Here is a 53879-nt window from a genome sequence, read left to right on the forward strand (position 1 = left end):
CCGGGGCTGATGACCCGTGTGCTGAACGGGATGAAGAGTTCGGTCACCGGGGCCTGGTCCGACCTGTCGGCGCATCTGCCCGACATGGACCAGGTCGAAGAACGCGGCACGGCGATTTTCGATGCCTCGCTTGAGATCGTGGCGATCTACACCCTGAGGCTGGTGGTGTTTCCGCTCTTGACGCTGCTCTTTCTGGCAGGTGTGATTCGAAGCCTCATGCGCGGCTAGGAGACCCCCGATGACCCTTCCAGACTTTCCGGATGTGCGGATCCTTGTGACCGGCGGCACCATCGACAAGGTGCATGACCCAAGGATCGAGGCCATCGTCTTTGCCAGGGACGGCGCCACCCAGATCCCCGATATCCTGGCCATGGGCCGCTGCCATCACCCGGTGATCCAGAAGGTGCTGCTGAAGGACAGTCTGGAGTTTGACGATGCCGACCGTACCGCCATATCCGACGCGGTGCTGGCTGCCCCCGAAATCGCGCTGGTCATCACCCATGGCACCGGCACGATGGGGGAAACCGCGCGCTGGCTGGCAGACCGGGTTCAGGGCAAGACCGTGGTGCTGACCGGCGCCATGCGGCCGCATTCGCTCAGCGCCTCGGATGGGTCGTTCAACCTCGGCGGTGCGGTGGTCGCGGCGCAGACCTTGCCTGCGGGGATCTACGGGGTGATGAACGGGCGGGTGCTGCCCGCGGAATACCTGGACAAGAATGTCGAGGCCGGGCGCTTCGACATCTGAGCGTCACGTCAGCCCGAACAGATTGCCCCCAGCCGCAACCACGCGCTGTCGCTGAGAAGGGGCTTTTCGGGGGGCGTTGTCAGCGGCGGGATCGTCAGCCCGCTGCGCGCGGCAATCGCGGCAGGATCGACCTGCACCGCCCGGAACTTCTCGGCCAGTTGCGCCTCGGGCACCGACACCGGGGGTGTCACCAGATAGGTCTGGGCCGCAGCCTGAAGAACTGCGTCGCCGATTTCGCCCTGCGTCAGCAGGCGCAGGGTGGCAAAAGGGCCGGCCTGGTCCAGCACCGCCAGAAGCGGATCGACGTGGCGGGCGCGCGCCGCTTCCAGCACGATGGCCCCGGCGGCCAGATCGGGGGTCCGCTCGTCCTCGATCACATCCTTGCGTAGCAGGATCATCGCGCCGGGCAGATGCGCCGACAGGGCCGGGCCGCTGGGCACGACAACCACGTTCCACGATTCGGGGCCAAGGGTGCGCCGCTTCAACTGGTTCAGAACGCGGGTGCCGGTGGCATCGGTGCAGGCCGCGCCGGTGAAGGGTACCAGGTTTTTCAGCAGCCGTTGGCCGATTTCCTGGCGCACGGTGTCGGGCAGGACCTGCGCGGTGTGCCGCACCAGCGCGCCGGGCAGCCAGAACACCGCCAGTACGGCGACCGCCAGCAGGCTGAGCCCAAGGATCATTCGCCGCAGCCGCCCGCGCTGGGGCTTGGTGCGCGCCACCGCCTGTTGCACGGTGCGGATCGCCTCGATCATCGTGTCGTCGTCGATCTCAAGTTCTTCCTCGGCATCGCCGCCGGGGGTGTAGATCGCGGGGACCGTGCCGGGATTGCTGCGCTCGACCGCTGGCAGCGACCAATGCGCCAGCGCGGTGTCGGTGGCATCCTTGATGATGAGGGTGGCGTCGCCCAATGACACGAAGACATTGCGGCGCTGCTCGGACAGGGTTTCACGCCAAAGCCCGGGACATTCCAGCTTCTCGAATTTGTCCAACGCCGTCATCGGACGGGCCTGCCTGCCTGAGTTCTGCCTGACGCCAGACTAGGGGAGGGGGCGGGGCGATACAATCGCTCAAAATCGCAGCACCTTGACCTTGGCCCCGGCGCGCGGCCAATGAAGGTATGACCCGCCCCTTTGCCGCCCCTCGCCCGCTTGCTGCCGCCGCCATGATCCTGACGGCCATGGCGACCATGGGGTTGATCGACAACTACGTGCGGGTGATCGCCGAGACCACCGGGCTGTGGCAGTTCCACGTCGTCCGGTCCTCCATGTGCCTTGGCCTTCTGGCGATCTATGCCCGGCTGACCGGCACGCGGTTGCAGCCCCGGCATTGGGGCGTGGTGGTGGCACGCAGTGCGATCTTGTCGGTGGCGCTGGTCACCTATTTCGGGGCGCTGGTGCTGTTGCCGATTTCCGAGGTCATCGCCGGGCTGTTCACCGCGCCGATCTGGGTCTTGCTGTTGTCGGCGCTGTTCTTCGACAAATCCCTTGGCCGGGTGCGGATCGTCGCGGTGATTGCCGGGTTCATCGGGGTGATGCTGGTGCTGCGCCCCGACACCGGCACCCTGACTTGGCTGACGGCGCTGCCGCTGATCTCGGGCGTGCTCTATGCGCTGGCCCAGATCGCCACGCGCGAATGGTGCGCCGAGGAAACCGCGCTGACCCTGCTGTTTGGCTTCTTCGCCGCCCTTGGCCTGTGGGGGCTGGTCGGTCTGGCCGGGCTGAACCTGTTTCCCCAACCGGTGCCCGCCGGGCCCGAGGGCTTCCCCTGGCGGCTGTGGGGCCAGATGTCGGTGGCGGCGTGGGGCTGGACCGTGGCGCAGGCGCTGGGGTCGATCTTCGCGGTGGGGCTGATCATCCGCGCCTACCAGATCGCCGAGGCGTCCTTCGTGGCGGTCTTCGAATACGCGCTGCTGATCTTCGCGGTGTTCTGGGGCTATGTCCTGCTGGGGCAGACGGTGGACGGCTGGGCGCTGACCGGCATTGCGGTGATTGTCGGCTCGGGAGCGGTCATGGTCCTTGGGACCCGCGGCGCGGCCACAACAGAGATCCCAGCACCTGCAACGCCAGAAGCAACACCAGGGCCACAAGCGCGCTGAGCCCGGCGGCCTCGAAGCGGATCAGCGCCTGTCCCGGTGAGGCCGCCGACGCCAGCAGCACCGCCAGCGTCAGGGCTGCCGCCGAGAAAACCCGCGCCGAAACGGTATAGCGCAGGCCAAGCATCAGACAGGCGGCGGCCACCAGCATGCGCGGCAGGGTGGCGGCATCCATCGGGTGCAGAAACTGCCAGGCCGAGGCCAGCGCGGCGCCGATGGCGGCACCGCAGACGTATTGCAGGCTGCGGCGCAAGCTCATCTCGGGCGGGGCCATCGCCCGCATCACGAACATCTGCAGGGTCCACATGGCCAGCGTTGCGCCCATGTTGCCCACCAGGGCATGGGTCAGCAACAGGCCGGTACAAAGAAACACCGCATGGGCAATCCCGCCCCGCACGTCATTGGCGGGCAGGGCTGCCCGTCCGTGCAGTTTCAGGGCCACGGCCAGAAGGGCGCCGAACAGCAGGCTGGCCAGGAACACCGCGGCGGCCAGCCCCAGCGGTGTGCCATCCCGCAGGATCGCCCCCGACAGCATCACGGCCCCGAACAGGGACATGGTCAGGCTGCGCCCGCCCGTGGTGGCGGTTTCGACCCCGGCGGCAAGGGCCAGGACCAGAACCACGGGCAACAGGTTCCAGGCGCCGGGGGCCATGAGATCGAGGGCCATGAGGGCCACCAGCACCATCGCCCCGGCCAGGCTTCTGCGGGAACTGCCCACAAGGCTGCCCACGGTCCCCAGAATGGTCCCGCCGACAGCCGCCATGACCGCTTCCGGTGCCAGCGCCTGGGTCAACAGGATCGGCACCAGCATCCCCGCCGCGATTCCCAGGACCAGGGTCCAGCCCAATGTGGGGGGTGCGGCAGGGTGTGACGGGCTCATGGCAGTCCTCAGGCGGCGGCGAGGGCCTTTCCATCGCCATAACGGCCATAGAAGGTCTCGCCGCTGTCGGCCAGATCGCGCAGCAGCGCAGGCGCGCGGAAGCGGGCGCCGTGGGCGGCTTCCAGCCGGTCGCAGATCTCGACCGCCTTGGCCGCGCCGAGGATGTCCAGCCAGCTGATCGGGCCGCCCGACCACGGCGCGAAGCCCCAGCCGAGGATCCCCGCCACATCGCCTTCGCGGATGTCCATCAGCACGCCCTCCTCGAAGGCGCGCACCGCTTCCAGCGCCTGCATCATCAGCAGACGGTGCTGGACCTCGGTCAGTTCGGGCTGGGTGTCGGCGCGCGGGTATTTCGCGGCCAGCCCGTCCCACAGGCCGGTGCGCTTGCCGGCATCGTCATAGGCGTAGAAGCCCGCGTTGGCCTTGCGACCCAGACGGCCCTCGCTCTCCAGCCAGAACACGACCTCGTCCACATCGCCGTCCGGATAGGCGTCGCCCATGGCGGCACGGGTGGCGCGGGCGATCTTGGCGCCCAGGTCGATGGAAACCTCGTCGGTCAGTTGCAGCGGGCCCAGCGGCATCCCCACCAGCTTGGCGGCGTTTTCGACCAGCGCCGGAGCGACCCCTTCGCGGACCATGCGGATGCCCTCGTTGGTGTAGGGCAGGATGCAGCGGTTGGCGTAGAAATAGCGCGCGTCGTTGACGACAATCGGCGTCTTGCGGATCTGGCGCACGAAATCCAGCGCCTTGGCGACGGCCCGGTCGCCGGTCTGCGCCCCCTTGATGATCTCGACCAGCAGCATCTTGTCGACGGGCGAGAAGAAGTGGATGCCGATGAACTGTTCTGCCGACCGGCTGGCCTTGGCCAGTTCGGTGATCGGCAGGGTCGAGGTGTTGGTGGCGAAGATCGCGTCGGCGGGCAGATGCGCCTCGGCCCTGGCGGTGGTTTCGGCCTTGACCTTGGGATCTTCGAACACCGCCTCGACCACCAGATCACAGCCCGCCAGCGCGGCGAAATCGGTGGTTGCGGTGATCTGGCCCAGCACCTGCGCCTTTTTCTCTTCGGTCACCTTGCGGCGCTTGATGCCCTTGTCCAGCAGTCCCTCGGAATAGGCCTTGCCGCGATCCGCGGACTCCTGCGACTGGTCGATCAGCACCACCTCGATCCCGGCCTGCGCCGAGACATAGGCAATGCCCGCGCCCATCATGCCCGCGCCGATGACGCCCAGCTTCTTCACGGTCTGGTCCGGCGCTTCGGGCCGGTTGGCGCCCTTCTCCAGCGCCTCCTTGTTGATGAAGAGCGAGCGGATCATCGCGGTGGAGGAAGGGTTCAGCAGGACACTGGTGAACCAGCGCGATTCGATCTTGATGGCGGTGTCGAAGGGCACCAGCGCGCCTTCGTAAACCGCCGACAACAGCGCCTTGGCCGCCGGGTAGACGCCCTTGGTCTTGCCGTTGACCATGGCCGATGCGCCGACGAAGGTCATGAAGCCCGCCGGGTGATAAGGCGCGCCGCCGGGCATCTTCCAGCCCTTCTGGTCCCAGGGCTTCACAATGTCCTTGTCGCTGGCCGACAGCACCCAGTTGCGGGCTTCGTCCAACAGGTCGGCCGCCGGGACCACGTCGTCGATCAGGCCGGCCGATTTGGCGCGTTTGGGATCTGACAGCCTGCCCTCCAGCAGGAAGGGCGCCGCCGCCATCGCGCCCAGCTTGCGCGACAGCCGTGTGGTGCCGCCCGCGCCGGGGAAGATGCCGACCATGATCTCGGGCAGGCCGATCTTGGCCTTGGGATTGTCGGCCACGATGATCCGGTGACAGGCCAGCGGGATCTCGTAACCCAGACCCAGCCCGGTGCCGGGCAGGGCCGCGATGATGGGCTTGCCGCCCTTCAGGGTCTTGGGGTCCATGCCTGCACGTTCGATCTTGCGCAGCATGGCGTGGATGCGGGTCAGCCCGTCCATCAGCCCCTGCGCCGGGTTGTCTCCGGCCGAGGCTTTCATCTGCGCGATGATGTTCAGATCCATGCCGGCGGCAAAACTGTCCTTGCCCGAGGTCAGGATCACGCCCTTGACGGCGTCGTCGGCCAGGGCCTGGTCGATGAAGCCTTCCAGCGCCGCCAGGCCGTCAAGGCTCATGACGTTCATGGATTTTCCGGGCACGTCCCAGGTGATGGTGGCGACGCCGTCGGCGTCCACGTCATAGGTGAAATCGGTCATCTGAGGTCTCCTCCGGGAGCATTTTTCTGTGGCTGCAACAACTTGTTGCGGTGTTGATATTCCAGGGTCCGGGCAGGGCAGCGCGCCGTCATCGCTCCGGCTCCAGGATGGTGCCGTCACGGCGGGTCAGGGTCTCGACCCCGTTTTCCCGCGTGCGGATCTTGTCGAGCATGGTGTAGTGAACCCGTTCACTGGCGGCGCGCGTGCCGATGATCAGATAGGTCGCCGGAGACCCCGAGCGGTTTGCCAGGGTGTGCCCCACCGGGTTTCCGGCCGGAAAGGCCGCGGCATCGCCGGGAAGCAACGGGGTTTCGCCCGTGCCTTCGCACAGCGTCACCTCGCCGGACAGGACGTACAGGAACTCGTCCTCGTTCTCGTGCCAGTGCGGATCGCTGCTGCGGCTGCCCGGGTCCAGCGTTTCCATCGCCACGCCGAACTGCGACAGCCCGCCCGGATCTCCCAGGGTCAACCAGCTCATCGGGTTCCAGTGCGGCGGGGCCTGCTCGCGGGGCAGGGCGCTCAGATCAAGTTTCGGCATCATCCTTCCCTCGTGTCGGCGTAGGGGGAGCCATCCTTGCGGGTGAATGTGGCGGCGCCCTCGGCCATCGTCACCTTCAGGTCGATGTCGGAATAGGTCGCCACCTCGTGCGGGGCCTTGCTGCCCACCACCAGGAACCGGCCCTCGGCCTCGGAATTGTTGACGAAGCAATGACCATTGGCATCACCCGCCGGAAACGCCGCGCAGTCGCCCGGCGCCATGGCGGTTTCGCCGTCATCGTCGATCAGGGTCAGGTCGCCCTCCAGCACCATGACGAACTCATCCTCGTTCAGATGCCAGTGGCGCAACGACGATCGCGCGCCGGGCTTCAGGATCACCAGGTTGACGCCGAACTGGGTCAGCCCCCCGGCCTGGCCCAGCCGCAAGGACTTGCGCCCGGCCATCTGCGCAGCATAGGGCGCGGGATAGATGGACCCGGTCTTCAGCGGGACGGTGGCAGGATCGATCTTCGGCACGGGAAACTCCTTTTGGATCAGGCGTCGGACACGGGCGGCTTGGGAATGCTGCGCGTGTCGGGGGCCGGGGCGTTGGGATCGACCTTGATATGGCTGAACGGATAGCGGGCGTTGACGACACCGCTGATCAGTTGATCCGATAACCAGACCCCATCGCGCCGGACCAGCATCATCCACGAGGAAAAGCCGGGCACCAGCCGCGTGCCATTGCGCAGCATTTCGCTGTCATAGGTGGCGGTGATCAGGTTGGGCGTGATCTGTTGCACCTCGCGGGCCGTGCGGATCAGATGCGTGGCGCGGTGACCGCGGATCATCTTCACCCAGGCGTCGAAACCGGCGCGCAAGTCGTCGCGGCTGGTCAATACCGTGCGGCTTGCCTGCGTGGTCAGCACGAAAGGCAGGTCGATCGCCGCCGCGAAGCCGTCGAAATCATCCTGGAAGAACGTGTCGGACACACGGTCCAGCCAAGTCTGGACGATTTCGGTGGGGGTCGCAGCGGCGCCGTCCATGGCTCAGACCCGTTCGATCACGGTGGCGGCACCCATGCCCGAGGCGATGCACAGCGTGGCAAGCCCCAGTTCCTTGTCCTGCCGCTCCAGCTCGTCCAGCAGGGTGCCGATGATGATAGCCCCGGTGGCGCCCAGCGGATGACCCATCGCGATGGAACCGCCGTTGACGTTCACCTTTTCCGGATCCGCCTCGAAGGCTTGCAGGAAGCGCAGCACCACCGAGGCGAAGGCCTCGTTGACCTCGAACAGGTCGATGTCGCCGATGTTCAACCCGGTCTCGCGCAGAATCTTCTCGGTCACCGGCACCGGGCCGGTCAGCATGATGGTGGGATCGGTGCCGATCTTGGCCGTGGCCCGGATGCGGGCACGGGGCTTCAGACCATGGGCTTCGCCGAAGGCTTTGTTGCCGATCAGAACCGCCGCGGCCCCGTCCACGATGCCCGAGCTGTTGCCGGCGTGGTGAATGTGCGCGATCCGCTCCAGATGCGGGTACTTCATCAGCGCGATCTGGTCGAATCCGGGCATGACTTCGCCCATGTCCTTGAAGGCCGGTTTCAGGCCGCCCAGGCTCTGCATGTCGGTGCCGGGGCGCATGTATTCGTCATGGTCGAGGATGGTCAGCCCGTTGATGTCGGTCACCGGCACCACCGAGCGCGCAAAGCGGCCCTCGTCCCAGGCCACCTTGGCGCGGCGTTGGGATTCCACCGCCAGCGCGTCGGCGTCATCGCGCGAAAACCCGTATTCGGTGGCGATGATATCGGCCGAGATGCCCTGCGGCACGAAGTAGGTGTTCATGGCAATCGACGGATCGACGGCAATCGCCGCCCCGTCAGAGCCCATGGCGACCCGGCCCATCATCTCGACCCCGCCGGCAACATAAGCGCGGCCAGCGCCGCCCTTGACCTGGTTGGCAGCCAGGTTCACGGCCTCCATGCCGCTGGCACAGAAGCGGTTGATCGACAGGCCCGGCACGCTCTCGGCAAAATCCGAGGCCAGCACGGCGGTGCGCGCAAGGCAGCCGCCCTGTTCGCCCACCTGGGTGACATTGCCCCAGATCACATCCTCGATGTCGGTGGTGTCCAGGCCCGAGCGCGCTTTCACCGCGTTCAGGATCTGCGCAGACAGCCGCGCCGAGGTAACTTCGTGCAGGCTGCCGTCCTTGCGGCCTTTGCCGCGCGGAGTGCGGACAGCGTCGTAGATATAGGCATCGGTCATCAGGCCGGTCCTTTCCGGTTCTCGGGCCGCGCAGGCGGCATCAGGTCATAGGGGTGTTTCCAGCCGGGCAGGGCGGCAATGCGGTCCAGCCAGGCGTCGATATGCGGGTGATCCTTGCGGATGAAGCCGTAAGGTTCAGGGTAGAACAGGTAGCCGCAGCAACAGAGATCGGCGATGGTCACACCGTCGCCCACCACCCAGTCCCGGGTGGAAAGATGCTGGTCGAGAACCTGCAAGGCCGACAGCAGGCGCGCCTGGTTGAAGGCAATCACATCGCCCATCTCCGCACGCTTTGCTTCCGGCAGATAGTTGCAGAGAAACCGGGTCATGCCCGCCTGGCTCGACATCTTGTGATTGTCCCAGAACTGCCAGCGCAGAACCTCGAAACGATCTTCGTCCCGCCCGCCCAGCGCGCCGCTGCGCGCGACGACAAGCTGCTGGATCGCGCCGGATTGCGACAACCGAAAGGTGCCGTCGACCAGAACCGGCGCTTCACCCATCGGGTTCACCCCTTCGCGATAGGTTGCCGAACGCGTGGCCCCGTTGAAGAAGTCCACGAGGACGGGCTCCCAATCAAGGCCCGAAAGCTGCAGGGCCAGCGCCGCCTTGTAGGCGTTGCCGCTCTCCCCGAAACAATGCAACTGAAGTGTCATGCAAGTTCTCCCTTACCCTATCTGGGCGCAGGACGGCGCCTGGTGCAAGGCTTGTGCCCCGGAACGCTGCGTCGCGACTCTGGCCGGTCGGGAATGAGTATTTTTGCCAAGAAGAAAACAGGATTTACCCACTTGTAACCCTGCGTCGCACAAGCTTTCCCGGCGGTACAGGCGGGAGCGCCGATGACCGCCCAAAGAGAAACCCCTCTGCCTTCGTTGACCTCGGCGAGGTGATCGATGCCTCGTGTCAGTGCAGGTAGAGGGGTGACTTTTGTTGCGGCTTGAGAACACCATGCGTGCCCTGTTTCTTTTTGGCGCAAATACTCCGGGGGTGAATGGACCGCAGGTCCAGAGGGGGCAGCGCCCCCCTCCCTCCCGCGCGCTTCTAGAAGTGTGCTTCGTCCAGATCCATCACGGGCGCCGCCCCGGACTGGATCCGCGCCAGATGCGTTGCCGTCATCGGAAGTTGCCGGGCCATGTAGTAGCGACCTGTGGTGATCTTGGCCTTCAGGAAGTCGCTGTCGCCTTCGCCGGCGTCCAGTTGCGTCTGGGCGGCCTTCGCCATCCGTGCCCACATCAGCCCTAGGCAGACATGCCCGAACAGATGCATGAAGTCATAGGAGCCGGCGAGCGCGTTGTTGGGGTTCTTCATCCCTTGCGCCATGAAGTACATCCCCGCGTCCTGCAGGTGCTTCGAGGCGGCTTTCAGCGGGTCGAGGAAATCGGCTTTCAGTGCCTCGTCGCCCTCGTTCTCTTTCAGGAAGGTTTTCACCATCTCGAAAAAGGCCATCACCGGTTTGCCGCCTTTCGCAGCCAGCTTTCGGCCGACCAGGTCAAGCGCCTGCACGCCGTTGGCGCCTTCGTAGATCATGGTGATCCGGGCATCGCGGGCGAATTGGGACATGCCCCATTCCTCGATATAGCCGTGGCCGCCATAAACCTGCTGTGCGGCCGAGGACATCTCGAATCCCTTGTCGGTCAGGAAGCCCTTCAGCACCGGGGTCAGCAGCGAGATCATGTCTTCGGCAGCATCGTCATCGGTGCGGTGCGAGCGGTCGATCAACTGCGCGCCCCACAGGGTGAAGGCGCGGGCCCCTTCGACAAAGCTCTTCTGATCCATCAGGTTGCGGCGGATGTCGGGATGCACGATCAAAGGGTCGGCCGGGCCATCGGGGTTCTGGGCGCCGGTCACGGCGCGGCCTTGCAGCCGGTCCTTGGCGTAGAAAACCGCGTTCTGATAGGCGGCCTCGGCCACCGCGTAGCCTTGCAGGCCAACACCGAGTCGCGCCTCGTTCATCATGGTGAACATGGCGCGCATGCCCTTGTGCGCTTCCCCCAGAAGATAGCCCGTCGCCGCGTCATAGTTCATGACGCAGGTGGCATTTCCGTGGATGCCCATCTTCTCTTCGATCTTGCCGACCGAAACGCCGTTGCGGTCGCCCAGCGAGCCGTCCTCGTTCACCAGCACCTTCGGCACGATGAACAGCGATACGCCCTTGATACCCTCGGGCCCGCCGGGGATCTTGGCCAGCACCAGGTGGATGATGTTCTCGGCCAGATCGTGATCGCCTGCCGAGATGAAGATCTTCTGGCCGGTGATCTGATAGGTGCCATCGTCCTGCGGCACGGCCTTGGTCCGCATCAGGCCCAGATCGGTGCCGCAATGCGGCTCGGTCAGGTTCATGGTGCCGGTCCACTCGCAGGATACCATCTTGGGCAGGTAGGTGGCCTTCTGCGCGTCCGAACCATGGGTATGGATCGCCGAATAGGCACCGTGGGTCAGGCCCTGGTACATGTTGAAGGCCATGTTGGCCGAGACGAACATCTCGCCCACCGCCGTGGCCAGTACGTAGGGCATGCCCTGGCCGCCGTATTCGGGATCGCAATCCAGCGCGGTCCAGCCGCCCTCTTTCATCACCTTGAAGGCCTCGTCAAAGCCCTTGGGTGTCGAGACCACGCCGTTCTCGAACCGGCATCCTTCCCGATCCCCGGACAGGTTCAGCGGCGCCAGAACCTGTTCCGAGATCTTGCCGGCTTCTTCCAGCACGGCTGACGTGAAATCGGCTTCCAGTTCGTCATAGCCGGGTATGCCGCTGTCGGCGGCGTTCAGCACGTTCTGCAGGACGAACTGCAGATCCTTGATCGGGGCGGTGTAGGTGGGCATGGCTCTCTCCCTTGGGTGTTGGGGTGGGGCCATACGCTGGTGGTGTGGCCCCCCTGTCTATTCTGCCGCCTTGCCGGCGGCGTCGTATTCCGCGATCTGCGCCCGGCCGGTGACCAGTTGTTCGCGCAGATCGGCGATGGCATCTTCCAGCGCGCGTTGCTGGGCGAGCATCTCTTCGAGATGTTTCTGCCCGATCTCCACGGCATGGCGCAGTTGGGTCTGGCGCGTGTCATCCACGTCGTACAGATCCAGCAGCTGGCGGATTTCTTCCAGGCTGAACCCGAAACGCTTGCCGCGCAGGATCAGCTTCAGGCGCGCCCGGTCGCGGCGTGTGAAAAGCCGCTTATGACCCTGACGGATCGGGGCCAGCAGCTCCTTGGATTCGTAGAAGCGGAGCGTACGGGGCGTGACATCAAAGGCATCGCACATTTCCCGAATGGTCATTGTTTCGTTCATCGTTCAACTCGTCCTAGGTCGTTGAGGTCTTCTGACACCACCGACCTAAGGCCGCTGACGCCAATCTAGTAGACAGGGTGACGTGCACGTAAACGAAACGTCGCGTCATCCCAAGAGAGAGCGTTACGTTATTTGATGTTTGCGCTGCAAAGGACAAGTCGTAGACGCTGGAAGAGGTCAGGAAAGGCATTTTCTTGCCCAACTGAAGGAAAATTTCGGCTGAAACGCCAACCCTCAGGGATATCTGGAGGATATTTGTTGCGGGAAGCCCGGTTCGGGGCTCTTTCGGCGGGGTAAAGATTTCGCGAAATTAGTTAACCGGGCGTCAGTTTTCGGCGCATCAACGGTATGAACCCGCGCAGATGCAGCTTGGACGTGCGGATTTTTCGGGAATGATCCTGCGTCAGATCCCGGGGTGTGTGCCCGCAATAGCGGGCAACAGGGGCGGTCAATAACCTGTATATTGGGTATATCTTTAAGGCCTATTGCGTCATCGGCCGCCGATGATCCGCGCGCCTACAGGCTGTTGGCGACCTTGTCGCGCAACTCCTCGAGTTCGGAAATCGAGGCATCCAGCTGCCGGCGCTGTTCGGCCAGTACGTCCAACTGGCGGGAAGCCAGGTCGACCCAGGCTTCCATTTGCACGTGGGTGCCCTTCTCTTCGTAGATCATCAGCCACTGCCGGATTTCTTCAAGGCTGAAACCAAATCGGCGGCCCCGTTTGATCAGCACCATCCGGGCGACTTCGCGCGGCGTGTAGAACCGGGACCGGCCTTCCTTATCGGGCTGCAACAGCTCGATGTATTCATAGTAGCGCAGCGTTCGCGGCGTCACATCGAATTTCTCGCACATTTCCTTGAACGACAGCCTTTGCTGGTCGGTCATGGCGCCCTCCTGCCCGTCTGAGTCCTGCACTTGAAGGAACCGTATATCGCCGGGAAGGTCAACGCATCTGGCCCGTTGCGTCATGCGCAGGGGTGGACGCGACCGAGGGGCGGGACTAGAGCTTGGCAGGACGCAGCGACGGGTACGGCGATGAGTGACAGCAGTCTTGAAAATGCGCGGGCCCTGATTGCGGCCTTGCCCTACGCCCACGCGCTGGGGCTGGTGCTGACCGATTTCGGCGAAGGCTGGGCCGAGATGGAGATGCCGTATTCCGCCGATCTGGCGGGCGATCCGGCCACCGGGGTCATGCATGGCGGCACCGTGTCGGCCTTGCTGGACACCACCTGTGGCGCGGCGGTGATGAGCCATCCCGACACCGGGCCGACAACCGCGACGCTGGATCTGCGCATCGACTACATGCGGCCTGCGGTGCCGGGGCAGACCATTCGGGCGCGGGCCGATTGCGTGCGGGTGACCCGCTCTATCGCGTTTGTGCGCGCAACCACCCGGGATGAGCGTGACGATCCCATCGCCATGGCCACCGGCGCCTTCACGTCCTGAGCCGAGGAACCCCAGATGCCCGTTGATTTCCCGCGCCCCGAACCGGTCCAGATCGTCAAGCAACGCCGTGATGCGACGCTGAATGCATTGGTCGGGCGGGTGCCCTACATCCGCACCCTGGGCATCGTGTTCGAGCGTCGGGGCGACGAATTGACCGCGATTCTGCCGTTCAGTGAAAAGCTGATTGGCAACCCGATGCTGCCGGCCCTGCATGGCGGGGTCACCGCCGGATTTCTGGAAGTCGCCGCCGTGATCGAACTGACCTGGTCGATCATCTGGGACGATGTCGAAGCGGGCCGGGTCACACCCGAGGATCTGGCCGATCCAGAGGCGATCCGGATGCCCAAGACCGTGGATTTCACCATCGACTACCTGCGGTCCGGCCTGCCGCGCGATTCCTACGCGCGGGCGCGGGTCAACCGGATGGGGCGGCGCTATGCCAGTGTCCATGTGGAGGGCTGGCAGGACAATCGTGACCGCCTGTTCGCGCAGGCGACCGGGCATTTCGTGATGCAGGCGCCGCGCCGGAAGGGCTGAGATGACCCGAACGCCGGTCGAAATGGCCCCGCCGACCCATCGCCGGGTGCTGCGGATCGCCCTGCCCATCGTGCTGTCGAACGCCACGGTGCCGATCCTGGGATTGGTCGATACCGGCGTGGTCGGCCAGATGGGGGCGGCGGCCCCGATCGGCGCGGTGGGCATCGGCGCGGTCATCCTGACATCGATCTACTGGGTCTTCGGCTTTCTGCGCATGGGCACCGCCGGGTTGACCGCGCAGGCGCTGGGGGCGGACGACCGCGAGGAGGTCGTGGCGATCCTGTCGCGCGCCCTGTTGGTGGCGGCGCTTGGCGGCATCGGGCTGATCGCGCTGCAAGGACCGATGATGGCCGGCGCCTTTGCCCTGTCGCCGGCCTCGGCCGAGGTTGAAGACATGGCGCGTGGCTATATCGGCATCCGGGTCTGGTCGGCCCCGGCGGCGATAGCGCTGTATGGCGTTACCGGCTGGCTGATCGCGCAGGAACGCACCCGCGCGGTGCTGCTGCTGCAACTGTGGATGAACGGCTTGAACATGGGGCTGGACGTGCTGTTCGTTCTGTCCTTCGGCTGGGGCGTGAACGGCGTGGCCGTGGCCACTTTCATCGCGGAATGGAGCGGGCTGGCCCTGGGCCTCTGGATCTGCCGCGGGGCGCTGCTGGCCCCGGCGGCGCGGGCCTGGACGGCGGTGTTCGACCGGGCGCGGATGCTGCGCATGGCGACGCTGAACCGCGATATCCTGATCCGGTCGCTGTTGCTGGAAGCGATCTTCGTGTCGTTCCTGTTCTTCGCCGCCGATCTGGGCGACGCCACGCTGGCCGCCAACCAGGTGCTGCTGCAGTTCCTGCACATCACGGCCTACGCGCTGGACGGGTTCGCCTTTTCCGCCGAAGCGCTGGTGGGGCAGGCTATGGGCGCGCGGCAACGCCAGGTCCTGCGCCGCAGCGCGGTGTTGACCAGTTTCTGGGGCGGCATCGCGGGGCTGCTGCTGACCGTCGGTTTCGCCGTGGCGGGCGGTACGATCGTCGATCTGATGACCACTGCCGAGGATGTCCGGGTGCAAGCACGTGAATTTCTGCCGTGGATGATGGTGGTGCCCGTCTTCGGCGCGGCAGCCTGGATGCTGGACGGCATCTTCGTGGGGGCCACCAGATCGAAGGACATGCGCAACATGATGGTGGTTTCCGTGCTGGCTTACGGCGCGGCCTTGGCGGTGCTGATGCCGGCCTTTGGCAATCACGGGCTGTGGGCGGCGCTGATGGTCAGTTTCGTGGTGCGCGGGGTGACGCTGGGCCTGCGCTATCCGGCGCTGGAAGCGGAGGCCGCCTGAGATGCGCAGTTTCGTGGCCCTTGCCGTGCCGGGGTTCCAGTCGGATGCCCTGGAAAAGGTGCAACACATGCTGCCGTCCGGCCGCAAGGTGCCGCCCGAGAATTTCCATGTGACGCTGGCCTTCATGGACGATCAGCCGGTCGAAGTTCTGGACGACCTGCATCTGGAACTGGAACAGGTCCGGCAGGACGGTGTGGCGGTGGAAATCGCGGGGTTGAACACCCAGGGCGGCCCGGCGATTGCCTTTGCCGAGGTCACGCTGACCGACCCGTTGGTCGCATTGCAGGGGCAGGTGGCGCGCGCGGCGCGACGGGCAGGCATCACGCTGGAACGGCGGCGGTTTCGCCCGCATGTGACGCTGGCCCGTTACCGCAAGGAGATGCGCCCCGAGGATCTGGACAAGCTGGGCCGCGCCCTGCAGACCCACGCGCAGTTGCGCCTGCCAGCCTTTGAACCGCGCGCCTTCGGCCTGTATCGCTCGACCCTGACCTCCTCAGGGGCGGTCTATGACCTGATGGCCGAATATCCGCTGGCGCGCCTGCCGTTCTAGGCGTTCACAGCCAATCGTCGCGCCCGCTGCCCACGGCCTCGGCCACGGTGGCGAAACCGTCGCGTTCCAGCAGCGCGTCCAGCCCTTCGGCGACGCGGGTGGCCAGCGACAGCCCTTCGTAGACCAGCGCCGAATAGATCTGCACCGCCGACGCACCGGCGCGGATCTTTTCATAGGCCTGCTCGGGCGAGCCGATGCCGCCGACGCCGATCAGCGGCAGCTTGCCTTGGGTCAATTGCGACAGGCGGGCCAGAACGCGGGTGGATGTCTCGAACAGCGGCGCACCGGACAGGCCGCCTGCCTCCAGCCGGTCATGGCTTTGCAACGATGGCCGGGCCAGCGTGGTGTTGGTGGCGACGATCCCGTCGATGGCGCTGTCGTTGGCGACCTCGGCAATGTCGGCAATCTCGGCGTCGGTCAGGTCGGGCGCGATCTTCAGGAACACCGGGATCGGGCGCTTCATCTGGCCGCGCGCATCCATCACCCCGGTCAGCAACGCCCAAAGGGCGGCGCGTCCCTGAAGGTCGCGCAGGTTCTCGGTGTTGGGCGAGGACACGTTGACGGTCACGAAGTCCACATGCGGCCCGCAGGTTTCCAGCACCTTCACATAGTCCTGCGCGCGGTCGTCGCTGTCCTTGTTGGCGCCAAGGTTCAGTCCGACGATCGACGCGCCGGGACGGGTGGCCAGACGTGCGGCGATGGCCGCGGCACCGTCATTGTTGAATCCGAAGCGGTTGATGATGGCGCGGTCGCGCGCCAGCCGGAACAGGCGCGGGCGCGGGTTGCCCGGCTGCGGGCGCGGGGTGGCGCCGCCGACCTCCAGAAAACCGAACCCGCTGCGGGCCAGTGCATCCAGCGCCGTGGCGTTCTTGTCAAACCCGGCGGCCAGACCGACCGGGTTGGGCAGCGACAGCCCCGCCAACGTGGTGGCCAGCCGGGGCGAGGTCACCGGCCCGCTGCCCGGCACCAGCCCGGCATTCAGCGCCGCTATGGCCAGCCCATGCGCAGTTTCGGGGTTCATCTGGTGCAGGGCTTTCAGTCCAAGGCGCTCAAGCAAGCTCATGCGGGCAACTCCGGAAAGTCATGGCCATCGGCGGCCAGTGGCAGCGGGGCGGACCAGGTCACCTCGGCGCGGGCCAGCGCGCGGTACAGATGCGGGAACAGCGCCCCCCCGCGCGACGGTTCCCATTTCAGGTCCGGGCCAAGGGCCTCGGCGTTCACAGCGGCCAGAATCAGCCCTTCGGCACCGGCGAAATGCTTGGCCGCGGTTTCGGCCACCTGCGCGGCGGTCGAGAAATGGATGAAACCATCGGCAAGGTCCACCGGAGCGCCCAAGGTTTGCCCATCGGCGCAAAGTTTGGCCCATTCTTCGGCACGGAATATCTTGAAGATCATCATGGGGTTCATGTGCCGCGCACGGGGCGCCGGGTCAACCGCGCAAGGTGCTTTGTCCCTGAGGCAAAGCGTGCCAAGGTGGCCTTCTGAGATTCACAAGAAACGATACCGGAGGTTCTCATGAAACGCCTGTTTTGCCTGTCGGCGGGTGCCATGCTGGCGGCAGCATCGGCCCAGGCCGACTTCAACCTGACCATATTGCACACCAACGATTTCCACGCCCGTTTCGAGCCGATCAGCAAGTATGACAGCTCGTGCAGCACCGAGGACAATGCCGAGGGCAAGTGCTTTGGCGGCACCGCGCGGCTGGCCACGGCCATTGCGGCGGCGCGTGCGGCGGCAGAAAACTCGATCCTCGTGGATGGCGGCGACCAGTTTCAGGGCACGCTGTTCTACACTTACTACAAGGGTGAAGTCGCCGCCGAGATGATGAACAAGCTCGGCTACGACGCGATGACCGTGGGCAACCACGAATTCGACGACGGCCCCGAGACGCTGGCCGCATTCGTCGAACGGGTGGATTTCCCGGTGCTGATGTCGAACGCCGACTTTTCCGCCGAGGCGTTGCTGTCAGACAAGGTCATGTCCTCGACGGTTCTGGAGGTCGGCGGCGAGAAGATCGGCCTGATCGGTCTCACCCCGGTGGACAACCACGAGATCTCCTCGCCCGGTCCCAACATCACCTTTTCAGACCCGACCGAAGCCGTGCAGGCACAGGTCGACAAGCTGACCGCCGATGGCATCAACAAGATCGTGGTGTTGAGCCATTCGGGCTATGATGTGGATCTGCGGGTGGCCGAAGGCACCACCGGTGTCGATGTGATCGTCGGCGGCCATTCCAATACTTACCTGTCGAACACCTCTGACCGCGCAGAAGGCCCCTATCCCACCATGGTGGGCGAAACTGCCATCGTACAGGCCTATGCCTATGGCAAGTTCCTGGGCGCGCTGGACGTGACCTTCGACGACGCCGGTAACCTGGTGTCCGCTGCGGGCGAGCCGCTGATCATGGATGGCGAAGTGCCCGAGGTCGCGGAATACGTCGACCGGATCGCCATGCTGGCGGTGCCGCTGGATGACATCCGCAACAAGGTCGTGGCCGAGGCCGCAGAACCTATCGACGGGGAACGTTCTGTTTGCAGGACAAGCGAATGCGCCATGGGCAACCTGGTGGCCGACGCGATGCTGGCCCGGGTCAAGGATCAGGGCATTTCGATCGCCTATCAGAACGGCGGCGGCGTGCGGGCCTCGATCGACGGGGGCGAGATCACCATGGGCGAGGTCTATACGGTTCTGCCGTTCCAGAACACGTTGTCGACCTTCTTCGTTACCGGTGCCACCATCAAGGAAGCGCTGGAAAACGGCATGGCGCAGTTCGACGATCCTGAAAAGGATGGCCGGTTCCCGCAGGTCGCGGGCATGACTTTCGTCATCAACGCGGACGCCGCAACCGGAGAGCGCGTGACCGACATCATGGTGATCGAGGACGGCACCCCGACGCCGCTGGATCCGGCCAAGACCTATGGCGTGGTGTCCAACAACTTCGTGCGCAACGGCGGCGATGGCTATTCGATGTTCACGTCGGCCAGCGATGTCTATGACTTCGGGCCGGACCTGGCCGAGGTCATGGCCGAATTCCTGGCCACGAACTCGCCCTACCAGCCTTATACGGACGGTCGCATCAGCTACGCCAAGTAAGGCGTCGGCTCAGCAATCGGGGCTGCCGGTGATCTCGTACCGGCGGTCCCGCACCATCTTCAGAACACCGTTGGCGCCTTGCTGCATCTGATCGCGGCTGGCGCCATCGGGATTCATGGTGGCGCTGTTGGTCGCCATGTCCACGGCCGCGGCGGCCTTCGCGCTCTGGCCGGTCTCCGTATAGATCGCGGCCTGGGTGAACTGGCTGAACAGCTGCGTTTCGCCGCGCGGAGAGGTTGCCTCGCGCTGTGCCTGTGTCAGCGCCGTGTCGAAATTGCAGGCAGAGGCGGCTTCGATCGCCGCGGCATTGCCGGCACCAACCATGGTTGCAAGATTGTCATTGGCGGACGGGGCGCAGGCCGCAAGGCCAAGAGCCACGGCAGCAAGGGCAAGGTTACGCATCTGGGTCTCCGTATTGGGGCTGTTTCGCCCAGACGGCCCGCTGGGGCTGGCAAAGTCAAGAACTGGTCAGCACCGCACGGCGCGGCTAGGCTGCGCTCATGTGTGGACGTTTTGCCCTGACCCTGCCGGTCGAAGCCATGGCGCAGCTGTTCGCGGCCGCGCCGGGCAATGACCTGCCGCAGGGGCCGAATTACAACATCTGCCCGACCAATGATGTCGTCGCGGTTCTGGGCGGCGGCGATGCGGGCGGGCGGCGGCTGGCGGCCCTGCGCTGGGGCTTCCTGCCGCGCTGGTACAAGACCCCCGGCGACGGGCCGTTGCTGATCAATGCCCGCGCCGAGACCATTGCCGAGAAACCCGCCTTCCGCGATGCCTGCCGCCAGCGGCGCTGTCTGATCCCGGCCACCGGATTCTACGAATGGACCAAGGATGCCGACGGCGCGCGGTTGCCGTGGTACATCCATCGCGCCGATGCCGCCCCGGTGGTCTTTGCCGGGGTCTGGCAGGCGTGGGAGCCGAAAGACGGCGGTGCGGGCATGACCACCTGCGCCATTGTCACCTGTGCCGCCAATGACCGGCTGTCGGCCATCCATCACCGGATGCCGGTGGTGCTGGCGCCCGAGGACTGGGGCCTGTGGCTGGGCGAGGCGGGCCGTGGCGCCGCCCCCCTGATGCGCCCGGCGCCCGATGATGTCCTGACCTACCATCGCGTCGACACGGCGGTGAACTCCAACCGGGCGCGCGGCGAAGATCTGATCGCGCCCGTGGCGGTGTGACCGGCGGGGCTTGTGGCCCGCGGCGGAACGCGGGAAGAAAAGGCGCAGCACAGGAGGGGCGCATGGAGACAGCATTCACCGTGGCCATCGATGGCCCGGCGGCCTCGGGCAAGGGCACGATCTCGCGCGCGGTGGCGGCGCATTTCGGCTTTGCCTATCTGGATACCGGGCTGTTGTACCGGGCAACCGGGGCGAAGGTGGCCGAGGGCATGACGCCCGTGGCAGCGGCGCAAAGCCTGTCACCGCAGGATCTGCAGCGGGGCGATCTGCGCTCGGGCGCGGCGGGGATGGCGGCCAGCAAGGTGGCGGCGATCCCCGAGGTGCGCGCGGCGCTGGTGGCCTTTCAGCAAAGCTTTGCCCGGCGGCCCGGCGGCGCGGTTCTGGACGGGCGCGACATCGGCACCGTGATCTGCCCGGCGGCAGAGGTGAAGCTTTATGTCACCGCCTCGGATGAAACGCGGGCGCAGCGCCGGTTTGCCGAACTGTCCCCCTCCGATCCGGATCTGACGTTGGAACAGGTCTTGCAGGATCTGCGCGACCGCGATGCCCGCGACAGCGCCCGCGCCACGGCACCGCTGAAGCCGGCCGATGACGCGATGGTACTGGACACCTCGCACCTGAGCATCGACGAGGCCGTGGCGCAGGCCGTGGCGGCGGTAGAGGTCGGGATGTCCTGACCCAGGGTTAGGGATGCCTGACTTCAACGACATGGCCGGAGTGCGTTAACTATTGCGGGTCAGTTGAAGAAAGGGACCGTGATGGCCGATACATTCATTTTCCGCCCCCTGAACACCGTAGGAAACGATCTCGCCAAGATCCCGGATATTGCCGGTGAAAGCCAATTGGACGTGACCGCCGTCTGGGGCACCAATGGCGTCGCCCGCACGGCCCCCGTGGCAGACCCCGTCGATATCGACGCCGTCTGGGGCAGCGACGGCGCGTCGATCCTTGGCGGGCCGGGTCATGGCTTTGAAGATCCTTCGTTCGGCTAACGGCGCCCGCGACGTCACAAAGCTTGCATTGCAAGGCCAACGCGCCTAAATGGGCGCTGTCAAGCAGGCCGCAAGAGTCGCAGACCATGATCTGAGCAGGGTCGGGGAAACCTCCGGCCCTTGTTTGTTCTGGACTGCGGTGCGGTGGAAGACCAACCCCAAAGACCGGCGGAGACAACCGCTCGGCCAGAAACGAAGATAGAATAGGATCTCAGAGACCGTATGGCTCAGAACACATCGATGGAGGAATTCGAAGCCCTCCTGAACGAAAGCTTCGAAATCGACACCCCCCAGGAAGGGTCGGTTGTCAAAGGTCGTGTCATCGCAATCGAAGCGGGTCAGGCCATCATCGACGTCGGCTACAAGATGGAAGGCCGTGTCGAGCTGAAAGAATTCGCAAACCCTGGCGAAGCTCCGGAAATCGAAGTCGGCGACGAGGTGGAAGTCTACCTGCGCCAGGTCGAGAACGCCCGTGGCGAAGCCGTGCTGTCGCGCGAAATGGCGCGCCGTGAAGCCGCCTGGGATCGCCTTGAAAAGGCCTATGCCGACGAGAACCGCGTCGAAGGCGCGATCTTCGGCCGCGTCAAGGGTGGCTTCACCGTCGATCTTGGCGGTGCCGTGGCCTTCCTGCCCGGTTCGCAGGTTGACGTCCGCCCGGTGCGTGACGCTGGCCCGCTGATGGGTCTGAAGCAGCCGTTCCAGATACTGAAGATGGACCGCCGCCGTGGCAACATCGTTGTGTCGCGCCGTGCCATCCTGGAAGAAAGCCGCGCCGAACAGCGCGCCGAGGTCATCGGCAAGCTGAACGAAGGCGATGCGGTCGACGGCGTGGTCAAGAACATCACCGAATACGGGGCCTTCGTGGACCTGGGCGGTGTCGACGGCCTGCTGCACGTCACCGACATGGCATGGCGCCGTGTGAACCATCCTTCCGAGATCCTGTCGATCGGCGAAACCGTCAAGGTTCAGGTCATCAAGATCAACAAGGAAACCCACCGTATCAGCCTGGGCATGAAGCAGCTGCAGGAAGATCCGTGGGAGTCGGTTCAGGCCAAGTACCCGCTGGAAACCACCCACAAGGGCCGCGTCACCAACATCACCGACTACGGTGCGTTCGTGGAGCTGGAGCCGGGCGTCGAAGGTCTGGTGCACGTTTCCGAAATGTCCTGGACCAAGAAGAACGTCCATCCGGGCAAGATCGTGTCCACCTCGCAAGAGGTTGAGGTCATGGTCCTGGAAATCGATCCGGCCAAGCGCCGCGTGTCGCTGGGTCTGAAACAGACCATGCGCAACCCGTGGGAGCTGTTCGAAGAGAAGTACCCGGTCAACAGCGAAGTCGAAGGCGAAGTCAAGAACATCACCGAATTCGGTCTGTTCATTGGTCTCGACGACGACATCGACGGCATGGTGCACCTGTCGGATCTGACCTGGGAAGGTCGTGGCGAGGACGTGATCGGCAACTATCGCAAGGGCGATGTGGTGCAGGCCGTTGTCACCGAGATCGACACCGACAAAGAGCGTATCTCGCTCTCGATCAAGGCTCTGGGCGGCGATCCGTTTGCCGAGGCCGTGGCCGGCGTCAAGCGTGGCTCGATCATCACCGTCGAAGTGACCGCGATCGAAGATGGTGGCGTCGAAGTGTCCTACGAAGGCACCAAGTCGTTCATCCGTCGTTCGGACCTGTCGCGTGACCGGGCCGAGCAGCGCCCCGAGCGCTTCCAGGTTGGCGACAAGGTCGATGTCCGCGTCACCAACGTCGATCCCAAGACCCGCCGTCTGGGTCTGTCGATCAAGGCGCGCGAGATCGCCGAAGAGAAAGAGGCCGTGCAGCAGTATGGTTCCTCGGACTCGGGTGCATCGCTGGGCGATATCCTTGGTGCGGCGCTGAAGGGCGACGAATAATCCCATTCGGGACTGACGATTTGAAGGCGCGTCCGGGCAACCGGGCGCGCCTTTTCGATTCGCCCTGCGCGGTCGGGCCGGGGGTCCGGGCAGCGGGCCGGGGCCGGGAATCTGCCTGAAACCCGCGACTAGGCCCGGAATGGTGGCCCAGAATCCGCCCGCAAAGTGGGAAAACCGCTTCTCAAACCGGGGGCTCGCCCTGTAGAGTGCACGCAAGCCTCTGAGAAAAAAGAGGGATAGCCAACAGGGGACGCACCATGATCCGCTCGGAACTGATTCAGAAACTCGCGGATGAAAATCCGCATCTGTACCAGCGCGACGTCGAACGCATCGTGAATACCATCTTCGAAGAGATCATCGAGGCGATGGCCCGTGGCGACCGCGTTGAACTGCGCGGATTTGGGGCCTTTTCCGTCAAGAAGCGAGACGCGAGAGTGGGCCGCAACCCCCGCACCGGTGAATCGGTCGAGGTGGAAGAAAAACACGTACCGTTCTTCAAGACCGGAAAACTGCTGCGCGACCGGCTGAACGGGAAATAACGGAGATCCCATGCGGACCATCAAGTATCTGTTCCTGGCCATTGTGGCGGTGCTGCTGATCACCATCGGCTTTGCCAACCGTCAAACGGTGATCCTGACACTGCTGCCCGACGACCTGGTGCCCTTCCTGAAGTTCAACTACGCTGTGTCGCTGCCGCTGTATGTGGTCGTGCTGGGCGCGATCGGTGTCGGGCTGCTGCTGGGCTTCATCTGGGAGTGGATCCGCGAATCCAAGCATCGTTCGGAAGCCGTGCATCAGCGCCGCGAAAAGGCCGTTCTCGCCAAGGAAGTCGAGAAGATGAAGGCTGACCGCAACGAAGGCCAGGACGACGTGCTGGCGCTGTTGGACGACAACAAGGCCGCCTGATCCCATGCCGGATGATATTCGGGTCAAGATCTGCGGGCTGACCCGTGAACAGGATATGGAGGCGGCTGTTTCGGCAGGCGCCTCTTTCGTTGGGCTGGTGTTCTTCCCCAAGTCCCCCCGTCATGTTCAGATCGACACCGCGCGCAAGCTGGCCCTGACGGTGCCGCCGGGGGTGGCCAAGGTGGCGCTGACGGTGAATGCCGAAGACGCGCTGCTGGACGCCATTCTGGACGAGGTGCCGCTGGATATCCTGCAATTGCACGGATCGGAAAGCCCTGAACGGGTGGCAGCCCTGCGGTCGCGCAGCGGTCTGCCGGTGATGAAGGCCGTGGGCGTGGCCGAGGCCGCGGATCTGGCCGCGCTCGACACCTATGGCCGGGTTGCCGACATGCTGCTGGTGGATGCCAAGCCGCCGAAAGGGGCGGCCCTTCCGGGTGGCAACGGGCTGGCCTTCGACTGGCGCCTGCTGACCGGGCGGCGCTGGCCGGTGCCGTGGATGCTGGCAGGCGGGCTGCAGGCCGACAACGTGGCCGAGGCGATCCGCCTGACCGGCGCGCCGATGGTCGATGTCTCCTCGGGCGTCGAATCCGCGCCCGGTCTGAAGGATGCCGCCCGCATCGCCGCCTTCGTGCAGGCCGCGCAGTCGTGACCCTGCGGTTTCGTCCCGCGCGCCGCGAGGACGTACCGGCGGTGGTGGCCCTGTTGCACGATGACATGCTGGGCGAGGGGCGCGAGCATCTGGACGATCTTGCGCCCTATGTTGCCGCCTTTGACGCCATGACGGCCGAGACCGGCAACCAGTTGTTTGTCGGGGAGTTTTCGGGACAGGTCGTGGCCACCTATCAGTTGATCTTCATCTCGGGTCTGTCGCACGCCGGCACCCGCCGGGCCGAGATCGAGGCAGTGCGGGTCGCGGCCCACCTGCGGGGTCAGGGATGGGGTGCGGAGCTGATCGGCGATGCCGAATCCCGGGCACGCGCGGCGGGCTGCGGGGTGATGCAACTGACCACCAACAAGGCCCGCACACGTGCCCACGCCTTTTATCGCAGGCTCGGCTACACCCCCAGCCACGAAGGCTTCAAGAAGGTGCTGGCATGACCGGCCCGACGTCGTAGCATTCCAGCACGACGCCGCTGTCATAGGTCGTGCCCCCGGTTCGGGTCAGCGCCACTGGTGTCGATACCCCGGCAAACAGCGGGATGCCCGCGCCGATCAGCACCGGGGCGCGTTTCACGATCAGCCGGTCGATCAGCCCCGCCGTCAGAAGCTGCCCGGCCAAATGCCCGCCGCCACACAGATAAATCGGCCCGTCGGCCCCGGCCTTCAAGGCGCGCGTTCGCCGTTCCAGGCCGTCGCGCCACATCGTGACCTCGGCCCCGGCAGGCAGCTTCAACGAGCGGCTGACAAGGATGCTGGTCATGTTTGGATAGGGATTGGCCCCCGGCGTCAGTCCGAACCGGTAGCCGAAGGTGTAGGTGTGCGTGCCCATCAGGGCGACGCGATAGCCGGCCAGACGATCCAGATAGGCGGCCACATGGGCGCCTTCGCCGGGGAACATATGGGCACGGCCCTGGGTGTCGGCGATGAAGCCGTCGGCCGAAACGGCCACGTCATAGATGATCGGGTGCATGGGAGGCTCCTGCATTCTGTCTTCTGTCCGCCGCGACTGCGGCTGGTTGGGCGGAAGGGTCAGAGGATCACTGGCAGGGCACTCCTGTTTTTGTTGACCATACTCTAGCAGAGCTTGGCGGCACGCGCTACTTTTCGCGGTGGAAATTGCCGTCCGCCGCGCGTATGCACAGCCGATACGGCGCGTAACCAGCAGGAGCCCCCATGCCCGATGATCTGATCAACAGCTTCATGACCGGCCCGGACGAGAAAGGCCGCTTTGGCGATTTCGGCGGGCGCTTCGTGTCGGAAACCCTGATGCCGCTGATCCTTGAGCTGGAAGCCCAGTACGAGCACGCCAAGACCGACGACAGCTTCTGGGACGAGATGAACGATCTGTGGACCAACTATGTCGGCCGTCCCAGCCCGCTGTATTTCGCGCCGCGCCTGACCGAGCATTGCGGCGGCGCCAAGATCTACCTGAAGCGGGACGAACTGAACCACACCGGCGCCCACAAGATCAACAACGTGCTGGGCCAGATCCTGCTGGCCCGTCGCATGGGCAAGACCCGGATCATCGCCGAAACCGGCGCTGGGCAGCACGGCGTGGCCACCGCCACCGTCTGTGCCAAGTTCGGCCTGAAATGCGTGGTCTACATGGGCGCCCATGATGTGGAACGGCAGATGCCCAACGTCTTCCGCATGAAACTGCTGGGGGCCGAGGTTGTTCCCGTGACCAGCGGCCGTGGCACCCTGAAGGACGCGATGAACGACGCGCTACGCGACTGGGTGACCAACGTCAACGACACCTTCTATTGCATCGGTACCGTGGCTGGCCCGCATCCCTATCCGGCAATGGTGCGCGACTTCCAGGCGATCATCGGCAAGGAAGCCAAGCAGCAGATGCTGGAGGCCGAGGGACGCCTGCCCGACACGGTGATCGCGGCCATCGGTGGCGGCTCGAACGCCATGGGGCTGTTCTTTCCGTTCCTCGACGACAAGGAAGTCAACGTCATCGGCGTCGAAGCGGGCGGCAAGGGCGTGAACCTGAAGATGGAACATTGCGCCTCGCTGACCGGCGGGCGGCCCGGCGTGCTGCATGGCAACCGCACCTATCTGTTGCAGGACGACGACGGGCAGATCCTTGAGGGGCATTCGATCTCGGCGGGTCTCGACTATCCCGGCATCGGTCCCGAACACGCCTGGCTGCACGAGATCGGCCGCGCGCAATATGTTTCGATCACCGATACCGAGGCGCTGGCGGCCTTCCAGGTCTGCTGCCAGACCGAAGGCATCATCCCGGCGCTGGAGCCCAGCCACGCGCTGGCGCATGTGCTGAAAATCGCACCGGAACTTCCCAAGGATCACATCATCTGCATGAACATGTGCGGGCGCGGCGACAAGGACATCTTCACCGTCGCCAAGGCGCTTGGGGTCGATATGAATACCGCCAGCGGCTAGGCGCGGGGCGGGTCCGGCGGACGCCATTGCCCGGCGGCCCCGCGTACGGCGCATCTTGCGGTCCGGTCTTCATCCACGTCGCCGCCCACCCGAGGGACGTCGGCTGCACGCCGGACGCTCAGTGTTCGGCGAGCGCGTGCGCCTCCAGCACCTCAAGCGGCACGACTTCCAGCGCGCGTTCGTGGGTGGCGGTCAGGTTGACCTTGGGGGCGCAGCCTTCGTCATGGGCCTGCAGGAAGCGGCCCGCGCACAGGCACCAGCGGTCACCGGGCTTCAGCCCGACGAAGTCGAATTCGGGGCGCGGGGTGCTCAGGTCGTTGCCGACATACTTCGAAAAGGCGAGGAATTCTGCCGTCATCACCGCACAGACCGTGTGGTTTCCGTGATCGGTGTCACATGTGTCGCAACTGCCATTGCGGAAATATCCGGTCAGCGGCGCGGTTGAACAGCTGTCAAGCGCGGTCCCGAGGACGTTGCGGGAAGGGGAACGTTCCAAGAATGCCTCCGTTTCTAGAATGACGGAAGCCTAGCCAAATGTCCGGCACCGGCAAAGCCTGAAAACATGCACGTGGCGAGGGTATTTCTGGCCTAGCGAAACCGGTCGCGCAGCTTCTGCAAGGGGTTGCGGGTGTCTTCACTGGCCACGGGGGCCTCGGCGGTGGCAGCGGGCTTGTCCGGTGCGGCGCGTGGCTTGGGCTGAGTGGTGGAAGAGCGCGGCGGCGCCACCCGCAGGGCGACCGCGTTCATGAACCGCCCGGTGTCGCCCTCGGCCAGCGACACCGCCCCGTCCGAAATGCCGCGCAACAGGTCGTCCAGCCAGTCCTGATCGACCTTGGCGAAATCCGACAGAACATAGCCCGCGACGCGATCCTTGTGGCCAGGGTGGCCGATGCCCAGCCGCACCCGCCCGTAGGCCTCGCCGATATGGGCATGCAGCGACCGCAGCCCGTTGTGGCCCGCATGGCCACCCCCGGTCTTGACGCGCGCCTTTCCGGGGGCGAGGTCCAGCTCGTCATGAAAGACCACCACATCCGCCGGTTCCAGCTTGTAGAACCGCATCGCCTCGCCCACCGACTGTCCTGATCGGTTCATGAAGGTCTCGGGTTTCAGCAGCAGCACCTTTTCGCGGCCCAGGCGGCCTTCGGACAACTGGCCCTGGAACTTGGCGCGGAAGGGGGCAAACCCGTGATCCTCGGCGATCCGATCCAGCGCCATGAAGCCGATGTTGTGCCGGTTCTGGGCGTATTTCCCGCCCGGATTGCCCAATCCCACGAAAAGCTTCACGGCCTGCTCCTGTCCTGTCCGGCATTGACGATGGCCCCGTTCTGCCGTGAATTGGCGCCAAAGGCCAGCCATCCGGCGCACGGCCATTGCAGGAGACCCCGATGTATCTGACCATGAACCGCTTCAAGGTGAAACCCGGACAGGAAGAGGCCTTCGAACGCGTCTGGAAGAGCCGTGACAGCCATCTGAAGGCGGTGCCGGGGTTCGTGGCCTTCCACCTGCTGAAAGGCCCGCAGACGGCCGACCATGTGCTCTATGCCTCGCACACGGCGTGGGACAGCGAAGCGGCCTTCCGCGACTGGACCCGGTCCGAGGCCTTTCGCAAGGCCCATGCCAACGCGGGCGGCAACGCCGATCTGTACCAGGGCGCGCCGGAACTGGAAGTGTTTGAAACCGTGCAGGCCCTGACCTGAGCCAGCACCCCTGGGACGAAACCGCCCCGCAACCGGTAACGGCACGGGGCGTGTCTGTGTCCGAGCAGGCTGGTCTACAGGCCGCCGCCCAGGATGTGGTCGGACTTGTGGATCTCGTGCCCGGCGCGGCCGACGATCAACGGATCGGGATCCCGTACGATCTTGCGATCCTTGTCCGGGTAGTCCAACGACGCCAGGAAGTGCCGCATGCAGTTCAGGCGGGCGCGTTTCTTGTCGTCGGACTTGATGACGGTCCAGGGCGCATCGGCGGTGTCGGTGTAGAAGAACATCGCCTCTTTCGCCTCGGTGTAGTCGTCCCACTTGTCCAGGCTCGCCTTGTCGATCGGGCTCAGCTTCCAGCGCTTCAGCGGATCGGTCGCGCGGCTTTCGAAGCGGCGGCGCTGTTCGGCGCGGGTGACCGAGAACCAGAACTTGTAAAGCTGAACGCCCGAGCGGGTCAGCATCCGTTCGAATTCCGGGGTCTGGCGCATGAATTCCAGGTACTCGCCCGGCTCGCAGAACCCCATGACCCGTTCCACCCCGGCGCGGTTGTACCACGACCGGTCATACAGAACGATCTCGCCCGAGGTCGGCAGATGCTCGACATAACGCTGATAGTACCACTGGCCGCGCTCGGCATCGGTGGGCTTGTTCAGGGCGACCACGCGCGCCTGGCGCGGGTTGAGATGCTCGGTGAACCGCTTGATGGTGCCGCCCTTGCCGGCGGCATCACGGCCTTCGAACAGCAGCACGAACTTCTGCCCGGTCTCCTGCGCCCACAACTGCACCTTCAGTAGCTCGGCCTGAAGCTTGGCCTTCTGCCGCTCATAGGTGCGGCGGGTCATCTTGCGGTCGTAGGGGTATTCGCTTGAGGAATCGAAATCCGACGCGGGCTTTTCTTCGGCCACTGGGGCCGCGTCCTGGGCCGGTGTGCTTTCGGGGGCCGCTTCAGAGGTTTCCGGTTCCACCACTTGCAGGTTCGTGGGTTTGGTTTCGGTCATGGTCACCTCCGTAATTTCAATTCCCCCCGGACCTAACACCCTGTTCCAAAAACGTCCTTGATCTGTCGCAAAACGTCATCTGAAATATGCCAAAAAAAATGCGCGGCCCCGAAGGGCCGCGCATCAATACCATGTCGAAGGGTCCGAGGATTACTCTTCGGCGGCCTCTTCTTCGACGGGTGCTTCTTCATCCACTTCGTCTTCGTCGTCGCTGCTGCCCAGACCGGCCGGAGCGGCAAGGTTGGCCACAACGAAGTCACGGTCGATGGTCGGCTTGGCGCCGGCCGGCACGTCGATGGACGAGATGGTAATGGTGTCACCGATCACGGTTCCGGTCAGATCGACAACCAGCTTCTCGGGGATGTCGCCCGCGGTCACGATCAGTTCGACTTCCGGACGCACCACGTTCAGCATGCCACCCTTCTTCAGGGCGGGGCTTTCTTCGTGGTTGATGAATTCAACCGGAATGAACAGGTTGATCTTCGAGTTCCGGTGCAGACGCATGAAGTCCACGTGGGTCGGCAGGTCCTTGACGACGTCGCGCTGCACGTTCCGGCAGATCACCCGCACGTCATCGTGGCCGTCGACCTTCATGTTGAACAGGGTCGACAGGAAGCGGCCTTGCTTGAGGCTCTTCAGCAGCACGTTGAAGGGGATGTTGATTGCCAGCGGATCGGATTCGCCGCCATAGACAATGCCAGGTACCTTGCCATCACGGCGTGCTTGACGAGCGGCCCCCTTGCCCGTCCCCGTCCGTACCTCGGCGTAAAGATCTGGGATCTTTCCAGCCATGAGAATTCTCCTAAATTGGTGGGCATCCTCCAAGGGTGTATGCCCGGTGAAGCGGCGCTCTTAGCCGAGATCCCGCGCCTTGGGAACCCCGATTCCGGCAGATCCGGCGGGGTTCACGGCGAAAACCGGGGCCGGCAGGCTATCTCAGGCCGGTTTCATCCAGAAGCCCCTTTGCCTTGGCCTCGGGGTAATAGCCCTTGGCATAAAGCTTGATGGCCCGGTCCGGGTCGCCGTCGGCCACCAGATAGGCTCCGTCCAAGTATTTCAGGGCATATTGCAGGTTGGTGTCGGCATCCAGAAGCCCCTTGTTGGGGCCGCTGTACCCCATCGAGCGCGCGGTGGCCGGCAGCACCTGCAGCAGCCCGTAGTAGGGTCCGTTGCGCGCGGTCGGGCGATGGGTGCTTTCGCGGATCGCAAGGCGATGCACCAACTCCCGCGGGAGGTCATAGTAATCGGCCCAGTGGTTGATGCTGGCGCGCAGTTCCGGGGTCTCGTTCGGATGCAGCGGCACGGCGGCGCGCGTCACCTCGGGGGTCGGGGATGCGCAGGCCGCAAGAAGGCACAATAGGGCACCGGTCAGGGCAGGACGAAGCATGGAAGTAGCCAAAGCTGTTTCAACTGAGGTTCAGATGCGCATTCCCCGATCTTCTGGCAAATCACGTTTTCCGGCAACAGCGGAAAAGCGCGCAACCGGCCTCAGGCCCAGCGGCCCGCGAACCCTTCGGGCACCAGCAGGATATCGCGATCCACATCGGCCAGGGTGCGCCGGCCGCACAGCGCCATGGTGGTGTCCAGTTCCTTGTGGATCAGCTCCAGCGCCTTGGTGACCCCGGCCTCGCCCATGGCCCCCAGTCCATAGACGAAGGCCCGCCCGATCATGCAGCCGCGCGCGCCCAGCGCCCAGGCCTTCAGCACATCCTGCCCGGACCGGATCCCGCTATCGAAATGCACTTCGATCTGGTCGCCCACCGCGTCGACAATGGCGGGCAGGGCGCGGATCGAGCTTAGCGCGCCATCCAGCTGACGCCCGCCATGGTTCGACACCACGATGGCATCGGCACCGACCTCCACGGCTTTCTTGGCATCCTCCACATCCAGGATGCCTTTCAGGATCACCTTGCCACCCCACATGTCGATCAGCTGCCGGACCCGGTCCCAGTCCAGCGCCGCGTCGAAGGCCTCCGCCGTCCAGGCACTCAGCGACGACGGATCCGAGACGCCTTCGGCATGGCCGATGACATTGCCAAAACCCCGGCGCGGTGTCCGCAGCATCTTCAGCCCCCAGCCAACCTTGGTCGCCATGTTGGCCACCGAGGCCGGGGTCAGTTTCGGCGGTGCAGACAGCCCGTTTTTCAGGTCCTTGTGACGCTGGCCATGCACCTGCAGGTCCAGCGTGATGACAATGGCCGAACAGCCGGCGTCATGGGCCCGCCCCATCAGGCGCTGCATGAAATCATCGTCCTTGAGCGTATAGACCTGGAACCAGAACGGTTTGCGGGTGTGCGCGGCCACGTCCTCGATCGAACAGATCGACAGGGTGGACAGGGTAAAGGGCACACCGAAGTTCTCTGCCGCCCGCGCCGCCAGGATCTCGCCATCCGCATGCTGCATGCCGGTCAGCCCAACCGGGGCCAGCGCCACGGGCATCGCCACTTCCTGGCCCAGCATCTCGACAGCGGTAGAGCGGTTGGTCATGTCGATGGCGACACGCTGCCGGAACCGGATCTGGTCGAAATCGGTGGTGTTCTCGCGAAAAGTCTGCTGCGACCAGCTGCCAGTCTCGCAATAGTCGTAGAACATCTTCGGAACCCGGCGCCGGTACAGACGCTTGAGATCCTCGATCTCGGTGATCACGGTCATGGCAGCCCCCTGTGGTGCTCTGAACGGCGCCGGCTCTCACCGTGCTTTCTTCTTGGTCCAAATACTCTCGCCGAAGGCAAGAAAGTCACATTCCCAGGCACCAGCGCATGACGGCCTTCTGGGCGTGCAACCGGTTCTCGGCTTCGTCGAAGATCACCGATTGCGGGCCGTCCATGACCGAACTGGTGACCTCTTCCTCGCGGTGAGCCGGCAGGCAATGCATGAACAATGCCTGTTCCCCGGCAGCGGCCATCAGTGCGTCGTTGACCTGATAGGGGCGCAGCTGGTTGTGGCGACGCTCGCGGGTCGAGGCGGGATCGTGCATCGACACCCAGGTGTCGGCGACCACCAGATCGGCGCCCGCCACAGCCTTGAACGGATCCCGTTCGATGCGGATGTCAGCGCCGGCTGCCCGCGCGCCGGCCACGAATTCGGCTTCCGGGTCCAGCGGCTCCGGTCCGGTGAAGGTCATGTCGAAGCCGAACTGCGCCGCCGCGTGCAGGAACGAAGCGCAGACGTTGTTGCCATCGCCGGCCCAGACCACGCGCTTGCCGGCGATCGGGCCGCGATGCTCCTCGAAGGTCAGGATGTCGGCCATGATCTGGCAGGGATGGGTGCGGTCGGTCAGCCCGTTGATGACTGGCACCGAGGCATGTTCGGCCAGCTCCAGCAGCGTCGATTCCTGGAAGGTGCGCAGCATGATCAGGTCCACATAGCGCGACAGCACGCGGGCGGTGTCGGCAATGGTCTCGCCGTGGCCCAGTTGCATTTCCGAGCCTGACAGCACCAGGGTCTCGCCGCCCAACTGCCGCACGCCGACATCAAAGCTGACACGGGTACGGGTCGAGGGTTTCTCGAACACCAGGGCCACCATCTGACCTTCGAACGGCGTTTCCGGGTCGCGGGTGCCCTTGGGCAGACCGGCGCGGGCGGCCTTCATCGCCGCGGCCTGATCGAGGATCCCGCGCAATTGCGCCGGGTCGGTGGTGTGAATGTCCAGGAAATGGGGCATGGGTCTCGCTCTCGTCGGCTCAGGCCAGGCTTGCGGCGGCGGTGTCCAGCCGGGCCACTGCGGCGTCAATTTCATCGTCGGTAATGGTCAGGGGCGGCAACAAGCGCACCACGTTGTCGGCGGCGGGCACGGTCAGCACCTGCTGGTCGTACCCGGCCTGCACCACATCGGTGTTCGGCGCCTTGCAGACGATGCCCAGCATCAGGCCCGCGCCGCGCACATGGTCGAAGACCGTCGGATGCGCGGCGACCAGCCCTTCCAGCTTCTGCCGCAGCAGGCCGGCCTTGCGGTTCACCTCGGCCAGGAACACCGGATCGGCCACATGGCGCATGACTTCCAGCCCCACGGCGCAGCCCAGCGGGTTGCCGCCATAGGTCGAGCCATGGGTGCCCGCGGTCATGCCGCTGGCCGCAGATTCAGTGGCCAGCAGCGCGCCCAGCGGGAAGCCGCCGCCGATGCCCTTGGCCACCATCATGATGTCCGGCGCGATCCCGGCCCATTCATGGGCGAACAGCTTGCCGGTCCGGCCCATGCCGCATTGCACCTCGTCAAGGATCAGCAGCGCGCCGGTCTCGTCGCACAGGTCGCGCAGCCCCTTCAGGCAGGCGTCGGGCAACGGGCGGATGCCGCCTTCGCCCTGCACCGGCTCTATCAGCACGGCGGCGGTCCGGTCGCTGATCGCGGCGCGCAACGCGTCGTGATCGCCAAACGGCAGATGGGTGAACCCCGGCAGGGTCGGCCCGAAGCCGCGTGTCATCTTTCCGGACCCGGCGGCGGCGATGCCCGCCGATGACCGGCCGTGGAACGAGCCGTCGAAGGCGATGATCTCGGTCCGCTCGGCATCGCCCTTCTCGAACCAGTATTTCCGGGCCATCTTGACGGCCAGTTCGCAGGTCTCGGTGCCGGAATTGGTGAAGAACACGGTGTCGGCGAAGGTCGCCTCGACCAGCGCATCGGCCAGCGCCTGCTGTTGCGGGATCTTGTAGAGGTTCGACACATGCCAAAGCTGGGCGGCCTGATCGCTCAGCGCCTTGACCAGATCGGGATGCGCATGGCCAAGCGCGTTCACGGCGATGCCCGCGCCAAGGTCCAGAAAACGTCGCCCGTCCGCCTCGGTCAACCAGCATCCTTGCCCCGACACGAAGGTCAGGGGCGCACGGTTATAGGTCGGAAGAACAGAGGCGATCATAGGGGATACCCTTGCAAGAAACTCCGTTGGTGCCGCAGGCACAGGAGCAAGTCAACGATTTCAGGTTGGTGAAAGGACGAAAGGCAGCAGCCCCCGCGAAAGGGGCGGGGTCAGAAGGGCGCGCGTCGGCGTCGGAGTGCGGCTTTGGTGTCCATGGCGCGGCTCTTAGCAGTGGTTGTCGCGGAAGGGAAGCCACGGAACGCACGCCGGTTTCCCGCAGCCCGAGGGCGGGCGCGCAAAACCCAGAAAAATTGACCCGCAGTTGTGGGCAAATTGCCTGGGGAGGATGACGCATGAAACGACAAATGCCTGTGCAGGCGATGCTGGGTGGCTTGGCGCGCTCGCGCGGCCATCACGACGCCGCCGCCGGCCGAATGTTAGGTCAGGGTCAACCAGGGGGGGCGGTGCTGAAGCGCGTCCGCAGGATCAGCCCGTTGGCAAGGCCGCGCCGAAATCGACGCGGGTGCTATTTCCGGGGTTTGGCGCGCAGGGTCGGATCGGCCTGCGTCGGATCCTCGGGCCAGGGATGACGCGGATATCGGGCGCGCATGTCCTTGCGCACATCGGCATAAGAGCCGGCCCAGAAGCCGGGCAGATCCATCGTCGTCTGGACCGGACGGCCCGCGGGGGACAATAGGGTCACACGCAGCGGCTGGCCGCCCACCTGTGGATGGCGGGTTTCGCCGAACAGCTCCTGCAGGCGCAGGGCGATCTCGGGGGCGTCGCCGGAATAGTCGATGGCGATCTTGCGGCCCAGCGGCGTGGTATAAGCCGGGGGCGCGATGCGGTTCAGCGCCTGCGCCTGATCGTGGCTCAGCGCGGCCAGCAGCGCAGGCGCCGGGTCGAAACCCTTCAGGTCGCCTTCGCTACGCACCCCGTTCAGGAAGGGCAGAAGCCAGCTGTCCGCGCTGTCCAGCAGCGCCGCTTCGGCAGGGTCGGGCAGATCGGGACGCGCGCTGCGGGCGATGGCAAGGCGGGCGCGCAGCAGGTCGAATTTCGGGGCGGTTTTCAACACCCGCAGGCCGAGGTCGCGCAGCCCCTCTAGTGCCGCTTCGGCAATGGCCTCGGGCGGGGCGTCGCGCCAGACTTGATCGCCAAGAACCAGCGCGCCAAGCCGGTCCTGCACACGGGCCAGCACGCGGCGGTCGCGGCGGGACCAGGCGCAGACATGGGCGGTCTCGATCCGGTCGCCATAGAGCGCACGCAGGGCGCTTTCGGACAGGGTCGCGGCCTGCCGGATTTTCGCCTCGCGCGGGTTGCCGTCCAGGTCGGTGGCAACGATCAGGCGTTGACCAGCCAGCGGATCGCTGTCGGCCAGCATCGCGCCCTTGCCGCCCGACAGCACATAGCGCGGCGCATCGCCGGGGCGGCGCAGGCCGATGCGGTCGGGATAGGCCAGCGCGGCCATCTCTCCGGCCGACAGGGGGGCAACCTTCGGTCCGGCCAGACGGGCCAGCCGTTTCGCTTCGGTCCGCAGGCGCGACAGCGCGCCCGGATGCGCGGGGGCGGCGGGTCGGTCGCCAGCCAGGGCGCGCAGGCGCAGATCCAGATCTGCGCCCGCCCCGCGCAGCGGGTCGCGGTCTTCCAGAAGGGCGGCCAGCGGTGCGGCCTGCGGACCGGCAAGGGTCAGCATATGGCCCAGACGGGGGTGCAGGGGCAGACCGGCAAGGATGCGCCCGTGCGCGGTGATCCCGCCACGCCCGTCCAGCGCGCCCAGATCGCGCAGCAGCGCCTGCGCCTCGGCCAGCGCGGCCTCTGGCGGCGGGGTCAGGAAGGCCAGATCGCCGGGGGCGGCCCCCCATTGCGCCAGTTCCAGCGCCAGACCGGTCAGATCGGCGGCCTCGATCTCGGCCGGCGGATAGGCGGCCAGCGCGCCCTCGGCGCCGCGCGTCCAGAGCCGGTAGCAGGTCCCTTCGGCCACCCGACCGGCGCGGCCCCGGCGCTGTTCGGCCTCGGCGCGGGTGACCTTCTCGGTCACCAGCCGCGACATGCCCGAGGCCGGATCGAAACGCGCCCGCCGCGACAGCCCCGCATCCACCACCACCCGCACATCCTGAATGGTCAGCGAGGTTTCGGCGATGGCGGTGGCCAGCACGATCTTGCGGCCCGAGGCGGCGGGCGCAATGGCCGCCTGCTGATCCTTGTGCGGCAGCGCGCCATAGAGCGGGCGCAGGTGGCAACCGGGCGGCAAGCGCCCTTCCAGCGCCGATTGGGTGCGGCGAATCTCGCCCTCGCCGGGCAGGAAGACCAGCACGCCTCCGTCGGTTTCGGCCAGCGCCTGCAGCACGGTTTCGGCCACGGCTTGTTCCAGCCGGGCTTTGGGCGGCAGCGGGGTGTCGCGCCAGCGGGTTTCCACCGGAAAAGCACGGCCCTCGGCGGTCAGCACCGGGGCGTCGTCCAGCAGGGCGGCGACCGGCGCGGCGTCCAGCGTCGCCGACATTACCAGCAGGCGCAGATCCTCGCGCAGGGCCGCGCGCACTTCACAGGTCAGGGCCAGCCCCAGATCGGCCTGAAGCGAGCGTTCGTGGAATTCGTCGAAGATCACCACGCCGACGCCCGACAGTTCGGGATCGTTCTGCAGGCGGCGGGTCAGGATGCCTTCGGTCACCACCTCGATCCGGGTGGCTTTCGACACCTTGGCCTCGCCCCGGATGCGGTAGCCGACGGTGTCGCCGACCTGTTCGCCCAGCGTCGCGGCCATGCGTTCGGCGCTGGCGCGGGCGGCGATGCGGCGCGGCTCCAGCATCAGGATGCGGCCCTCCACGCCCGCCTGAAGCAGGGCCAGTGGCACCCGCGTGGTCTTGCCGGCCCCCGGCGGTGCCTGCAGCACGGCGCGGCCGTGGGCGGCCAGCACCGCGCAGATCTCGGGCAGCAGCGGGTCGATGGGCAGGGCAGGCGGGGGCTGGGTCACCGGCGGCGGATGCGGGCTTTGCCGAAGCTGGTGGGGAAGGTCAGGCCGGTCACCCGCATGGTGCCGTTGGACATCTGCTCATAGTCCATGGTCAGGGGCCAGTTGACGCGTTCGGCCATGTCCTCGGGGCTGAACCCGGCCACCCGGCTGTAAGTGCCCGAGCAGGTCAGCCCGTTGCGGGTGGGCGCGGCATCGTGCAGCCGGATGCGATGCCGCTTGGCGCCGTCGAAGATCTCGATGTCCAGCTTGCAGGCCAGATGGGCGGGGCGGTCGCGCAGGATGGCATAGGCGGCGGTGGTGGTGTCCACGGTGCCCTTCTGCTGCGCGGCCGGCGCGGCATGTTCCGGTGGTTTCTTGCGCGGCGGGGTGCGGGTGTAGCTGGGCACGCCGCTGCCAGAGAAGCGGACCGTGCGGGTCACGGTATCGCCGTCATCTCGGGTGATTTCGCGGGCGTTTGCCGGACGATAGCTGTTGCCCTGCACCCGCCCCGCGGCATGGGTGTCGACGGAAGCATCGAACAGCGCCTTCAGCATCCCGCTGGGCCGGGCTGCGCCGTTGACTGCATAGCGCCCGCCCTTTTCGGACCCGTCAAAGGCCAGGATCCCGGCGCGAATGCCCGCGAAGCTGACATTGTAGGTGGCCGTTTCGGCCTGTACCGGGCCGGCCAGCCCTGCCAGCATCAGACCGCCAAGAAGAATTCCGCGCATTTGTCACATCCTGTCGCCAGAGCCGCTGGTCTGGACATACCTTCGCCCCCAAGGCAAGACAACGCAAAGACAGTTCAGGAGGATCCGCCGCCATGTCCCAGGCGATGACGACCGCCCCCCAAGACACGCTTGCGCCAGCCATCCTGCGCGGGGAGCGGCGCGCGCTGGCACGGGCCATCACCCTTGTGGAAAGCGGCCGCGACGATCATCGGGCGCAGGCCAACGCCCTGCTGGACGCGGTGCGCGGTGCCGGTCGGCAAGCCTTGCGGATCGGGCTGTCGGGCACGCCGGGCGTCGGCAAATCCACCTTCATCGAGGCCTTCGGCAAGATGCTGACGGCACAGGGCAAGCGCGTTGCGGTGCTGGCGGTGGATCCGTCTTCCGCCCGCTCAGGCGGCTCGATCCTGGGCGACAAGACGCGGATGGAGCGGCTGAGCCGCGATCCGATGGCCTTCATCCGCCCCTCGCCCAGCCAGACCCAACTGGGCGGCGTCGCCCGCCGCACGCGGGAGGCGGTGACGCTGTGCGAAGCGGCCGGGTTCGACGTGGTGCTGATTGAAACCGTGGGCGTCGGCCAGTCCGAAACCATGGTCGCCGAGATGTCCGACCTGTTCGTGCTGCTGATGGCCCCGGCTGGCGGCGACGAGTTGCAGGGCGTCAAGCGCGGCATCATGGAGATCGCCGACCTGATCGTGGTCAACAAGGCCGATGGCGACCTGAAACCGGTGGCGACCCGCACCTGTGCCGATTACGCCGGGGCCTTGCGGCTTCTGCGCAAGCGGCCACAGGACCCGCAGGGCTTTCCCAAGGCGGTCATGGTCTCGGCCACCGAGGAAACCGGTCTGGCGGATACCTGGGCCGAGATGGAAACCCTGACCGCATGGCGCCGCCAACATGGCCATTGGGACGCCCGCCGCGCCACCCAGGCGCGCCACTGGTTCGAGGAAGAAGTGCGGCAGGGGCTGCTGGCGCGACTCACCGGTTCGGCCGAGGCGCGCGCGCGCATGGCGGACCTGGGCAAGGCGGTGGCGGCAGGTGACAAGATGCCGGGGCCAGCCGCCGAAGAGATGCTGCGCTGGCTCGGGTGATGAGCCGGTCCCCGGCCTCGGACAACCTGAAAGGGGCCGGGTTGATGATCGCCGCCATGGCGGGATTCGCGATCGAAGACGTGTTTCTGAAATCCGCCGCGCGCAGCTTCCCGGTGGGGCTGGTGCTGATGCTGTTCGGGGCGGGCGGCACGCTGCTGTTCGCGCTGTTGGCGCGGGTCGCCCGGCAAGGGCTATGGCATCCCGACATGGCCTCGCGCCCAATGATCCTGCGCGCGGCGTCCGAGATGCTGGGTCGGTTGGGCTATACCATGGCCATCGCGCTGATGCCGCTGTCCACGGTGTCGGCGATCCTGCAGGCGACACCGCTGGTGGTGGTCGCCGGGGCGGCGCTGATCTTCCACGAAAAGGTGGGCTGGCGGCGCTGGCTGGCCATTGCCGTGGGGCTGAGCGGGGTGATGCTGATCCTGCGGCCCGGCGGCGAAGGGCTGGGTCCGGTGGCGATTTTCGCGCTGCTCGGCATGGCCGGATTCGCGGGCCGTGATCTGGCCACGCGGGCCTCGCCCCGCAGCCTGTCGAACTGGCAGTTGGGCCTGTGCGGATTCGCGGTGCTGGTGCCCACCGGGGCGCTGTTGCTGGCCACGGGCATCGGTGGACGGCTGGGCGCGGGCAGCGGCGCTGTGGCCCCGGCGCTGGGGTTCATCGCCATTGCCACCGTGGTCGGCGTGGCCGGATATTCGGCCCTGACACAGGCCATGCGGACCGGCGAAGTCTCTGTTGTGACACCGTTTCGCTATACCCGGCTGCTGTTCGGCGTGCTTCTGGGCATGGCGATCTTCGGCGAATCGCCGGGACTGCCGGTCTACCTGGGCAGCGCGTTGATCCTGGGCGCGGGTCTGTATTCCCTGTGGCGCGAAACCCGGCGGCGCCCGCCACCGGTACAAAGCGCTTGACGCCCCAGCGCGCAGGGCCTAAAGCCTCCCAACGCATTTGGGCGCTGCTGGTCGGCGCCCCTTTGTTTTACCCTTGCCGCGTTCGGGACCGCCCGAACCCCGCCGTATAGAGAACACAAAGGAAACCGCCATGTCGCGCCGCTGCGAACTGACTGGAAAAGGCCCGATGTCTGGCAACAATGTCAGCCACGCCAACAACAAGACCAAGCGCCGGTTCCTGCCCAACCTGCAGGACGTGACGCTGATTTCCGACACCCTTGGCCGCTCGTTCAAGCTGCGGATCTCGAATGCCGCGCTGCGTTCGGTGGATCACCGCGGGGGTCTGGACGCCTACCTGGCGAAAGCCAAGGATGCCGAGCTGTCCTCGGATGCGCTGAAGATCAAGAAGGACATCGCAAAGGCCCAGGCCAGCGCCTGATCGCCGGATGTTCTGAGGCAAGGCCCCGCTTCCTGCGGGGCTTTTTGCGTTTGATGCAGCACGCTGTCGCAGACCGCACGCCGTCCCTTGGCGCGGCACGAAGGCGGGGCTAACGCTGGCGGCGATGCTGTCCCTGATCCGCCTTGTCGTCGGCTTGTGCCTGATCGTGCTGGTTGCCCTGACCAGCCTGCAGCTGGGCCTGTCGCGCGGCACCGCCCGCGTCGCCGGTACCGTGGTGCTGTGCACCGGCACCGGTCCGGTCGCGGTGACCGTGGATCGCGACGGACAGCCGGTCAGCCGCCCCCACGTCTGCCCCGATTGCGTGATGTCGGCCATGGCCGGGCTTGCCGCGCCCCTTGTTCTGACCGCGCGGCAGGTTCAGCCCCGGCAACTGGTATTCACGCAGGCGCAGACACGGGCCGAAGCGGCCCCCTTGATCGCGCACCGGGCGCGGGGACCGCCGCGGATCCTCTGATCCCCTTCCCAAGCCCAAAACCGTGATTCGAGGATACCGAAATGACCTCCAGATTTTCCCTTCTGGCCGCGGCGATGACCGCTGGCCTTGCCTTTGCCTCTGCCGCCGCCGCAGACATCATCGTCACCGATGCCTATGCCCGCAGCGCCGGCAAGGCCGCCAAATCCGGCGCCGCCTTCCTGGTGATCGAGAACACCGGTGCCGAGGATGACCGCCTGGTCGCCGCCGCCGCACCGGTGGCGCATCGGGTCGAGTTGCACACCCACAAGGAAGCCGACAACGGCGTCATGCAGATGATCCATGTGGAAGAAGGCTTCCCGGTGCCCGCCGGGGGCAAGCACATGCTGATGCGCGGTGGCGACCACGTCATGTTCATGGGTCTGACCCAGCCGATGGAGCCGGGGGCGACCTTCCCGCTGACCCTGACCTTCGAAAAGGCCGGCGAGATGACGGTGGACGTGGTGGTCGATCTGGATCGCAAGCCCGGCGAAGGCGGCCACGGCATGCATCAGGCCGGTCACGGCGACATGTCCGGCAAGGGCATGAAGGCCGGCAGCGGCAACTGATCCCTGTGGTGGGTGGGGGCCGCACGGCCCCGCACGACCCTAGCGGTCGAATACCAGGTGGAAGGCCACCGGGACCGTCGGTTCGATCGAATCGAGCCCGGCAATCTCCTGCAGCTTCGAGACGCCCTCGTCATAGCCAAGGTCTTCGGCATGCACGATGATCGGCGCTTTCGATGCGACCAGCACCCGATCTTCGCCAACCTGCGTGACATAGGCCGTCGCCTCATAGCTGGCCTCGGTGCCATTGGTGGCCACGGTTACCTCGAAACTGGCCTCGGTTGTATTGCCCGGCGCCAAGCCCGCCATCGCGGCCGGATCCAGGGCGGCCGAAACGGTGGCAATCGGGAAATCCACGACCTTGAAGACGAACTCGCGCATGCGTTCGTTGCGGATGTCGATGAATGTTTCCACGGATTCCAGCGAGATCTCGACGATTGCGGTGCCATCTTCGGCCACCGTTCCCGAGAGGTCGGACAGCAGGTTGGCCTCTGACGTGCTGCCGTTCTTGGTGGACACATAGCTGATCGACGAGGCGGTGGTGTCCAGGGTCCAGGCAAACAGTGGGGCGGCCAGAAGGCTCAGCCCAGCGGCAAGGGAAATGATTCGCATGATGTCTCCTCCAGAAATGCACAGGATGATGTGCCGGCCAGTCTAGGGACAGATCGGTTGCGAGTCACATCTGCGGTTTGACGGTGCCGTGGGGCGCAGACCGGTGCGGGCCTAGACCGGCTGCATGCCGCTGTGGGCGGCCAGGATTTCCTCGACCCATTGTGTCACCACCTCGCTGGCCGGTCCCTGCCGCAACTCGTCGAATTGCGAGGCGGTCTCGGAGGCTTCGAGGTTCAGCTCGACCGTATGCGCCCCGGCCTCGCGGGCGATCTGCACGAAGCCCGCGGCCGGATAGACGCTGCCCGACGTGCCGATCGACACGAAGACGGCGCAGCTTTCCAAGGCGTCGGCAATCTCTTCCATGTGATAGGGGATCTCGCCGAACCAGACCACGTCGGGGCGGGTATGGGGCCGGGTGCAGGCCGGGCAGGGATCGTCGGCCCGTGTGGACGCAGGCGCAGGCCAGCAGTGGCCGCACCCGGCGCATTGCATCCGCATCAACTGCCCGTGCATGTGCACCACCCGGCGCATCCCGGCCTGTTCCAGCAGCGGATCGATGTTCTGGGTGACACAATAAAGCTCTGGCCCAAGGGCCGCTTCCAGCCGTGCCAAAGCCCGATGCGCGGCATTGGGCTGCGAGGCCAGCGCATTGGCGCGGCGGGCGTTGTAGAAATCATGGACAAGCTGCGGATTGCGGGCAAAGCCCTCGGGGGTGGCTACGTCGTTCAGGTCGTATTGGGTCCACAGCCCCGAGGTGTCCCGAAACGTGCCCAACCCGCTTTCCGCCGACAGTCCGGCGCCACTCAACACAACAATCGCGGGCATCGCCGCCTCCGAGGTCTTTGAAATCGCTGTCCGATGCAATAGCACAGACCCATGACCCGATCACCCGTGCGCCGCGTCCTGTTCGTCTGTCTTGGCAACATCTGCCGTTCTCCCTCGGCCGAGGGGGTGTTGCGGGCGCTGGCCCCGGATCTGGAGATCGACAGCGCCGGCACCGGCAATTGGCATGTGGGCAAGCCGCCCTATGGCCCGGCGATCCGGGCCGCAAAGACCCGCGGCTATGACCTGTCGTCCCTGCGCGCACGGCAGTTTTCCCACCACGATTTCACGGCATTCGACGAGATCCTGGTGATGGATCACAGCAATCTGGCGGATGTGGAGGCGCAGCGTCCATCCGGCGCGACGACGCCGGTTCGCCTGTTTCTGGACTATGCGCCCGATCAGCCGGTGCGCGAGGTGCCCGACCCCTACTACACGCGGGATTTCGACGAAGCCCTGGACCTGATCGAAGTGGCCAGCCGGGGCTTCATCGCGACGCACGACCTGTAGGGCCGTGGCGTTGTTCTAGCTGCAGGAGCGTGCGGCGGTCGAGCCGAACTGCTTGTAGCGTTTCCAGAACTTTTCGTCCCGGCGATTGTCCGACTGGCGGATTTCCTGCGCCTTGTGCGGGTCCTGGAAAAAGCTTGCCGCCAGCTTCTGGTCGCGCCGGCTGAGCATCTGGTCGGCGACCTGCTGAATGCAGGTGCAGACCGAGCCGCGGCCCGAGGCGCGGTCGGATTGTTTGCAGGCCTGTTCGATGCGCCCGGCTTCTGCCAGCGGGGCGGTCAGAACCGTAAGCGCGGTCGCAATTGCGAAGAGCGGGATGGTGCGATGGGGTGCCATGATCTGCCTCTGATGTCACTCTGCGGTGATTAATGCGCGAAGCCTGCCAAATTTTTGGTAAAGACGCAACGAAACTGACGTGTGGGGCAGATCACGAAATCTGTCAGATCGGCACGAGATGGTTGTCCCAGGTCCAGTTTTCCGCGCCCGCGAGATCGAACATCCGGCCGTTCCGGCGCAGGGTCAGGCCACCGGTGCGGGTGATGGCCAGCCCGTCCCCCATCTGTGCCACGCCGCTGGCTTGGGGCAGGGTGTCGCCGCCTGAAGGGGCCGCATCGGCCCCCCGGAAATACACGATGTGATCGCCCTTTGGCCCGGTCACGGCAAATTCCGACCCATCGCCCGCAACCGCGACCGAGCCGCCATACTGGCGCAGTTTCGCGGTGTCGGGATGGGGGTGAAAGCGCAACGATTCGCCCCGACGGTGCGAGGCTGCCAGCGGCACCGGCTGGCGCGGATCGCCCTGCCATTGCAGGGCCATCACCACGCGGCCCGCGCGATCCACGTCGATGTGACGGATGGAATTCTGGTGCAGCTCGGCTGGCGGGGCGACCTGTTCGACGATCCCCCCCAGCGGGTCAAGGTAGGTCAGATTGGGCTGCATGGTTGGCAGGTTCAGCTTGGCGCGCTGGAAATCCGGGTGGGTCTGGATACCGCCGTTGGCCACGGCAAAACCGCCATCGGGCAGGCGCCGGATTTCGTGCGGACCGATCCCCCCCCGAGGGAACCTCGTCGACGCGCCTGTAGCCGGCGGTCGCATCCCAGATGCCGATGCGCCCGTCCGGCCCGTCGTAGTCGTTTTCAGTGGTCAGCAGATAGCGCCCGTCAGTGGTAAAAGCCCCGTGGCCATAGAAATGCCGGCCTTCGGGGGCTGACAGACGCGCGGTTTCGCGTCCCGACAGGCAGTCGAGAATCACTGCGAAGCGTCCGGGGCGGCGGGCGAAGGCCACCGCTTGCGCCTGCAGCGGGTGGGTCGCGGCGGCATGGCCCCGCGACGGGATCGGGATCTGGAACAGGACCTCGGCGCTGTCCGACAGGCCGACCAGCCAGGTGGACTTGTCGGGACGCGACGCCGCCGTGACAAAGCGGGCGGTGGTCGCGCTCCACGCCGGGGTGGCAAGGGCGGCGGCAGACAGGGCCAGAAAGCTGCGGCGGCGCATGGGGTCAATCCCCGTCCGCAGCGGAAAAGCCGGTGTCCACGCCCAGCTCCGGGCCGACGGTCCGGGCGAACTCGCTGCGCAGGTAGGCGATCTTGTCCTGCAGGGATTCCACACGGAAGCGTGTGGCCGGGTCCTCCACGGCCTCGCTTATGGTGGTGCCGATGGCATCCAGCCGGTCATGCGCCTGACCGAAGATCTGAAGGATCCACGCCCGGTCGGGGTCGCGGACATCCCCGGCAAAGCCGAACTCGATCAGGTCTTCCAGCCCGCGCAACTGGGCGTGGATGATCTGGTCGGTCAGGCCCGAGCGCCAGGCCTCGGCCCGCGTGGGAAAGCTGTGCTCATAGGTGCCCAGCGGGCGGCCCAGCCGCGCCTCCGCGACGCGGACAAGTCCGAAGTCCACAGCGGTGTAGAGCGTCTTGGTGAATTCCTCGGCCGTTCGGTAAACCGGGTTGTCCGGCCCTGCCGTGCGCGCCAGATCGGCCCATCCGTCGGCACCGAACCACTGCTGGTACACTTCGTGAGACAGCCCCGCCATGTAGCCCGATATCCCGACCACCGCCGGGCAGAGCGGCAGATCGGTGTAGAGCAGCATTTCCAGCGCCGGCAGCCCCTGCGCGGCGGCCGAGGCCCCGGCCACAACCGATGGGTCGGCCTGCTGGTCCGGCGGCAGTTCCAGCAGCGCGCGCAGACCCCGGCCCACGAAGTTCTTCTTGTCGGGCCAGAAGTTCACGGTCAGCGCGGCGCCGGTGTTCTGGATCGGGCCGAACTGGTAGCTGTCCAGCGGTGCCCAGGCCAGCCAAGTGGCCGCGAATTGCGCCTTCAGGGCGTCTTCGCTGACCTCGCCGGTGCAATGGGCGGCGGCCACTTCGGCCAGCCCGGCGGCGGCACTGTCGAAGGCGCCGAATTGCCGTTCCAGCACGTCCAGTGACCGGCGACGCAGCGCCTCGTGGTCGATCTCGCCCCGTTCCGGCGCGCCAGAGGGCAGGCCAGGCTCGGTGTTGTGGCTGCCGTCGGGCAGGGGTCCGGGAGCCGCGCTCTCCGCAGCCAGCGGGGACGCCAGCAGGGCGGCGGTGAACAACAGGGCGGTCAGGCGGATCATCACAGGGACTCCAGAAACAGGATCAGGGCGTCACGGTCTTCGGCGGGCATCATGCGGACGCTCTCGCGGGCGGCTTCGGCCTCGCCGCCATGCCACAGAATCGCCTCAAGGAGCGAGCCTGCGCGGCCATCGTGCAGAAACCGGGTATGGCCTGAAACCGTTGCGGTCAGCCCGATCCCCCACAGCGGCGGGGTGCGCCATTCGCGGCCCGTGGCCTGCCATTCAGGGCGGTTGTCGGCCAGACCCTCGCCCATGTCATGCAGCAGGAAGTCGGAATAGGGCCAGATCAGCTGGAAGCTTTGTTCGGGGCGGTCGGGCAGGCGGTGGGTGACGTATTTCGGTCTGTGGCAGGCGGTGCAGCCGGCCTTGTAGAACAGCGCCTTGCCGCGCAGAACCCGGCGGTCTTCGGGATCGCGGCGGGCGGGCACGGCCAGGTTGCGGCTGTAGAAGGTGACAAGGTCCAGCACCTGGTCCGAGACTTCCAGCCCATCCGGCGCGCCTTGGGTGCCATCGGGTGCGGCGCGGCACAGCGGCTGGGCCTCGGTGCAATCGCCCCAGGCCGCCGGGTGCAGCGAAGTGGACAGCCCGATATCGCCGGAAAACGCATCCGCCGATTGCTCGCGCAGGCTGGGGGAGCCTGCCTTGAGCCCGAACCGGCCCAGCATCCATTGCCCGTGCGCCTTCGACCAGACCGCGTTGGGACGGCCCGAGATGCCGTCTCCGTCGCGATCCTGCGGGTCGGCATGGGCCAGAATGTCGGCCTCGGGGATCGCTTCGATCAGCCCCAGCCCGATCATTTGCGGCGCGATGCGCGGGCTGATCTGGGTGTCGGGATGCAACGGGCCATGGGCGGGGTGGGCCACGGCGTACCGCGGCTGGTGCAGGGTGACCGTGGTGCCATCGCCCAGCGTCACCGGTACATCGGCGTAGCGGATCGCGATGCGGCCCTCGGCGGCCAGCCCGGCAATGGATTTGTCCTGCAGTTGCAGCCCATAAGTGGGTTCGGGCGCGTTCGACACATAGGCCAGTGTTTCGCCCGGCAGGTCCGAGGCCGCATCGGGGATCGACAGGCGCAGCAGCATCGACACGCCGCTTTCCTCTGGCCCGGCCGGCGGATGACCGCGCCCGTCCTTGATATGACAGCGCTGGCAGGCCCGCGCATTGTACAATGGACCCAGCCCGTCAGAGGATTTGGTCGAGGCCGGCGCCGTGACCCAAAGCTTCTTGAACAGCCCGTTGCCCAGCCTGAAATCCATCTCGCGGGCAAAGGCCATGTTGGCCGAGGGGAAGGAAAACGCGTTGCGCGACGGCGCGGCGAATTTGGTGGCCGCCCCGGCGGGGTGGGTCTCGAACTTCTCTGCGGTGTCGAAGGTCTGCGTGGGCGCGGTAACGCGGGCGATGCGGGTGGCATCTTCCGGGGCGCGCGGCGCGTGCGACAGATGCGGCTCTCCCCACGGCCCTGCGGGCGGGGTTTGCGCGGCCAGTGGCGCGGCGGCTGTCACGGCCAGAGCAAGAAGGGCGGTTCGGATCATGGCGGGGGTCGCAGTTTGGGGGCATCAGGTCGGGCAGGACGCCCGGAAAAGCGGACGGGCGGCAGGACCGCCGCCCGTCGCAGTGGGTCTAGCCTTGGTTATTGGAACACGGCGTTGGGCGCATCCAGGCTGTCGGAGCCTTCGATGCCGACACCGTCCAGCCCGATCACATCCACGGCCCGTTCGATGTTGCGGGTCTGGGCGACCAGCGCGTCGATGGCGGTCTGAACCAGCGCGTTGCCCTCGGGGTTGCCCATGCCCAGCAGCTGGTCATAGGCTGTGCCGGCCTCGGCCGAAGCCACCAGCCCGCCCAGAGCCGCGACACTGGCATCCAGATCGCTCAGCAGGTTGGTTGCCAGATCGGCATCGGCGCTGGCCACCACATCTTGCAGCGAGGGGCCTTCGACAATGCTGCCGTCGATGCGGGTGTAGCTGCCGGTATAGACGTTGCGGATGCCCACGCCGTCAAAGAAATGGCTGGCGTGGGTGTTGTCCGAGAAGCAGTCCTGCTCTTCTTCCGGATCGTGCAGCAGCACGCCAAGCTTCATGCGCTCGCCCGCCAGTTCGCCGTAGGACAACGAGCCCATGCCGGTGAAGGCCATGACCATACCCTGCAGCGGGTCGGCGGTCACATCGGCGCGGCCCTGGCCACCTTCGCCCCAGGCGGCGACGATGTCTTCAAGATCCGAAATCAGCAGGTCGGTTGCGGCCTTCAGATAGGCAACCCGGCGGTCACAGTTGCCACCCGTACAGTTGGCCGGATCGAAATCGCTGGCCGGACGCGCGCCTGCGCCGGGTCCGGTGCCGTTCAGGTCCTGCCCCCAGAGCAGGAATTCGATGGCGTGGTAGCCGGTGGCGACATTGGCCTCGATGCCGTCGATCTCGTGCAGGCTTTCCAGCAGCGCCGGGGTGATCTCGGTGGCGTCGACCGTGGTGCCGGAAATCTCGAAGGTCGGGTTGGCGATCACGTTGACCACCGAATAAGGGTTCTCGTCATTGGCGCCCAGCATCGGGTCGATGTAGTCGATCAGCCCTTCGTCCAGCGGCCAGGCGTTCACCTTGCCTTCCCAGTCATCGACCACCGGGTTTCCGAAGCGGAAAACCTCGGTCTGCTGATAGGGCACGCGGGCGGCGATCCAGGCGGCCCTGGCGGCGTCCAGTGTTGCGTCGGACGGCGCGGCGATCAGGGCATCGACGGCGGCGTTCAATTCGCGCGCCCGGATCAGGCTGTCCTCGAAACCGGCATGGGCGATGTCGGCGTAATTGGCGACAACGGCGGCGGGATCGGCGGCATGGGCCGCCGTGGCCAGCGGGGCTGCGGACAGCAGCAAAGCGGCAAGGCGCAGGGTGGGACGGGGCATGGTATCTCCTTAAATCAAGGCCCGCCGGAAAGGGGCGGGCATTGCGCGGACGTTAGCCGATGGTTTTTGTCGGGAAAACCCTTTCCGACAAAAATAATCGGGAAAATTGCGAGAGGGCCGAAACAGCCTGCCACGATGTCCGCCTCCGACATCTGGCCCTTGGTGTGGATCCGCAACGCGTTGTTTTCATGTACCGAAGCAACTTCGTCAGTCAGGGCCGCGCCATCCTTGCGCAGGTTGGCGTTGTCGGGGATGGCGCTGAGTCCACAGGGCAGGCGTTGGGGCTATTGTCGCAGGCGAGGCCACAACCTGCCACGGCTGGAACCATGCAGGTACGCCAAATCGGGCGGCCAGCTTCCTTTGGCAGACCCCGCCGCCTGTGTTCCGGGCGGGCCGGATGTCGCCTTCACCGGCTGTCGTGGCCTTACCCGATTCGGCCTTCGCGGGGCCGTTCCGGGGGAACTCGGTGAAGGACAGGGTGTTGGCGCTCAGGTCGCTTGCGGTGTCAGCCTGCGCCGGCCTCTTTCAGGGCGGTGAGGATGGCGCGGGCGCTGTCGCTGTCCCATTCCGCGTCGCCGCGCAGGCGGGCGATCTCTTGTCCGTCGCGGTTCAGGATCACGGTGATCGGCAGGCCCAGAATGCTCATTTCCCGCGCCACCGCCTGCTTGGGGTCGGTATAGCGGGGCAGGTGGGTGATCCCGTATTCAGAGAAGAAACGGTCGATCCCGGCGGGGTTGTTGCGGCCCGTGGCCAAGGTTACCACGCGAAAGCCATCGTCCCCCATCTCGGCCTGAATGCGGTTCAGCCCCGGCATCTCTTTGCGGCAGGGTGCGCACCATGTGGCCCAGAAGTTCAGCAGTACGATCTCGCCCTCGAAATCGGCCAATGTCAGCGTGCTTCCATCCACGTCCCAAAAGGCCTGTTCCGACGCGGGCTTGGGCGTCTCGTGGAACACCAGCTTCTTCATGTCGCCGTCGCGCAGGGCATTCAGGCTGTCCAGATCGGTTTCGGCCTGCGCCAGAACGGGGGTCAGGGCCAGCAGCGTGGCCAGGATCACGGATTTCATCGCAGTCTCCTGTATTTCGTCCAGATGTGCCGTCTCGCCCCACAAGGTCAAGCGCGGCAGGCCCCAGCACGCGGGGTTGTGAAGCGATTTGCGCCGCCCCGGCGGCTTGCCTATAGAGTCGCGCAGGATTTCACAGCGAGGGTCACCATGGGCGAGCGGTCGAGCAATCAGATGTGGGGCGGGCGGTTCAGCGCCGGGCCCGACGCGATCATGGAGGCGATCAACGCCTCGATCAGCTATGACCAGCGTCTCAGCGATCAGGATATCACCGGGTCCAAGGCCCATGCCGCGATGCTGGCCGCGCAGGGCATCATCACTGGCGAGGATCTGGCCGCGATCACCGACGGTCTGACCCGCGTCAAGGCCGAGATCGACGGCGGCGAATTTGCCTTCTCGGCGGCGCTGGAAGACATCCATATGAACGTCGAGGCGCGGCTGCGCGAATTGATCGGCGCGGCGGCGGGCCGTCTGCACACCGCCCGGTCGCGCAACGATCAGGTGGCGACCGATTTCCGCCTGTGGGTGCGCGACCAATGCGATGCCGCCGTGCAGGGACTGGAGGCGCTGCAAAAGGCGTTGCTGTCGCAGGCCGAGGCCGGGGCCGACTGGGTGATGCCGGGCTTTACCCATCTGCAAACCGCCCAGCCGGTGACCTGGGGCCATCACATGATGGCCTATGTCGAAATGTTCGGCCGTGACAAGTCGCGCTTTGCCGATGCCCGCGCGCGGATGAACGAAAGCCCGCTGGGGGCGGCAGCATTGGCGGGCACCTCTTTCCCCATCGATCGCCATGCCACGGCGGCGGCATTGGGCTTTGACCGGCCCATGGCCAATTCGCTGGATGCGGTCAGCGACCGCGACTTCGCGCTGGAATTCCTGGCCGCCAGTTCGATCTGTGCGATGCATCTGTCGCGCCTGTCGGAAGAGCTGGTGATCTGGTCCTCGGCGCAGTTCCGTTTCGTGACGCTCTCGGACCGGTTCTCGACCGGTTCGTCGATCATGCCGCAGAAGAAGAACCCGGACGCGGCGGAACTGATTCGCGCCAAGATCGGTCGCATCGTCGGGGCCAATGTGGCGTTGCTGACGGTGATGAAGGGGCTGCCGCTGGCCTATTCCAAGGACATGCAGGAAGACAAGGAACAGGTCTTCGATGCCGCCGATACGCTGATGCTGGCGCTGGCGGCGATGACCGGGATGGCCACGGATATGACCGGCAACAAGGATGCGCTGGAGGCCGCGGCGTCCTCGGGATTCTCCACCGCAACCGATCTGGCAGACTGGCTGGTGCGAGAGTTGAACCTGCCGTTCCGCGACGCCCATCACGTCACCGGCGCGCTTGTGGCGATGGCCGAGGGTCGCGGTGTCGATCTGCCCGATCTCACCCTTGAGGACATGCAATCGGTACACGACGGCATCCGGGGGGATATCTTTGACGTGCTGGGTGTGCATAATTCGGTGGCAAGCCGCACCAGCTTTGGCGGCACCGCGCCCAGCCAGGTGCGGACCCAGATTGCCCGTTGGAGAGAGACCCTCACATGACCCTCGCCCGCCTGTACCGACTCTTCGCCGTTCTGATTCTGGCCGCCGGACTGAGTGCCTGTGGCCCCCCGCAGCCCGACCTTGGCGCCTCGGTGGGGCCCGGTGGGGCAGGGGCCCATGCCGGCGTGCAGTCGGGACGGGTCAGTGCCGGGGTCAGCACCTCGGGCACCTATGCGGCTGTCGACGTGGTGCAAACCGACAAGGTTGATGTGACCGTGGGCACCCATGGGGCCGGCGCTTCGGTCCGGGTCGGCAACAGCCCGGTGCGCATCGGTCTGGGAACTGGCGGCCTGAGGCTGGGCATCTGATGATCCGCCTCGCCGCGGCCTTCGGGCTGGCCTTTCTGCTGACCGGTTGCGGTCTGGAAGGCCCGCCGGTCGCCCCGCCGCCCAAGGAAAAACCCGCCACCGGCGTCAAGGTCACCGGCGATGCCCGTGTGGGCGTGGTCAAGCGCTGATCCGGCGCGACTTCCGCCGGGGCTGCCCTATGTGTCGGGAAACCCTGCAAGCGAGGTCCCGATGCACAACCTGCTGTCCTGGCGTGGCCTGTTCCTGATCCTTGCGATCTGGGGCGCCATCCATCCGATGTATTACTTCCTCCGCTTCATGCGGGTCGAAGGCGGCGGACTGGGCGGGTTGATCGACGCCTGGTACGTGAACGACAGCACCACCGGCCTGACCTGGGATCTGACCATTGCGGCCATCGCGCTGACGGTCTGGGTTGTTCGCGACACCCTGCAAACGCGGCGGTGGTCCTGCCTTCTGGCCATCCCGGCGACTTTCTGCATCGGTGTCAGCTGTGGCCTGCCGCTGTTTGCCTTCCTGCGGCTGGGCGGACGCTAGAGCCGCGTTTCCATCGCCATCTTGTGCGGGCAAGTGGCGGCGGCGGGGGCCGATAAGGGCAGCGGTCCCGCCCCGATCTGTTCTGTTGATTACCGGCAACTGTCTGCTAAGAGGCGCGGGTGTGAATTGCCGGGGGCCAGGGTCATGGATCATTTTCTCTATCGCGAGGGCGTACTGCACGCCGAGGATGTACCCGTGGCCGAGATTGCCGCGCAGGTCGGCACGCCGTTCTACTGCTATTCCGCCGCCACGCTGACCCGGCATTTCCGCCTGTTCGACGAGGCCCTGGACGGGCTGGAGCATCTGGTCTGCTTCGCGATGAAATCCAATTCCAACGTGGCGGTGCTGAAGCTGCTGGCCGCCGAGGGCGCCGGGATGGACGTGGTCTCGGGCGGCGAATATGCCCGCGCCAAGGCCGCCGGGGTGCCCGGTGACCGCATCGTGTTTTCCGGCGTTGGCAAGACCCGTGACGAAATGCGCGCGGCGCTGGAAGGCGGCATCCGCCAGTTCAACGTCGAATCCGAACCCGAGATGCGGGCGCTGTCCGAGGTCGCGGCCTCGATGGGTCTGCGCGCCCCGATCGCCATCCGGGTGAACCCGGACGTGGATGCCCGCACCCATGCCAAGATCGCGACCGGAAAGTCCGAGAACAAGTTCGGCATCCCGATTTCCCGCGCCCGCGAGGTTTATGCCGAGGCCGCCGCCCTGCCGGGGATCGAGGTTGTGGGCATTGACGTCCACATCGGCTCGCAACTGGTGGAGCTTGAGCCGTTCGAGCTGGCCTATACCAAGGTGGCCGAACTGACCCGCGCCCTGCGCGCCGACGGCCATGACATCCGCCGTCTGGATCTGGGCGGCGGTCTGGGCATCCCCTACACGCGGTCAAACGAGGCACCGCCGCTGCCGCGCGATTATGGCGATCTGATCAAGCGCACGGTGGGCGATCTGGGCTGCGAGGTCGAGATCGAGCCGGGCCGCCTGATTTCCGGCAATGCCGGCATCATGGTCAGCAAGGTGATCTATGTGAAATCCGGCGAGGGCCGGGATTTCCTGATCCTCGACGGGGCGATGAATGATCTGGTGCGCCCGTCCATGTACGACGCGCACCATGACATCGTGCCGGTGATCGAGCCCGCCGCCGGGGCCGAGCAGCAGCCCTACGACATCGTCGGCCCGGTCTGCGAATCGGGGGATACCTTTGCCCGGCAACGTCCGATGCCGGTGTTGCAACCCGACGATCTGGTCGCCTTCCGCTCGGCCGGGGCCTATGGCGCGGTGATGGCGTCGGAATACAACTCGCGCCCCCTGATCCCCGAGGTTCTGGTGCAGGGCGACAAATGGGCGGTGATCCGGGCGCGCCCCAGTTTCGAGGAAATGATCGGCCGCGATCGGGTGCCCGACTGGCTGGACGCCGACACCTGAGCGCTGCTGC

At 65.9% G+C, this 53879-nt stretch carries 63 protein-coding genes (1 of these 63 cut by a window edge); 29 read left to right on the forward strand and 34 right to left on the reverse strand.

The genetic code is table 11. From position 1 onward, the window contains the following. Positions 1-228, forward strand: partial view of a hypothetical protein gene (locus H8B03_RS04585; RefSeq protein WP_193140553.1) — the final stretch only. Its footprint begins 666 nt before the window's first position; 228 of the gene's 894 nt are visible here — the last part of the coding sequence; its start codon lies off the left edge, out of view; the stop codon is at positions 226-228. Between the two features lie 10 nt (positions 229-238). Then, positions 239-745: an asparaginase domain-containing protein gene (locus H8B03_RS04590; protein WP_193140554.1), complete on the forward strand. Its 507-nt coding sequence runs from the start codon at positions 239-241 to the stop codon at positions 743-745. An 8-nt stretch (positions 746-753) separates the two neighbouring features. On the opposite strand, the gene H8B03_RS04595 is transcribed toward H8B03_RS04590, so the two are convergent. Continuing rightward, positions 754-1743 carry a hypothetical protein gene (locus H8B03_RS04595; RefSeq protein WP_193140555.1) on the reverse strand — a complete coding sequence of 330 codons (990 nt, stop codon included), beginning with the start codon at positions 1741-1743 and terminating at the stop codon, positions 754-756. Between the two features lie 119 nt (positions 1744-1862). Here H8B03_RS04595 and H8B03_RS04600 point away from each other — a divergent pair, with 119 nt between their 5' ends. Next, on the forward strand, positions 1863-2840 hold the full coding sequence (locus tag H8B03_RS04600) for a DMT family transporter (protein WP_193140556.1): 978 nt from the start codon (positions 1863-1865) through the stop codon (positions 2838-2840). Here H8B03_RS04600 and H8B03_RS04605 read toward each other — a convergent pair. The 10 genes from H8B03_RS04605 to H8B03_RS04650 all read right to left on the reverse strand — a co-directional run bounded on the left by H8B03_RS04605 (position 2752) and on the right by H8B03_RS04650 (position 12829). Beyond that, a complete protein-coding gene (locus H8B03_RS04605) occupies positions 2752-3717 on the reverse strand; it encodes a hypothetical protein (RefSeq protein ID WP_193140557.1) in 966 nt (321 codons plus the stop codon). The genes H8B03_RS04600 and H8B03_RS04605 overlap by 89 nt on opposite strands. Positions 3718-3725: 8 nt before the next feature. Further along, positions 3726-5933 carry a 3-hydroxyacyl-CoA dehydrogenase NAD-binding domain-containing protein gene (locus H8B03_RS04610; protein WP_193140558.1) on the reverse strand — a complete coding sequence of 736 codons (2208 nt, stop codon included), beginning with the start codon at positions 5931-5933 and terminating at the stop codon, positions 3726-3728. Between the two features lie 88 nt (positions 5934-6021). Beyond that, positions 6022-6474: a cupin domain-containing protein gene (locus H8B03_RS04615; RefSeq protein WP_226925692.1), complete on the reverse strand. Its 453-nt coding sequence runs from the start codon at positions 6472-6474 to the stop codon at positions 6022-6024. Continuing rightward, positions 6471-6947, reverse strand: coding sequence for a cupin domain-containing protein (locus H8B03_RS04620; protein WP_193140559.1), 477 nt, complete (start codon positions 6945-6947; stop codon positions 6471-6473). Before H8B03_RS04620 ends, H8B03_RS04615 begins: the two co-directional genes overlap by 4 nt. A 17-nt stretch (positions 6948-6964) precedes the next feature. Then, entirely contained in the window at positions 6965-7456 is a 492-nt protein-coding gene (locus tag H8B03_RS04625; protein WP_193140560.1) for a hypothetical protein, read from the reverse strand. 3 nt (positions 7457-7459) lie between these two features. After that, on the reverse strand, positions 7460-8671 hold the full coding sequence (locus tag H8B03_RS04630; RefSeq protein ID WP_193140561.1) for an acetyl-CoA C-acetyltransferase: 1212 nt from the start codon (positions 8669-8671) through the stop codon (positions 7460-7462). Continuing rightward, positions 8671-9324: a glutathione S-transferase family protein gene (locus H8B03_RS04635; protein ID WP_193140562.1), complete on the reverse strand. Its 654-nt coding sequence runs from the start codon at positions 9322-9324 to the stop codon at positions 8671-8673. The genes H8B03_RS04630 and H8B03_RS04635 overlap by 1 nt, the downstream gene beginning before the upstream one ends. A 385-nt stretch (positions 9325-9709) precedes the next feature. Then, complete coding sequence (locus H8B03_RS04640) at positions 9710-11488, reverse strand: acyl-CoA dehydrogenase C-terminal domain-containing protein (protein ID WP_193140563.1); 1779 nt, start codon at positions 11486-11488, stop codon at positions 9710-9712. 57 nt (positions 11489-11545) lie between these two features. Continuing rightward, positions 11546-11944: a MerR family DNA-binding transcriptional regulator gene (locus H8B03_RS04645; protein WP_193140564.1), complete on the reverse strand. Its 399-nt coding sequence runs from the start codon at positions 11942-11944 to the stop codon at positions 11546-11548. Positions 11945-12460: 516 nt separating this feature from the next. Continuing rightward, positions 12461-12829 (reverse strand): MerR family DNA-binding transcriptional regulator, encoded by a 369-nt coding sequence (locus H8B03_RS04650; RefSeq protein WP_193140565.1) that lies wholly within the window; start codon positions 12827-12829, stop codon positions 12461-12463. Between the two features lie 150 nt (positions 12830-12979). Here H8B03_RS04650 and H8B03_RS04655 point away from each other — a divergent pair, with 150 nt between their 5' ends. Genes H8B03_RS04655 through thpR form a run of 4 tightly spaced genes read left to right on the forward strand, consistent with a single transcriptional unit; the run spans position 12980 to position 15804 of the window. Then, complete coding sequence (locus tag H8B03_RS04655) at positions 12980-13390, forward strand: PaaI family thioesterase (protein ID WP_193140566.1); 411 nt, start codon at positions 12980-12982, stop codon at positions 13388-13390. A 15-nt stretch (positions 13391-13405) separates the two neighbouring features. Continuing rightward, the gene (locus H8B03_RS04660; protein WP_193140567.1) at positions 13406-13927 is read left to right on the forward strand and encodes a PaaI family thioesterase; all 522 of its coding nucleotides are present in this window, start codon (positions 13406-13408) and stop codon (positions 13925-13927) included. 1 nt (position 13928) lies between these two features. Further along, on the forward strand, positions 13929-15254 hold the full coding sequence (locus H8B03_RS04665; protein ID WP_226925693.1) for an MATE family efflux transporter: 1326 nt from the start codon (positions 13929-13931) through the stop codon (positions 15252-15254). A gap of 1 nt (position 15255) precedes the next feature. Continuing rightward, positions 15256-15804 carry an RNA 2',3'-cyclic phosphodiesterase gene (gene thpR, locus H8B03_RS04670; RefSeq protein ID WP_193140568.1) on the forward strand — a complete coding sequence of 183 codons (549 nt, stop codon included), beginning with the start codon at positions 15256-15258 and terminating at the stop codon, positions 15802-15804. Between the two features lie 4 nt (positions 15805-15808). Here the strand turns inward: thpR and H8B03_RS04675 are convergent, their stop codons facing one another. Together H8B03_RS04675 and H8B03_RS04680 are read right to left on the reverse strand one after the other, a co-directional pair. Next, positions 15809-16867 (reverse strand): quinone-dependent dihydroorotate dehydrogenase, encoded by a 1059-nt coding sequence (locus H8B03_RS04675; protein WP_193140569.1) that lies wholly within the window; start codon positions 16865-16867, stop codon positions 15809-15811. After that, entirely contained in the window at positions 16864-17202 is a 339-nt protein-coding gene (locus tag H8B03_RS04680) for a DUF952 domain-containing protein (RefSeq protein WP_193140570.1), read from the reverse strand. The genes H8B03_RS04675 and H8B03_RS04680 overlap by 4 nt, the downstream gene beginning before the upstream one ends. A gap of 117 nt (positions 17203-17319) precedes the next feature. Between H8B03_RS04680 and H8B03_RS04685 the strand changes: the two genes are divergently transcribed. Continuing rightward, on the forward strand, positions 17320-18897 hold the full coding sequence (locus H8B03_RS04685) for a bifunctional UDP-sugar hydrolase/5'-nucleotidase (RefSeq protein ID WP_193140571.1): 1578 nt from the start codon (positions 17320-17322) through the stop codon (positions 18895-18897). A 9-nt stretch (positions 18898-18906) separates the two neighbouring features. Here H8B03_RS04685 and H8B03_RS04690 read toward each other — a convergent pair whose 3' ends face one another. Continuing rightward, the gene (locus H8B03_RS04690) at positions 18907-19299 is read right to left on the reverse strand and encodes a hypothetical protein (RefSeq protein WP_193140572.1); all 393 of its coding nucleotides are present in this window, start codon (positions 19297-19299) and stop codon (positions 18907-18909) included. Between the two features lie 98 nt (positions 19300-19397). Here H8B03_RS04690 and H8B03_RS04695 point away from each other — a divergent pair, with 98 nt between their 5' ends. From H8B03_RS04695 to H8B03_RS04730, 8 genes are all read left to right on the forward strand, one after another. Continuing rightward, on the forward strand, positions 19398-20075 hold the full coding sequence (locus tag H8B03_RS04695; protein WP_193140573.1) for an SOS response-associated peptidase: 678 nt from the start codon (positions 19398-19400) through the stop codon (positions 20073-20075). A gap of 62 nt (positions 20076-20137) precedes the next feature. Next, positions 20138-20752, forward strand: coding sequence for a d(CMP) kinase (locus H8B03_RS04700; protein WP_193140574.1), 615 nt, complete (start codon positions 20138-20140; stop codon positions 20750-20752). An 81-nt stretch (positions 20753-20833) separates the two neighbouring features. Beyond that, positions 20834-21067 (forward strand): hypothetical protein, encoded by a 234-nt coding sequence (locus H8B03_RS04705; protein ID WP_193140575.1) that lies wholly within the window; start codon positions 20834-20836, stop codon positions 21065-21067. A gap of 222 nt (positions 21068-21289) precedes the next feature. Beyond that, positions 21290-22969: a 30S ribosomal protein S1 gene (gene rpsA / locus H8B03_RS04710; protein ID WP_193140576.1), complete on the forward strand. Its 1680-nt coding sequence runs from the start codon at positions 21290-21292 to the stop codon at positions 22967-22969. Positions 22970-23226: 257 nt separating this feature from the next. Beyond that, complete coding sequence (gene ihfB, locus H8B03_RS04715) at positions 23227-23508, forward strand: integration host factor subunit beta (RefSeq protein WP_193140577.1); 282 nt, start codon at positions 23227-23229, stop codon at positions 23506-23508. Positions 23509-23518: 10 nt separating this feature from the next. Continuing rightward, on the forward strand, positions 23519-23875 hold the full coding sequence (locus H8B03_RS04720) for a LapA family protein (RefSeq protein WP_193140578.1): 357 nt from the start codon (positions 23519-23521) through the stop codon (positions 23873-23875). Positions 23876-23879: 4 nt separating this feature from the next. Next, positions 23880-24524, forward strand: coding sequence for a phosphoribosylanthranilate isomerase (locus H8B03_RS04725; RefSeq protein WP_193140579.1), 645 nt, complete (start codon positions 23880-23882; stop codon positions 24522-24524). Then, entirely contained in the window at positions 24521-24973 is a 453-nt protein-coding gene (locus H8B03_RS04730; protein WP_319022432.1) for a GNAT family N-acetyltransferase, read from the forward strand. The genes H8B03_RS04725 and H8B03_RS04730 overlap by 4 nt, the downstream gene beginning before the upstream one ends. Here the strand turns inward: H8B03_RS04730 and H8B03_RS04735 are convergent. Then, the gene (locus tag H8B03_RS04735; RefSeq protein ID WP_193140580.1) at positions 24954-25505 is read right to left on the reverse strand and encodes a dihydrofolate reductase family protein; all 552 of its coding nucleotides are present in this window, start codon (positions 25503-25505) and stop codon (positions 24954-24956) included. The genes H8B03_RS04730 and H8B03_RS04735 overlap by 20 nt on opposite strands. 203 nt (positions 25506-25708) lie before the next feature. Between H8B03_RS04735 and trpB the strand changes: the two genes are divergently transcribed. Further along, complete coding sequence (gene trpB / locus H8B03_RS04740; RefSeq protein ID WP_193140581.1) at positions 25709-26944, forward strand: tryptophan synthase subunit beta; 1236 nt, start codon at positions 25709-25711, stop codon at positions 26942-26944. 118 nt (positions 26945-27062) lie between these two features. Here the strand turns inward: trpB and H8B03_RS04745 are convergent, their stop codons facing one another. Continuing rightward, the gene (locus H8B03_RS04745) at positions 27063-27440 is read right to left on the reverse strand and encodes a DUF2237 family protein (RefSeq protein ID WP_193140582.1); all 378 of its coding nucleotides are present in this window, start codon (positions 27438-27440) and stop codon (positions 27063-27065) included. A gap of 92 nt (positions 27441-27532) precedes the next feature. Continuing rightward, the gene (gene pth / locus H8B03_RS04750) at positions 27533-28228 is read right to left on the reverse strand and encodes an aminoacyl-tRNA hydrolase (protein ID WP_193140583.1); all 696 of its coding nucleotides are present in this window, start codon (positions 28226-28228) and stop codon (positions 27533-27535) included. 101 nt (positions 28229-28329) lie between these two features. Here pth and H8B03_RS04755 point away from each other — a divergent pair, with 101 nt between their 5' ends. Continuing rightward, positions 28330-28641: an antibiotic biosynthesis monooxygenase gene (locus H8B03_RS04755; protein WP_193140584.1), complete on the forward strand. Its 312-nt coding sequence runs from the start codon at positions 28330-28332 to the stop codon at positions 28639-28641. Positions 28642-28715: 74 nt separating this feature from the next. On the opposite strand, the gene ppk2 is transcribed toward H8B03_RS04755, so the two are convergent. The 8 genes from ppk2 to H8B03_RS04795 all read right to left on the reverse strand — a co-directional run bounded on the left by ppk2 (position 28716) and on the right by H8B03_RS04795 (position 38113). Further along, the gene (gene ppk2, locus H8B03_RS04760) at positions 28716-29642 is read right to left on the reverse strand and encodes a polyphosphate kinase 2 (protein WP_193140585.1); all 927 of its coding nucleotides are present in this window, start codon (positions 29640-29642) and stop codon (positions 28716-28718) included. 150 nt (positions 29643-29792) lie between these two features. After that, a complete protein-coding gene (locus H8B03_RS04765; protein WP_193140586.1) occupies positions 29793-30434 on the reverse strand; it encodes a 50S ribosomal protein L25/general stress protein Ctc in 642 nt (213 codons plus the stop codon). Between the two features lie 139 nt (positions 30435-30573). After that, the gene (locus H8B03_RS04770) at positions 30574-31029 is read right to left on the reverse strand and encodes a lytic transglycosylase domain-containing protein (protein ID WP_193140587.1); all 456 of its coding nucleotides are present in this window, start codon (positions 31027-31029) and stop codon (positions 30574-30576) included. A gap of 101 nt (positions 31030-31130) precedes the next feature. Then, positions 31131-32294 (reverse strand): alpha-hydroxy acid oxidase, encoded by a 1164-nt coding sequence (locus tag H8B03_RS04775; RefSeq protein ID WP_193140588.1) that lies wholly within the window; start codon positions 32292-32294, stop codon positions 31131-31133. 85 nt (positions 32295-32379) lie between these two features. Continuing rightward, positions 32380-33306 carry an ornithine carbamoyltransferase gene (gene argF / locus H8B03_RS04780; RefSeq protein ID WP_193140589.1) on the reverse strand — a complete coding sequence of 309 codons (927 nt, stop codon included), beginning with the start codon at positions 33304-33306 and terminating at the stop codon, positions 32380-32382. A 19-nt stretch (positions 33307-33325) separates the two neighbouring features. Then, complete coding sequence (locus H8B03_RS04785; RefSeq protein WP_193140590.1) at positions 33326-34495, reverse strand: aspartate aminotransferase family protein; 1170 nt, start codon at positions 34493-34495, stop codon at positions 33326-33328. Between the two features lie 466 nt (positions 34496-34961). Next, on the reverse strand, positions 34962-37406 hold the full coding sequence (gene hrpB / locus H8B03_RS04790) for an ATP-dependent helicase HrpB (RefSeq protein WP_319022433.1): 2445 nt from the start codon (positions 37404-37406) through the stop codon (positions 34962-34964). Then, a complete protein-coding gene (locus H8B03_RS04795; RefSeq protein WP_193140591.1) occupies positions 37403-38113 on the reverse strand; it encodes a DUF3108 domain-containing protein in 711 nt (236 codons plus the stop codon). Before H8B03_RS04795 ends, hrpB begins: the two co-directional genes overlap by 4 nt. A 92-nt stretch (positions 38114-38205) precedes the next feature. On the opposite strand from H8B03_RS04795, the gene meaB reads away from it, so the two are divergent. The 5 genes from meaB (at position 38206) to H8B03_RS04820 (ending at position 41571) form a co-directional block, all read left to right on the forward strand. Beyond that, positions 38206-39201, forward strand: a complete 996-nt coding sequence (gene meaB / locus H8B03_RS04800; RefSeq protein WP_394355444.1) for a methylmalonyl Co-A mutase-associated GTPase MeaB — start codon at positions 38206-38208, stop codon at positions 39199-39201. Continuing rightward, positions 39201-40112 carry a DMT family transporter gene (locus tag H8B03_RS04805; protein ID WP_193140592.1) on the forward strand — a complete coding sequence of 304 codons (912 nt, stop codon included), beginning with the start codon at positions 39201-39203 and terminating at the stop codon, positions 40110-40112. The genes meaB and H8B03_RS04805 overlap by 1 nt, the downstream gene beginning before the upstream one ends. 130 nt (positions 40113-40242) lie before the next feature. Further along, positions 40243-40530, forward strand: a complete 288-nt coding sequence (rpmB, locus tag H8B03_RS04810; protein WP_193140593.1) for a 50S ribosomal protein L28 — start codon at positions 40243-40245, stop codon at positions 40528-40530. Positions 40531-40654: 124 nt separating this feature from the next. Next, entirely contained in the window at positions 40655-41005 is a 351-nt protein-coding gene (locus H8B03_RS04815) for a hypothetical protein (RefSeq protein WP_193140594.1), read from the forward strand. 41 nt (positions 41006-41046) lie between these two features. Beyond that, positions 41047-41571 carry a copper chaperone PCu(A)C gene (locus tag H8B03_RS04820; protein ID WP_193140595.1) on the forward strand — a complete coding sequence of 175 codons (525 nt, stop codon included), beginning with the start codon at positions 41047-41049 and terminating at the stop codon, positions 41569-41571. Positions 41572-41610: 39 nt separating this feature from the next. Here the strand turns inward: H8B03_RS04820 and H8B03_RS04825 are convergent, their stop codons facing one another. Next, entirely contained in the window at positions 41611-42180 is a 570-nt protein-coding gene (locus tag H8B03_RS04825) for a YceI family protein (protein WP_193140596.1), read from the reverse strand. A gap of 111 nt (positions 42181-42291) precedes the next feature. Continuing rightward, positions 42292-43005, reverse strand: a complete 714-nt coding sequence (locus tag H8B03_RS04830) for an NAD-dependent deacylase (RefSeq protein WP_193140597.1) — start codon at positions 43003-43005, stop codon at positions 42292-42294. Positions 43006-43056: 51 nt separating this feature from the next. Between H8B03_RS04830 and H8B03_RS04835 the strand changes: the two genes are divergently transcribed. Then, entirely contained in the window at positions 43057-43512 is a 456-nt protein-coding gene (locus tag H8B03_RS04835; RefSeq protein ID WP_193140598.1) for a low molecular weight protein-tyrosine-phosphatase, read from the forward strand. 15 nt (positions 43513-43527) lie between these two features. On the opposite strand, the gene H8B03_RS04840 is transcribed toward H8B03_RS04835, so the two are convergent. The 7 genes from H8B03_RS04840 to H8B03_RS04870 all read right to left on the reverse strand — a co-directional run bounded on the left by H8B03_RS04840 (position 43528) and on the right by H8B03_RS04870 (position 50066). After that, positions 43528-43845: a hypothetical protein gene (locus H8B03_RS04840; protein WP_193140599.1), complete on the reverse strand. Its 318-nt coding sequence runs from the start codon at positions 43843-43845 to the stop codon at positions 43528-43530. 103 nt (positions 43846-43948) lie between these two features. Beyond that, positions 43949-44512, reverse strand: a complete 564-nt coding sequence (locus H8B03_RS19080; protein ID WP_319022434.1) for a DUF1513 domain-containing protein — start codon at positions 44510-44512, stop codon at positions 43949-43951. After that, positions 44424-45005 (reverse strand): DUF1513 domain-containing protein, encoded by a 582-nt coding sequence (locus H8B03_RS19085; RefSeq protein WP_193140600.1) that lies wholly within the window; start codon positions 45003-45005, stop codon positions 44424-44426. The genes H8B03_RS19080 and H8B03_RS19085 overlap by 89 nt, the downstream gene beginning before the upstream one ends. 4 nt (positions 45006-45009) lie before the next feature. Beyond that, on the reverse strand, positions 45010-46107 hold the full coding sequence (locus H8B03_RS04855; protein ID WP_193140601.1) for an imelysin family protein: 1098 nt from the start codon (positions 46105-46107) through the stop codon (positions 45010-45012). Beyond that, positions 46107-47639, reverse strand: a complete 1533-nt coding sequence (locus H8B03_RS04860; RefSeq protein ID WP_193140602.1) for a di-heme oxidoredictase family protein — start codon at positions 47637-47639, stop codon at positions 46107-46109. Before H8B03_RS04860 ends, H8B03_RS04855 begins: the two co-directional genes overlap by 1 nt. A 98-nt stretch (positions 47640-47737) precedes the next feature. Next, positions 47738-49000, reverse strand: coding sequence for an imelysin family protein (locus H8B03_RS04865; RefSeq protein WP_193140603.1), 1263 nt, complete (start codon positions 48998-49000; stop codon positions 47738-47740). Positions 49001-49505: 505 nt separating this feature from the next. Further along, positions 49506-50066: a TlpA disulfide reductase family protein gene (locus H8B03_RS04870; RefSeq protein WP_193140604.1), complete on the reverse strand. Its 561-nt coding sequence runs from the start codon at positions 50064-50066 to the stop codon at positions 49506-49508. Positions 50067-50213: 147 nt separating this feature from the next. On the opposite strand from H8B03_RS04870, the gene argH reads away from it, so the two are divergent. The 5 genes from argH to lysA all read left to right on the forward strand — a co-directional run bounded on the left by argH (position 50214) and on the right by lysA (position 53869). After that, the gene (gene argH, locus H8B03_RS04875; protein WP_193140605.1) at positions 50214-51605 is read left to right on the forward strand and encodes an argininosuccinate lyase; all 1392 of its coding nucleotides are present in this window, start codon (positions 50214-50216) and stop codon (positions 51603-51605) included. Further along, positions 51602-51913, forward strand: coding sequence for a hypothetical protein (locus H8B03_RS04880; protein WP_193140606.1), 312 nt, complete (start codon positions 51602-51604; stop codon positions 51911-51913). Before argH ends, H8B03_RS04880 begins: the two co-directional genes overlap by 4 nt. Continuing rightward, a complete protein-coding gene (locus H8B03_RS04885) occupies positions 51913-52062 on the forward strand; it encodes an argininosuccinate lyase (RefSeq protein WP_193140607.1) in 150 nt (49 codons plus the stop codon). The genes H8B03_RS04880 and H8B03_RS04885 overlap by 1 nt, the downstream gene beginning before the upstream one ends. 61 nt (positions 52063-52123) lie before the next feature. Further along, a complete protein-coding gene (locus H8B03_RS04890; protein WP_394355445.1) occupies positions 52124-52447 on the forward strand; it encodes a DUF2834 domain-containing protein in 324 nt (107 codons plus the stop codon). A gap of 144 nt (positions 52448-52591) precedes the next feature. Next, a complete protein-coding gene (lysA, locus tag H8B03_RS04895; protein WP_193140608.1) occupies positions 52592-53869 on the forward strand; it encodes a diaminopimelate decarboxylase in 1278 nt (425 codons plus the stop codon). Positions 53870-53879: the final 10 nt, after the last annotated feature.

The organism is Meridianimarinicoccus sp. MJW13 (genome assembly GCF_014901205.1).
Taxonomy (GTDB): Bacteria; Pseudomonadota; Alphaproteobacteria; order Rhodobacterales; family Rhodobacteraceae; genus Meridianimarinicoccus.

Coding starts and splice junctions, on each gene's coding strand:
- H8B03_RS04590 (WP_193140554.1), top strand. CDS start 239: ATGACCCTTCCAGACTTTCCGGATGTGCGGATCCTTGTGACCGGCGGC.
- H8B03_RS04595 (WP_193140555.1), bottom strand. CDS start 1,743: ATGACGGCGTTGGACAAATTCGAGAAGCTGGAATGTCCCGGGCTTTGG.
- H8B03_RS04600 (WP_193140556.1), top strand. CDS start 1,863: ATGACCCGCCCCTTTGCCGCCCCTCGCCCGCTTGCTGCCGCCGCCATG.
- H8B03_RS04605 (WP_193140557.1), bottom strand. CDS start 3,717: ATGAGCCCGTCACACCCTGCCGCACCCCCCACATTGGGCTGGACCCTG.
- H8B03_RS04610 (WP_193140558.1), bottom strand. CDS start 5,933: ATGACCGATTTCACCTATGACGTGGACGCCGACGGCGTCGCCACCATC.
- H8B03_RS04615 (WP_226925692.1), bottom strand. CDS start 6,474: ATGATGCCGAAACTTGATCTGAGCGCCCTGCCCCGCGAGCAGGCCCCG.
- H8B03_RS04625 (WP_193140560.1), bottom strand. CDS start 7,456: ATGGACGGCGCCGCTGCGACCCCCACCGAAATCGTCCAGACTTGGCTG.
- H8B03_RS04630 (WP_193140561.1), bottom strand. CDS start 8,671: ATGACCGATGCCTATATCTACGACGCTGTCCGCACTCCGCGCGGCAAA.
- H8B03_RS04635 (WP_193140562.1), bottom strand. CDS start 9,324: ATGACACTTCAGTTGCATTGTTTCGGGGAGAGCGGCAACGCCTACAAG.
- H8B03_RS04640 (WP_193140563.1), bottom strand. CDS start 11,488: ATGCCCACCTACACCGCCCCGATCAAGGATCTGCAGTTCGTCCTGCAG.
- H8B03_RS04645 (WP_193140564.1), bottom strand. CDS start 11,944: ATGAACGAAACAATGACCATTCGGGAAATGTGCGATGCCTTTGATGTC.
- H8B03_RS04650 (WP_193140565.1), bottom strand. CDS start 12,829: ATGACCGACCAGCAAAGGCTGTCGTTCAAGGAAATGTGCGAGAAATTC.
- H8B03_RS04655 (WP_193140566.1), top strand. CDS start 12,980: ATGAGTGACAGCAGTCTTGAAAATGCGCGGGCCCTGATTGCGGCCTTG.
- H8B03_RS04660 (WP_193140567.1), top strand. CDS start 13,406: ATGCCCGTTGATTTCCCGCGCCCCGAACCGGTCCAGATCGTCAAGCAA.
- H8B03_RS04665 (WP_226925693.1), top strand. CDS start 13,929: ATGACCCGAACGCCGGTCGAAATGGCCCCGCCGACCCATCGCCGGGTG.
- thpR (WP_193140568.1), top strand. CDS start 15,256: ATGCGCAGTTTCGTGGCCCTTGCCGTGCCGGGGTTCCAGTCGGATGCC.
- H8B03_RS04675 (WP_193140569.1), bottom strand. CDS start 16,867: ATGAGCTTGCTTGAGCGCCTTGGACTGAAAGCCCTGCACCAGATGAAC.
- H8B03_RS04680 (WP_193140570.1), bottom strand. CDS start 17,202: ATGATGATCTTCAAGATATTCCGTGCCGAAGAATGGGCCAAACTTTGC.
- H8B03_RS04685 (WP_193140571.1), top strand. CDS start 17,320: ATGAAACGCCTGTTTTGCCTGTCGGCGGGTGCCATGCTGGCGGCAGCA.
- H8B03_RS04690 (WP_193140572.1), bottom strand. CDS start 19,299: ATGCGTAACCTTGCCCTTGCTGCCGTGGCTCTTGGCCTTGCGGCCTGC.
- H8B03_RS04695 (WP_193140573.1), top strand. CDS start 19,398: ATGTGTGGACGTTTTGCCCTGACCCTGCCGGTCGAAGCCATGGCGCAG.
- H8B03_RS04700 (WP_193140574.1), top strand. CDS start 20,138: ATGGAGACAGCATTCACCGTGGCCATCGATGGCCCGGCGGCCTCGGGC.
- H8B03_RS04705 (WP_193140575.1), top strand. CDS start 20,834: ATGGCCGATACATTCATTTTCCGCCCCCTGAACACCGTAGGAAACGAT.
- rpsA (WP_193140576.1), top strand. CDS start 21,290: ATGGCTCAGAACACATCGATGGAGGAATTCGAAGCCCTCCTGAACGAA.
- ihfB (WP_193140577.1), top strand. CDS start 23,227: ATGATCCGCTCGGAACTGATTCAGAAACTCGCGGATGAAAATCCGCAT.
- H8B03_RS04720 (WP_193140578.1), top strand. CDS start 23,519: ATGCGGACCATCAAGTATCTGTTCCTGGCCATTGTGGCGGTGCTGCTG.
- H8B03_RS04725 (WP_193140579.1), top strand. CDS start 23,880: ATGCCGGATGATATTCGGGTCAAGATCTGCGGGCTGACCCGTGAACAG.
- H8B03_RS04735 (WP_193140580.1), bottom strand. CDS start 25,505: ATGCACCCGATCATCTATGACGTGGCCGTTTCGGCCGACGGCTTCATC.
- trpB (WP_193140581.1), top strand. CDS start 25,709: ATGCCCGATGATCTGATCAACAGCTTCATGACCGGCCCGGACGAGAAA.
- H8B03_RS04755 (WP_193140584.1), top strand. CDS start 28,330: ATGTATCTGACCATGAACCGCTTCAAGGTGAAACCCGGACAGGAAGAG.
- ppk2 (WP_193140585.1), bottom strand. CDS start 29,642: ATGACCGAAACCAAACCCACGAACCTGCAAGTGGTGGAACCGGAAACC.
- H8B03_RS04765 (WP_193140586.1), bottom strand. CDS start 30,434: ATGGCTGGAAAGATCCCAGATCTTTACGCCGAGGTACGGACGGGGACG.
- H8B03_RS04770 (WP_193140587.1), bottom strand. CDS start 31,029: ATGCTTCGTCCTGCCCTGACCGGTGCCCTATTGTGCCTTCTTGCGGCC.
- H8B03_RS04775 (WP_193140588.1), bottom strand. CDS start 32,294: ATGACCGTGATCACCGAGATCGAGGATCTCAAGCGTCTGTACCGGCGC.
- argF (WP_193140589.1), bottom strand. CDS start 33,306: ATGCCCCATTTCCTGGACATTCACACCACCGACCCGGCGCAATTGCGC.
- H8B03_RS04785 (WP_193140590.1), bottom strand. CDS start 34,495: ATGATCGCCTCTGTTCTTCCGACCTATAACCGTGCGCCCCTGACCTTC.
- H8B03_RS04795 (WP_193140591.1), bottom strand. CDS start 38,113: ATGCGCGGAATTCTTCTTGGCGGTCTGATGCTGGCAGGGCTGGCCGGC.
- meaB (WP_394355444.1), top strand. CDS start 38,206: ATGTCCCAGGCGATGACGACCGCCCCCCAAGACACGCTTGCGCCAGCC.
- H8B03_RS04805 (WP_193140592.1), top strand. CDS start 39,201: ATGAGCCGGTCCCCGGCCTCGGACAACCTGAAAGGGGCCGGGTTGATG.
- rpmB (WP_193140593.1), top strand. CDS start 40,243: ATGTCGCGCCGCTGCGAACTGACTGGAAAAGGCCCGATGTCTGGCAAC.
- H8B03_RS04815 (WP_193140594.1), top strand. CDS start 40,655: ATGCTGTCCCTGATCCGCCTTGTCGTCGGCTTGTGCCTGATCGTGCTG.
- H8B03_RS04820 (WP_193140595.1), top strand. CDS start 41,047: ATGACCTCCAGATTTTCCCTTCTGGCCGCGGCGATGACCGCTGGCCTT.
- H8B03_RS04825 (WP_193140596.1), bottom strand. CDS start 42,180: ATGCGAATCATTTCCCTTGCCGCTGGGCTGAGCCTTCTGGCCGCCCCA.
- H8B03_RS04830 (WP_193140597.1), bottom strand. CDS start 43,005: ATGCCCGCGATTGTTGTGTTGAGTGGCGCCGGACTGTCGGCGGAAAGC.
- H8B03_RS04835 (WP_193140598.1), top strand. CDS start 43,057: ATGACCCGATCACCCGTGCGCCGCGTCCTGTTCGTCTGTCTTGGCAAC.
- H8B03_RS04840 (WP_193140599.1), bottom strand. CDS start 43,845: ATGGCACCCCATCGCACCATCCCGCTCTTCGCAATTGCGACCGCGCTT.
- H8B03_RS19085 (WP_193140600.1), bottom strand. CDS start 45,005: ATGCGCCGCCGCAGCTTTCTGGCCCTGTCTGCCGCCGCCCTTGCCACC.
- H8B03_RS04855 (WP_193140601.1), bottom strand. CDS start 46,107: ATGATCCGCCTGACCGCCCTGTTGTTCACCGCCGCCCTGCTGGCGTCC.
- H8B03_RS04860 (WP_193140602.1), bottom strand. CDS start 47,639: ATGATCCGAACCGCCCTTCTTGCTCTGGCCGTGACAGCCGCCGCGCCA.
- H8B03_RS04865 (WP_193140603.1), bottom strand. CDS start 49,000: ATGCCCCGTCCCACCCTGCGCCTTGCCGCTTTGCTGCTGTCCGCAGCC.
- H8B03_RS04870 (WP_193140604.1), bottom strand. CDS start 50,066: ATGAAATCCGTGATCCTGGCCACGCTGCTGGCCCTGACCCCCGTTCTG.
- argH (WP_193140605.1), top strand. CDS start 50,214: ATGGGCGAGCGGTCGAGCAATCAGATGTGGGGCGGGCGGTTCAGCGCC.
- H8B03_RS04880 (WP_193140606.1), top strand. CDS start 51,602: ATGACCCTCGCCCGCCTGTACCGACTCTTCGCCGTTCTGATTCTGGCC.
- H8B03_RS04885 (WP_193140607.1), top strand. CDS start 51,913: ATGATCCGCCTCGCCGCGGCCTTCGGGCTGGCCTTTCTGCTGACCGGT.
- H8B03_RS04890 (WP_394355445.1), top strand. CDS start 52,124: ATGCACAACCTGCTGTCCTGGCGTGGCCTGTTCCTGATCCTTGCGATC.
- lysA (WP_193140608.1), top strand. CDS start 52,592: ATGGATCATTTTCTCTATCGCGAGGGCGTACTGCACGCCGAGGATGTA.